A 57671-nucleotide genomic window follows, 5' to 3' on the forward strand; every position below is an offset into this window, starting at 1 on the left:
GCTCAATAAGGCTGACTTTTCGTTGCTATGGCAGGGCAAACCCCGGATATAAGACCCACCATTTGTCTATTAGCCCCACAGGTTTTTCGCGCGCGTGATTCGTGTCGTAGGTACCCCGTAGACTGATACTCGTGAGCATGGCATTGTATCGGCGGTATCGCCCGGAGCGTTTTCAAGATGTTATCGGCCAGGAGCAGGTAACTCGTCCCCTCATGGCTGCGTTGCGCGGCGAGCGTACGGTGCACGCCTATCTTTTCTCGGGTCCGCGCGGGTGCGGGAAAACTACCTCGGCGCGCATCCTCGCCCGCTGCTTGAATTGCGCGCAGGCACCCACGGATACGCCGTGCGGGGAATGTGCCTCGTGTCGGGAGCTGGCGGGGGATGGCCCCGGTTCTCTGGACGTGGTGGAAATGGACGCGGCCAGCCACGGCGGGGTGGATGATGCCCGTGACTTGGTTGAACGCGCGGCTTTTGCCCCCAGCCGGGATCGCTACAAGATTTTCATTATTGACGAAGCCCATATGGTCACCACCCAGGGTTTCAATGCCCTGCTCAAACTCGTGGAAGAACCCCCGGCTCATATCAAGTTCATTTTCGCTACCACGGAGCCGGAAAAAGTAATTGGCACCATCCGCTCGCGTACCCACCACTATCCTTTCCGCCTGGTGTCCCCGGCGCGGATGGAGGAGTACCTCTCGCAGATCTGCGCGGAGGAAAGCATTACCCCGGAACCGGGGGTGCTCGGTTTGGTGGTGCGGGCAGGCGGGGGATCGGTGCGCGATTCCCTTTCGGTTCTGGACCAGCTCATGGGCGGTTCGGAAACGTCCACGCTGTCCTATTCTCAGGCGGTTGCGCTACTGGGTTATACGGATAGTGGTCTGCTGGATCGTGCGGTCAACGCTATTGCCGAAAGTTCGGGGAGCCAGCTTTTCGGCGTCGTCGAAGAACTGATCGGTGCCGGTCATGAACCGCGCCGTTTTGTGGAAGATCTGCTCCAGCGCCTGCGCGATCTGATCGTCATCGATTTAGCGGGGGAAGCCGCGGCGGATGCTTTGGGTGAATTGCCGCAGGACCAGTTGGCCACCATGCGCACCCAAGCGCAGGCGCTGGGTGCGGCGCGTGCCACTGAAAGTGCCGAGCGTGCGAACGAGGCTCTCTCCGCGATGGTCGGCGCAACGTCGCCGCGCTTGCAGCTGGAGTTGCTCTGCGCTCGGCTTTTGATTCCCGGTAGCGGTGCGGCATTGCCTTCGGATGTGGCGCTCGGCGGTGCGGAGCAGAAAAACAGGGGGGTGCGGCCGGGAGTTGGGGCCAGTGGGACCGCGCGGAAATCACCGCAGGACATCGCGCGGGAAAAGGCGCGGGCAGCAGCGGCCGCAGCGGCCGCGGCACAGCGCGGGACCCCGGTGGTTTCGGCATCTCCTAGCGTTCCGTCCGCTGCCGCGCCGCAGCCTGCTACTTCCGTTTCGGTGCAGAACTCCGCCGCCGCAGCTTCCGCACAGCCCGTTCCTCAACAGGCCACGGAATCACCCACGTCGCCAGCCGCGGAGCGGCCTGCGGAGCGGTCCGTGGAGCAGCGTGCTCCGCAAGCGGAAGAACATTCGGTTCAGCACACTGTTCAGCCAACCGGTGAATCGCCAGCACCGCAACCGCGTGAAGATAGCCTGGAGCAGGCTCCGGCTCCGGAAGAATCAGAGCCGGATCACGCCGCGGAGCTCACAGCTAGGTGGGCGGAGGTGACGTCCTCCGGGCGTTTCGCCCAAGCTATTTTCTCCGGGCCTACTCGGGTTCTCGGATCGCGGGGAAACCAGGTCGCCCTGGAGTTTTCTTCAGAGAAGGTCCTTGGCGCCTTGCAGGATACACGCAATGTGGAACGCCTGAGCGCGCACCTTTCGCATTTCACCTCTATTCCCGTCACCGTGCGGGTTGTTTCCGCGGCGGCAAAGCAGTCCGATGCTGCGGGGCAGCCGGGTGGGGTGGCACATACGGAGCCTCCCCAGTCCTCAGCGCTATCTCCCCAGCCTCGTCCGGGTGTTTCTGATGGCGGTGGTGCCCACCCAAAAGCTAATGCCGCCACCGCGGCGGCCACTCCCGCTTCCTCGGGCTCTGGCGCTGCATCCGCGCGGCCGGAAACTGCCAACAGTGCCGGTAAAGCAGTCGGGGATGATGAATGGCCCGAACCCGAAGAGCTTTCCGATCCGGATGACGCGGAATACTACCCGCCCAGCCGGCAAACCGCCGCGTCCCGTTCGGCTAGTTCGGGTCCGGTCAGCTCCGGCGGGGCTAGTGCAAGCGCGAGTCGCCCCGAGGGCGATAATGCCGGCCCAGCTAACTCCGGCCGGGAGATTCCGTTCTATCTCCAGAACATGCCCATGCCGCAACCCTTCGCTGGCCCGGGAGATATGTCCGGGCAGCTTCCCGCACACGGGCCCGCGCAAGATTTCCATATCCCGCGCCCGCCGCAACGCACGCAGGAAATCCCCACCTATGACGCGCGGGAACACCTGCGCCAGCTCCGCCACGGCAGTGCGGGTGATGATAGTACGTCCGCAGGTCGTACCCCCTTTGGTAGTGAACCCACCACGCCGGCTAGTGCCGCGCCCGCGACTATCAATGGCGGGGGTGGCGTCGCCGGTGCGAACGCTCTGAACAGCGTGAATGGCTCGAATGGCCAGCATAATGGCGCACCGCAGCCGGGGGTGGGGTATCCTACTGAGGAGGATGATGTCTCCTTGGACGATCCCACAATCGAGCAGAGCAATGTGGTCGGGCTGCACGTTGTGGTGGAAATGCTCTCAGGAACCATTGTTGAAGAAATTGATACCGTACAAGGAGGAATGTAGTGGCGGGGGTGTATGACGGTGCCGTGCAAGAGCTCATTGATGAGCTCGGGCGTCTGCCGGGCATCGGCCCGAAGAGCGCCCAACGCATCGCCTTCCACCTCCTCGAACAAGAAGAACCCGAAGTGCGGGCGCTCGCGGAAGCCATGCTCCGGGTCAAGGAACGCGTCCACTTCTGCCAGATCTGCGGTAACGTCACCGAAACCGATATCTGTTCACTGTGCTCAGATACCCGGCGTAGTGATGCCGTGATCTGCGTCGTCGAAGAAGCTAAAGACATTATGGTCATCGAACGCACCCGCGAATACCGCGGGCGCTACCACGTTCTAGGCGGATCCATTAACCCCATCCAAGGTATCGGCCCGGAAGACCTGCGCATCCGCGAACTCCTCACCCGCCTCCAAGATGGCCGCGTCACCGAAGTTATTATCGCCACCGATCCCAATATTGAAGGCGATGCCACAGCGGCCTACCTCATTCGTCTCCTCACCCCCATCGGTATCGCGATCTCCCGTCTCGCCTCCGGACTCCCGGTTGGCGGAGACCTCGAATACGCTGACGAAATCACACTCTCGCGTGCCTTCGAAGGCCGCACCCGCATTACCAGCGGAACAACCGCGAACACCGCGGCCACTACCGGCATAGAAACCAGCATCACCACCGCGGGTGTTACCGGCACAGAAACTGTCACCACGAGTACCACACTGGAAACCACCGGCACGGGCACCACAAACATGCCCGGCACGGGTATGACAGACACGGGACGAATGCCCTCGGTGGTTCCGGGCACCACGCCTTCCGCCCCAGTCGCGGAAACGCACGGCGAGCACAACTAAGCAGCTCAGCTCCGGGATCACCGTAAAGCACAGCGTCCAGCCCAAATGCGGCGCCCCATCAGGCAGCCGAGCAGGAGAACAATCTCACCTGAAAATATCGGAAAGCCCCGCGGGTGGCGACGCGCTTCCAGTTACCATTAATATGTCTCGGAAAAATAGGAGTTAATGTGGCACTCATCGTGCAGAAGTTCGGGGGATCCTCGGTCGCCGATCCCGCCGGACTCAGACGAGTGGCGAAACGAATTGCCCAGACCAGCAAAGCCGGAAACAAAGTAGTTGTCGTGGTTTCCGCCATGGGAGATACCACCGATAATCTCTTGGACCTCGCCCACAACGTCACCGATAACCCGCCCGCGCGGGAGCTCGATATTCTCCTCACCGCGGGGGAACGCATCTCCATGGCCCTCCTCGCCATGGCCGTCAATGACGAAGGCGTCGTCGCCCGCGCATTCACCGGCCAGCAAGCCGGCCTCCACACCGATGCGCGCTACGGCAATGCCTCCATTACCGGGATCGTTCCCGAACGTATTTTCCGGACCGTGCAAGACGGCGCCGTCGCCATTATTGCCGGATTCCAAGGCGTGAACGACACCAATGACGTCACCACCCTCGGGCGGGGTGGCTCCGACACCACCGCCGTGGCCTTCGCTGCCGCCCTCGGCGCAGACGTGTGTGAAATCTACACGGATGTGGATGGTGTTCTCTCCGCGGACCCCCGGATCGTTCCCGCCGCTAGCCAACGCCGCGAACTCAGCTACGAAGAAACGCTAGAATTAGCGGCACACGGAGCGAAAGTGCTCCACCTGCGGGCAGTGGAATTCGCCCGGAAATTCAATGTGGCCTTGCACGTACGATCATCATTCTCCGAGAACGAAGGGACGTGGATAGTGGAAGAAACCGCGAAACAGGGCGGATATGAAGACGCCGTCGTCGTCGGAGTGGCACACGACCGCAACCAAGGGAAAATTTCGGTCACCGGCGTGCCCAACCTTCCCGGATCCGCTGCTAAAATCTTCTCCTGCGTGGCCGAAGCGGACTGCAATATTGACATGATCGTGCAGAACACTGCGCTCACCCGCGTGGGTCTGAGCAATATTTCCTTCACGGTTCCCCGCGATCAGGTGGATCTCGCCGTCGCCGCGCTGCGCGCCAACCAGGCCGAATTCGGTTTTGAAGACATCGCTGTCACCTCCGAAATCGGTATCCTCTCCATCGTGGGTGCGGGAATGCGCTCCCACAGTGGCGTGTCCTCCAAACTTTTCAAGACACTGGGGGATAACGGCGTCAATGTGGATATGATCAGCACCTCGGAGATCCGCATTTCCGTGGTGGTGGACCCGAATGTGCTGGACGCGGCCGCCCGCGCGGTCCACACCGCCTTCGGGCTGGATGCCAGCGAAAAAGCAATCGTATACGGAGGGACAGGTCGATGAGCATTACCTTGGCAGTAGTGGGAGCAACCGGGCAGGTCGGGCGGGTTATGCGCGCCCTGCTGGAAGAACGCCAGGTTCCGGTGGATCGGGTGCGTTTCTTTGCGACGGCGCGCTCAGCCGGTACCGAACTTCCTTTCCGGGGCGAAAATATCGTGGTGGAAGATATTGCCACCGCTGACCTGTCCGGCATCGATATTGCGGTGTTTTCCGCCGGCGGGGATGCCTCGCGCACCTACGCGCCGAAGTTCGTGGAGGCAGGTGCCGTCGTCGTTGATAATTCTTCCGCGTGGCGCCGCGACCCGGAGGTGCCCCTCGTTGTCTCCGAAGTGAATCCGCAAGATATCGCGCGCCGCCCCAAGGGCATTATCGCCAACCCGAATTGCACCACCATGGCTGCCATGCCGATTCTCAAACCGCTGCACGATGCCTACGGGCTCACTCGCCTTATTGCTTCGTCCTACCAGGCGGTGTCCGGTTCCGGGGTACGAGGCGTGCACGAGCTGACCACCGGGGTGCGCGCCGCGCTGGGCGGGGATGTGGAAGCCCTCGCCCTGGACGGGCACGCTCTTGAGTTGCCCAATCCTGAGGTCTACCGGGCGCCCATCGCTTTCAACGCGGTCGCGTTTGCCGGGAACCTCGCTGAGGATGGCAGCGGCGAAACCGACGAAGAGCAAAAACTACGCAACGAATCGCGCAAGATTCTGGGTATCCCGGATCTCGCGGTGGCGGGAACGTGCGTCCGTGTGCCGGTGTATACCGCGCACGGGATGTCCGTCAACGCGGAGTTTGAGAGGGAGGTCGACGTCGCAGCCGCTATCCAGCTGCTCGAAGCAGCCCCCGGCGTTGCGGTGGTTGATCTGCCTAATCCCCTGGATGCGGCCGGGAAGGACGCCTGCTTCGTGGGCCGCATCCGGCGTGATCCTTCGGTGCCGGGCGGGCGCGGGCTGGCCTTCTTCTGCGTGGCCGATAACCTGCGCAAGGGCGCGGCCCTCAATACCATCCAGCTGGCTGAGCTGGTCATCAAGGAGCTCACGGAGAACAGCGCGGCCTAGGGGCTAGGGGCGGCGCCGTCGCGCCCCGTACGTGCCCCCGGTGCGGCGCTTATTCCGGCGTGGCGGTAACCGCGGGGATCTCCCCGGTTTCTCCATCCAGGAAGGTTGATTCGTCACGCCGGTGGCGCAGCACTTTCTCCACGAAAGAGGCCACGGCCTCGGCCTGTGGAACATCACGCTGCTGGTCTTCGGAAATAAACCAGCGGTGCTCGAGGATTTCGTGGAAGAGCTCGGCCGGCTCCAGCTTTGCGGTAAGTTCGGGCGGGATCGCGGCCACGGTCGGCTCATAGACATCCGCGAGCCAATCGTGGGCGATCATCATGTCGGATTTGCCGCTCTTATTGTGGAGGGCGGCGTATTCGTCAATATCGTTGAGGATACGCCGAGCCTGGTTTTCTTCCACATCTAGGCCGGTCAGCCGCCACACCTTGCGGGAATAATGCCCGGCCTCCACAATCTTCGGCTGGATGAGGAGCCGGTCTTCGTCCGGGCCGGAATCAATGGCGATCTCGTCCACGTCAAAGCCCAGGTCATTGAGGCGGCGTACCCGCTCGGTCACCTTCCACTTTTCATCCGGGCCGATAGCCACCTGCGCGGTGATTTCTTCCCACAGTTCGAAGTAGCGATCAGCGAAAGTATCACCCACCCCGATGGTGTCAAAATCTTCGGGCAGGACACCGCCGGCCTGCAAGTCCATAAGCTCGCCAATGATATTTGTGCGGGCCACATCGATATCGTATTCGCGTTTACGCTGGGTGATCGGGCTGTAGAGCTCCCCGGTTTCCGCGTCCACCAAATAGGCCGCGAAAGTTCCCGCATCGCGGCGGAACAGGGTATTTGAGAGTGACACATCACCCCAGAAAAACCCGAGAAGATGCAGCCGCACCAGGAGCACTGCCAGCCCGTCGATGAGCTGGGCAATGGTGGCACGCCGGTGCTGCTGCCCGAAAATAGCGCGGTAGGGGAGGGAGAAAGGAAGATGCTCGGTGATGAGGCAGGCGTTGAGGGCATTGCCTTCCGCGTCGGTGCGTTTGGAGACCACCGCGACCGGCTCCACCGAGGGCGCTCCGAGGCGCTTTAAGGTGCGCAGCAGCTCGTATTCGCGCACCGCCACCAGTTCGGAAATCTCTTTAATAGCGATGATCCGCCCGGAGAGACGCACGAAACGCACGGTGTGGCGGGAAATACCGCGCGGGAGCGCAGCGATGAGATCACGCGGCCACTCTTCGAGCGCCACGTTCCACGGCAGATCGAGGAGGTCAGGTTCAACGCTAGCCGCCATAATGGATAGCGAGGATCGCATGAGTGTCCTTTCCGGGAGTAGCTGCGGCTTAATCGTAGCCGAAAGCTCGCGAGCCCGGCGTGCCATCAACCAGCGCCCCCGCCTCCACCATTCCGGCTTCTTCCAAGAAGGCCCGCACGGGCGTGGTGAGGTCCGCCAGAATTTCCGCGGGGGTTCCCACCTGCTGGAGGGCGCCATCCACCATGATGCCTACCCGATGGGCGCAGCTGAAAGCCTCGCGTGGATCGTTCGTTACGTACACCGTGGTGATGCCGGTGCGTTCTTGAAGTACGGAAATCTGCTCGCGAATCTCATCGCGAATTTCCACATCCATATTTTTCAGCGGCTCGTCCATGAGGAAAATACGCGGCCGGCGCACCACCGCGCGCCCCATGGAGACCCGCTGGCGTTCCGCGCGGGTGAGCTGGGCGGGTTTCGCGTCCAGGAACTCGGTGAGCTCTAAAATATCTGCTGCTTGCGCCACTCGCGCGGCAATATCATCGGGGTCCGCCCCGGCTATTTTCAGGTGGAAGCCCATATTATCCGCGACCGTCATATGCGGATACAGGGCGTAATTCTGAAATACGATCACTACGTCGCGCATGGATGGCGGCAGCGCGGTGACATCTTCACCGTCCAGCAGTACCGCTCCGTAGTCCATATCCTCCAGCCCCGCAATCATGCGTAAAACCGTGGATTTACCGGAGCTAACCGGGCCGGTAAGCGCGAAAAATTCGCCGTCGTTGATATGGAGATTCACGTGGTCAACCGCCGGTGCAGGCGCATCGGGATAGTACAGTGTCGCGTTGACGAGTGACACAGAAGCCATGGGAATTCTCCATCAGTTACAGCGGTCGGCATTGACACGCTCATCAACTATTATGCCACGTCAGGAACTCGAATACGAGGGCGAACTCCGCGTAAAAAATGCGCCGGCCGGCACACTTCGGTATTTTTGAGGTATGCGGGAGGAAATTGGTGGCTATCGGCTGATGCGGCGCATCGGCTTCGGCGGCATGTCCACGGTTTACGAGGCGGCGGATGGTGCCGGCACCCGCGTAGCCCTGAAACTCCTCCACCCGGCGGCCGTGGATGGGCCGGCCGGGCGCGAACGCCTCCGGCGCGAAGTTGCGATGTTGCAGCGGGTGCGCGGGCCCTATGTTGCCGAGGTCCTCGATGCCGAAACGGATGAGGAGGATGCCTTTATCGTCACCCAGCTGGTGGAAGGTCCTACTCTCGCGGAGGATGTGCGTGTGGACGGTCCTTACCCGCCGGCGGAATTAGTGACGCTTGCCCGCCAGCTCCACGCCGCGGTTACGTCCGTGCATCGCCTCGGGGTGCTGCACCGCGATCTCAAACCGTCCAATGTCATGCTCGGCGCGAACGGCCCGGTTCTCATTGATTTCGGCATCGCGCAAACAGGCGGTGATAGCCGCCTCACTATGTCCGGCGCGGTTACTCATACGCCCGGATATCTCGACCCGCGGGTACTGCGCGGCCACGCCCCGGACGAAGCCGCTGACCTGTGGGCGCTCGCCGCGGTCATCGCTTTCGCCACCACCGGGCACGATCCGTATCCCGGCGCGAACCCGGCGGATATTATGCGTCGCGTTCTGGAGGGGGACGTGGACGTGACCGGCGCACCCCCGCGTATCGCCTACGCCCTGCGGGCCGCGCTCGCGGAGCCGGTAGAAGAACGCTGGGGGATTGACGCGGTGGTCGCGGCCCTCGCGGATCCGGTTTCATGGTACGACGACGCCGCTACCTCGCCCCGAGCCTTGCCCGCCCAGATGGATGCAACCGTGCCGGCGGCCCTTCCCGGGGCGGCCGCGATGGAAGCAGAGACTACAGCGCTGGGTTATAACCCGGAACTGGGTCACAACCCCGAGCCGAGCAGTCATCCAACGCTGAGTCATAACCAGACGCCGAGCTATAACGCCACCGATAGCGTGCCCAGCGCTTTCCCGGAGACATGGCCCCAGCCCATTTACGCCGGATCGGCCACTGCTCCCTATCCGCAAGCTGGGCCGGCCACCACCCCCTACCCCGTAGCTGCGCCGGGTCCCACCACGCCGGCCACCTTCAGTCCCGCTGCTGTTGATTCCCAGCCGGAAGCCGCCTCTTATCAGGGGGTCGCGCCACTGGAACCCGCGCCGCTCCCGCTGTGGGCCCGCCCGCCGCGGCGCACCCCGATCCTCAGCTTCGCACTGGGCGGCTTGCTGTGCACGCTGGTGGCTTCCTGGCAGATCGCCGGGTACGTAGGTTATGCGCTTGTCACGGTGAGCTTGGCGTTTGCGGAGAGGAACGCAGCGCGGCTGCGGCGGCGTCGTGCAGAAGAAGGCGGGCCGTTCCGCGGCGAACACCTGGGGCAAATTCTGCGCGCGCCGCTCACCTTCGCGGAAAGTGCCCTCAGCGTGATTCCGTTGCACGGCATCGGGCTCCTCGCGGTCACGCTCGGCTACGTGGCTGGGCGGCTGGGCGGGCTTTCCGGGCCGGGCGCGGGCGCGGTGGCCGCTCTCGCTGGAGTGGGAATCTCGTGGCTCGGCCCGAGTGGGCGGGTAGTGCGGGGCGGCAGTGCTGTTGTCTTTGCGCGCCTAGCCCCAACGCGCCCCTACCGAGTTTTCTGGACCGTGCTGCTGCTGGCCGGCGCGGCCGGGATCGCGCTCCTGGCCCTTGGTGGGGTGCTGGGCGTGCCCGCGGATACCCCGCTCAGCTTCGGGTACTACGGCGAACCTCTGGTAGCGATGGTCAAGGATCTGGTGGGCGGCGCGGGGCGCTAAACGGCCGGCGTGCCCGGTAGGGCGGCCCACCAAACTGGCCGCGCGGGCAATGTCACCCGGCCCGCCCTCACTTTTCCCAGGGAAAGCGGCGATAATTGACATGTTAAAGTCAGGGTGAAAGGCGCAGTGGCCGGGTGGCCGCAGGCGCGTCGTCGTAACCGAGGAAAAGTGAATGGCACAGACTCAGAAGAATAACCGGCAAAGTTCCGCGGCACAGCGGCGTGAAACCGCGCGCGCGGCGGCGGCCCGGCTCCAGGAACAGGAAAAGAAGCGGGCGCGGCGCAATCGCGCGCTCGCGGTTGTGGCGGCTGTTGTGGTGGTGGCGCTTATCGCGGCGGCCGTCTGGTTCATCCTCTCGAATAAGAAGGATGATGCGGGCGCCCCGGCTACGCAGGAAAGCTCCGCGGCCGTGTACCCGAGCGCCCCGGCCACCGCGCTGGCCGAACGCGCCGCCCCGAAGGTCACCACGCAGCTGCCGAAAAACGTGACCCCGGATGTGGGCGTGAGCGTGGGTAGTTCGCTGGCGGCCGGCACCGTGAACGAAGGCAAGCCGGTTGTTGATATTTACTTCGACTACCTGTGCGTATGGTGTAACCGCCTGGAAACCGCCTACGCGGAGGAGCTCACCCAGCGCGCGAAGAATGGCGAGATTACGCTGGTCTACCACCCGCTCGTGGTGGAATCCCAGTATGAATTCTCGCATACGGCTTCCGCGTCGGCGCTGTGGGTTGCGGAGCATCGCCCCGATGTTTTCGCGGCCTACCACAATGAGATTTTCGCGATGACGGCCCCGCTGTTCGAAGCGAAGGAAAAGGTGCCGGTACCGCAGACCGCGCAGCTGGCCGAGCTCGGTAAGAAGGCCGGTCTCACCGATGCCGAAGCCGAGCAGATGATCGCGGATGTGGCCGTTGGGGACGGAAAGCCCGCCATGTATTCCGAACTGCTGGGCCAGTCGCTCCAGCAGTTTAGCGCCGACGGCTTCACCGGCACCCCCACCGTGCTTCTCAACGGCAAGCAGGTGGCGGACTGGACCGACGGTAAGCTCACCGCCGCGCTGGACGCACTCAAGTAGAGCTGCCCCCGGTGCCACGTGCCCTTGTGGTACGACGACGCCGCAGCGGGGCGGTCGCTTCGCGCCGCCCCGCTGGGAGCTCAGCTCTCGGGATCCCTATTTGTTCCAGAGGGGGGATTCTGGCATGATAAACTCTGGTTCCTTGTTCAGCAGGTGTGCTGGGCAAGAATTGCCTCCGTAGCTCAGTTGGTAGAGCAGCTGTCTTGTAAACAGCAGGTCACAGGTTCGAGTCCTGCCGGGGGCTCCACTACAACATATATTTCAGAAACACTACTCGCGTGAAGTAACCGTTTATGTGATGTAGCTGCGTGGAAGCAGATGGGTCAGGTGAGCCGGATGAAACGGGCGCATGCATAATAAAATGTGTAAAGATGCAGGTCAGCGGCTTGTGAGTAGTGGTTGTTTTACATGCCAATAGGAAAAATAGTTGCTGAGGATGGCGTGTTGTTAATTCCTGATCTGGCCTTTACGAATATTTAAATCATCTTCCCAGGGGCGTTCGTGCCCGGAAAATAAACGCGGGAGACGGCGCGGTCTGGTGACCGGCCCTCTCCCGCGTCGCGGTTAAGGCGCTACGCCGTGCGCTTGGCTCGGCTGCGCGTGACCACTGGAATGCCCACGAGGAGCAAGGCCGCGGCGGCTGCCAGGCCAAAGACGGCCGAGGCACCGGTGCGCTGCAGCCGGGGCTGGGTGCGCTTCTTCGTTACCTGCGGGCCTTCGGAGGGATTCTGGCCGGGGTTCTCACTGGTGGAGATTCCGGGGGTAGTGGCGCCAGGAGTTCCCGGTGCTCCGGGGTTGGGGCTACCCGGAGTGCTGGGCTGAGCGTCTGGGGTTTGACTACCCGGGGTACTCGGTGTGCTTGGCTCATTACCGGGCGTCTCCGGATCGCCCGGGGTGCCCGGGGCGGTGGGCTGGGTGCTAGGCGTGGCGGGGGTACCGGTATCAGATGTTCCGGGATTGTCGGGCTTCTTGTCCTCCGGTGTCGTCTTCTCGCAAATCTTCACGACTGCCGCTGCCTGGTCACAGCCATCTTCGTTGATGCCACTCAGGTAGTAGGTAACCGCAGGATTTGAGTGGAGTGCGAAGGTGGAGGAATAGTGATCATAAACCGACGCAGAACTTCCAATATCGGTACCGATAAGATCGGTGCGGCCCGATTCTCCGGTGACGATGCACTGGGGTGAGCCGGTCAGGCCTGCGGGGGTAGTGTGTCCGAGGAGGAACTTATTGGTGCCGGGATCGGTCAGCGAGTAAGCGGGCAAATCACCCGTACGGGCCCAATGATATTGCTGGAGATTTTGGCATCCCTCCTCATAGGAGCCGGGCCCACCGCCTTCTTGACTACACTTCCAGAGCTTGTTAGTTGCACGGATAGGAAGAACGGTGAGTTCTGATTGGACGGTGACATCGCCTTCGACCTTGATCGTGAAAACACCCGGCTCGTTAATGCCGAAACTGTATTCGTCGTACATCTCCATATTTTTCACCGGCGCACTATAGCCAAGATATGATGGCTCTTCACCCGCCTTTGCGGTGCTTGCCGGAGTATGCCATATCCCGAAGTTTGGATCGGTGAAATCGGTGGAAATGACCCCGCCGCTGCCCGGCCTTTCTAGCCAACCGGAGGAATCGCGCGTAACCCCAATAACGGGAATGTCTTGTTCCACGCTTTTTACTGGAATCGTAGTTGTTACGCGAAGATCAGAATTCTCCGCAACCTCCCAGGCACGATCCGGGACACTGGTGAGAGTGAATTTCACATTTTCCAGTACAGAGGGTACGAAAATGGAGGTGCCTCGTGTTGTTTGAATATGGTCAGAGGATAGAACTAGGGGAGTGGTCTGTACCGTATAGGTCACATGGGCGACGTCACCCACTTTCTCCACACAGGTATCGCCGCCCTGGCAGTTAACCGCGCCGCCAGTCAGGGAATTAATACCGCGACCCCACTGCATGTCGGAGCCACTAACAGTGGTGGGTAGAAGCAAACCTATCCCGGCGAGCACAACAGCAAGAGCAGCGCTCCCGAGTGCCGCTATTGATTTCTTCATGTGTCATCCATTCATAGTGCTGATAAAAATACGAGGTGTGGCGGAGCCCCTTATTCTGAACTCTTGTGGATACCCAACACTGGACTATCCCGAAGCTGAATTTGGGCTACGCCAAAGGCGTAGATAAATTCGTTGAGGTTGCTCAATATATTAGGAATTATAACCTGAATCGTATTGGGCTGGGGGGAAACGGCTGGGGAAATGAGAGGCACATAGCGTGCTCACTGGTGTTTTCTGGTAGGGACATGGTTTATTCTGAGTGGTCAGGTGCATTTTAATGTGATTGATTTTCGTGCGGTGGTTCTTGTAGCGCAGTTCTGAAAAAATGCGATTTATTTTTAAGGAACACCCAGCAACGCCGTATGGGGTTAAGTGCTCTCATGTGGCAGAAGAGGCATGCTCTGTGGGGGTTCCGTCGTCGTATCGTATCGTTAATGGTGGATAGTGCATGGTATTGGCAGCCGCGTCCGATCGATCATTTGACTGAGACGCGGTAGCCGCAGCGGCTCCTGGTTATGGAGGTTTCTATGTCCCTTCCAGTTGGTGCATTTACTGCTGCGGCGCCCGGGATCCAGCGCCGTTTGCGGAAAATAAGTAAATATCCGCGCGAGCCGCGGGTGTTCTCGCAAGCGAAGCTCTTTGTTCTGAGTGGGGTAATATGTACGTTTCCTCCGCTTATGGGCTTGGTTTTTGTTTTGACTACCGATGAGGTTCCTGATCCCGTCGATAAAATCTTGTTTCTCGTTTTGATTTCGACAGTAATTATTATGGGCCTTTTGTATTTGATGCATGGTTTCTAGCGGCGTTTCGGTGTAGATGATCAAAAAGTATGGTCGCGGTTTGGATCTGTTTTCTACCGAGAGATTTATTTCTCGAAAATAACACGGGTGACCTTCGCGGGAGTATCTTTCGGAGTCTTTGCTAACGGTAAGAAGCTGCTTGCTTTGGGGATCAATCGCTTTGATTACACCCTGGCATGCTTGCGGATCCTGGAGGAGATGCGGATCCGGCGCTTCACGGCTGGGAAAAACGAGCCTCATGATCCGCGGTGGCCAGAAGCATGGCAGGAAATGCGTAATCGGTTGGCGGCCAAAGCGTACCGGAACCACCAAAGCTACTATGATTCACGCCCTGCTGAATTGCAGGAGCTCAACGCATTGGCGGTAGGGCGTTACCCCGCGGGCTCCTAACACACCTCGGAAAGCTCGATCAGTGCTTGGAGTTCAGTCGGGTGGCTGTGGAAGTACTTTTGGTGGTTGCGATAGGTTTCCGCGGCTAGTTCGTAACGTAGGTTTTGTGCGGCTTCGGGCCAGCGCGGGTCGTGCGGTTCAACATTGTTGACGGTGAAACGGCGGTACTTGAGTTCCTCAAGGATCCGTAGGTAGGCAAGAGTGTAATCGAAAACATCTTTGGAGAGGGGGAGATGGGTGCCGTTCCCATAAACTTTCCAGCCGTCGTTGCCGGCGGTCGTGATACTGGATGCGGCGTTGTAGCGGGGATTGTGTAGCTCCCGTTGCGAAGCCGGCTGCGAAAGAGAAAGATGCGGACATTGGTATCCGTCCTTTTTGAGTACGTAAGTAATTAGCGGCCCTGGGCGAGAGCGGTGAGCTCGTGAAGCTCGGCTGGGTGGTTGTCGTAGTAGTTCTGGTGGTTGCCGTATGCTTCCGCGGCCAGAGCATTGCGTAGTTCCTGTGCGGCTTCGGGCCAGCGTGGGTCGTGCGGGGCGACGTCGCCCACCGTAAAACGGCGGTACTTCAGCTCTTCAAGGATCCGCAAGTAGGCCAGGGTGTAGTCGAAGCGGTTGATTGCTATTCCGAGGAACTTGTTTTGCCTGTTGTAGAGGCGAAAACCTAGGTTGTCGAACGTGATTCGGGTGATATCCGAGAAGTAGATCTCGCGGTAGAACACGGGGGTGAAACGGGACCAAAGTTTTTCGTTATCGACGCCGAACCGGCGTGCTAATCCCATCCAGAGGAACCAGAGGAACGGAATTATTGCGATGGAGCATAAGATAATTCCCAGGGTGGCATCCTCGGGGCGGCTGGCCTCGTCACTGGTTGCTAGGGCAATGACCGTTAGTCCGAGGAGAAAGGCGCTGATTCCACCGACCGGAAGGAAGATTTTCGCCTGTGAAAAGACTCGCGGTTCACGCGGGTACGTGCTCATCTTCCGGAGTCGCCGCTGAATGGTTGGTGCCGCAGCGCCCGCGGTGAAACTAGCGAGAGGCCCGATATAGCTACTCAAAAGAAAACCTCCAGGGTGGTATTGATGAAAGAGGAAGGACGCGATAGAAATTAAAGTTTCGTGTGGGCGGTAACCCTCGAAGGTTCCACCCACACGAAACTACAAGGAACCGTATGTACGAGGCGTAGCGTATCGTTACTTTAACGCCTTGACGGACTCAGCCAACGACTTGATGTGCTTGCGGGCGTGGGACGCCGAGTTAAATTCACCATCACCGTCCAGAAGATCCGCTCCAATAGCTTCGATATTCTTGAATTCTTTTGGTGCGAATTCTGTCAGGAACTTACCTCCCTTCTGGCGTAAAACGTTCCGGGCGTTTGACATGCCTGGCGAGGTTGGAATCTGGTTCACTCCCTTGATTCGCAAGGCACCACCCGTGAGTTGCGCACCGGTAACCGTTACCATGCGTTCGGCGAGATCTTCTTCGCTGAAGTTTGGATTGAAGTTTCCTGTCTTGACGTAATCCTTAAACAGCGAGTCTCCGACCCAATTCGTAGCTTCCTTAGAATAATCAGAAGTCACACTTTTAACGATATCAACGCCGATTCCTTGTGCTCTTGAGAGATCTGTTGAGATCTTGATCGGTACACGTGGCTTACCTTTGAACATGTTCCCGATATTCTTAATTCGTTGCGGGATATGGCTAACCTGCCCTTTCACCCAGTTGACACCTTTCAGAAGTTTGGTCGTTACGTGTGATGCACCGGCGCCAAGTCCGCCGCCGATGCCGCCGCTAACCCCGCCGAGAACTGTCTGGTAAATGACTTCTCCCCAGCTGAAATTGTCGTGATTGAAAAGATCCTGGCTAATCATTGAGGATCCTCCGCCGATAAGTGCTCCGGATCCGGCACCTATCGCCGCTCCGTAGCCAACAACGGTGAGAAGTCCAGCTCCTGCGGGAGCTCCGATGCCGGAACAGAGAAGAGCGATGCCGGCGCCTACCGCAACCACGCCAACAACTGTTTTCCAATGGACTTTTACCCAGTCGACAGTTGCGTTGAACGCTCCCTTGAGCCAGTTCCCTGCGTTCTTAAGGAAGTTGCCGACCGGTTTGAGGATTTTCTCCTGGAAAGTCATACGTCCAACGTGACGTATCAGAGTAACGCGGTCCATAATGGAGCGCAATCCCTTGAGCATGCTTCCGAAGAAACTATCGGTTGCAGGGGTCAGCCCGAGTGGGTCCATGAGCGCGAGTGGGTTATTCGCGCCATAGTTATACGGATTAGTCTGGTACGAACTCCCCACTGGTGCCGGGAGGGGGTCCGGGGACAAGAACGCCTGAGTGGCCGGGTCATACAGGCGCTCACCCATCCACTCCATACCGCCAACACGCAACGACCCAGTCCCGAGCACGTCAACACCCTCAGGTAAATGCTCACTCAAACCAGCCACGGTGCTTGGGCTAGCGAACGGAGACATCGGGTCCGTGCCCCGCCCGGCCCGCCAGCTCGCATCATACCGAGTTTGAACACCTTGCCCGCTAAGCATCACACCACCAGGAAGAGACATGAACGGGCTACCATTCATCGCCCCGACTGTGGGGATAGGAGACGCATAATCCCACTCAAGACGAGTCTCATCCCCGAAACTGATCGGGTTACCCAATCCGTCCAGAGTGATAGTCAGCTCGCGTTCACGGCCATCAACCACGTCAGTAATACCCGCCAGGCTCCCACCCGCGCTCCAACGCAACCGCCGTGCAAGCTTCCCATCCACGGTCTGGCTAACCCGATATCCATCCGCGTCATAGCCGTAAACCGTCTGACTCGTGCCTTCCGGGCTAGTGTGGCGACGCTCGACGAGCTGACTCGCCCGATCATAGGTGTATTCACTGACTGTCTCACCGTCGGTGAAGCGGATAATACGAGCAGCCTCGTCATACTCCCACGTCTTCTTTACGCCACTGGTTGAGATAGCAGCAGTAAGCTGGCCATCCCCACCATACTCATAAGAGACTTTCTCACTCCCGGTGGTTATCGCAATAACACGACCCCACGAATCATGCTCAACACGGGTAGTTTCCTTCACGCCATCACGAGTATGCGTATGGTGAGAGACGAAACCATCCCTATAGGCCCACTGGTGGGTATCTTCACCGGCAACCATGTGGGTGACTCGGCCCATCGGATCGTAACCAAAGCGGACCGTATCCAGGTCCGGATGCGTGATTGTGGCAAGATTCCCAACCGCATCATAGCCATAACGATAAGTTGCCCCACCAGCCGGGGTATAAGAGGTCCGCTCCCCATCCTTCCCGTACGTCCAGGTAGAACACCGTGCCACCCCTGCCACCGTACTGTTCTGGGAAACCAGACGGCCTAAGCGATCATAGGTGAACACATACCGATTCTCCTCACCATCGGTGAGAGTAAGGGTCCGGTCCTCATAATCAAGTTCGGAACGGAAGACTTCCCGGCCATCGATACGAGCCCGGCTCACCATGCCATCCTCGTGCTCGAAACTCGTCACGGTCCCATCAGCACTCGTGCGGGAGAGTGGGTTGCCGAGCTTGTCATAGGCCACCGATACACTACGCCCGAGCGGGTCAGTGACCGAGAGGAGGTTATCCACACTGTCATACACGCGCTCGGTGATCCCGCCACCCGGGTCAACCACCCGTACCAGGCGGTTACGCACATCGTATTCATAACGCGTGATACCACCCAGGCCGTTACGCACCGAGATAAGATTCCCCGCCGCGTCGTACCGGAAATAACGGACACCGGTGAGGATATCCCGCGAATAAGCCACCCGCCCACACACGTCATACCGGAACTCGGAGGTACCCCGCCCGGCTACCTTAGCCCGCAGCAACCTCCCACACGAGTCATACTCGAAACTAGAACGCTCCCCAGCAGTATTCACCGTGGCAACCACACGCCCGTCGGCATCGTATTCGAAACGTGTCTCGCCTTCCGGGGTGGTGAGCACATCCAGACGCCCGGAAGACCCATACGTGTAGTCAGTAGTTTTCCCACCCGGACTCGTCATCCGCACCACACGCCCGGCTGCGTCATAATCCAGGGTTGTCAAAGCGCCTTCAGCGTCCAACATTTCCGTGACATTACCCCGAATATCGTAGGTAACCACGGAGGCGTTCTTCGCGGTGTCATAACTAGCCACCGGACGTCCGAACTCATCGAACTGCACAACCGCACCATGACCATGGCTATCAACTGCGGTAGCGGTACGCTCTTTGGAATCCGTAACCGTCCGGGTAGTAACCCCAGCCGGGTCAATCACCGTAGAGAGATCCCCCACCGCGTCATATTCAAACTTCCACGCATGCCCCACCGGGTCAGCGATCTGCTTCAAACGCGAGAGAGCATCAAAAACAAAAGTGAACTCATCCCCGTCCGGCATAGTGATGGAACGCAGATTACCCAAGTCGTCCACATCGTTACTCAAGGCATGGCCTAGCGGGTCAATAATCTTTTCCACCCGGCCATCAACCTCGCTGTACACCAGCGTCATTTTCGCCCCGCCCGGATCGGTCACCACAACCGGACGCCCATAAGCATCGTAATCAATCGTGGTGGTGGCCCCATCCGGATCAACACGGCGAGCCAGGGTGCCATCCGTGTTATAAACAAGCCGGGTAGCAAAACCAAGCGGCGTGACCATCTCAACCACGCGCCCCGCGCTATCACGTTCCATCCGATAGGTATTGCCCAACGCGTCAGCGAAAGAAGTAATCTCACCGGTATCGTTATAGCCAATAGTCTGGAATACTCCCGTCGGGTCCGTGGCTCTCACCAAGAGCCCGTTCTCCCACTCCATCGTGGTGATACCACCGGCCGCATCAACAAAACGACTCGGATTACGACTCTCACCCTCATACTCATAGCGGGCCACCAGGCCAGTAGGCCCCACCGCCTCAACCAAGCGATCCAGACCATCATAAGTGGCGGTTAATTCCCCACCAGCAGGGGAAACCGTGCGGACCAAGTGCCCACGCTCATCATAAAAATGCGTGGTGACCTTATTATCCCGATCCCGGGACCGCAACAAGTTCCCGTGCCGGTCATAAGACATGGTCTGGCGGTTACCGTCAGAATCCCGGGCGGCGATAGTACGACCCCGACTATCAGCCACCCACGTATTCGAACGCGAACCATCAGCATCACTGACCACCGTGACCCGGCCCGGTAGATAAGCAAAACGAGTATCCCGGCCGTGCTCAGAGGTTTGCCTGACCACGCGAGCTGCGTCGTCGTAAATATTCACGCACTCAACCACGCCAGTTGCCGCAACCACACGCGCAACCAACCCCGCATCATCAATCTCATAACGCCGGGTACCATGCGGGCCACTCGCGCCCACCAAATGCTCGCCCTCGTAATGGTATTCGAAACGGGTACCATCCCAGCCGCGGGCCACAACCACCCGGCCATCCAGGTACTCCATCTCGATACGCCGGCCACGCTCACTGACCAAAGCCGTAACCAGGCCTTTACGGTCGCGCTCGGCGCGCACTCCGAAACCTTCACGCCCGCACACCTCAAGCCAAACACCAGCGCGGGTGAAGACCCAACGCTGGCCAGTATTATCCGAAACTTCCCAGCCCAGCACTCCTTCGCTATCGCCAGGCACGATAACCGCGCGGACCCAGAAGTTTTCTCCCTCAGCACGCACCACACCCGAACCAGGCCCGAACCGCTTACCATCCACCGCGAAGTAGATATGCTGGCCATCCTCACGCATCCACACCAGGTAATCCGCACGCTCTACCAGACACTGGTCAAGAACGCTCGTCCACCCCGTCCCGAAAACACCCCGCACGGGAGCATCATCCGCGCCCGCGCGCTGCATATGAGCCAGAATCGAGTTGTATACCCGCGACAAGCCACCCACCTGGAAACCCGCAGGGAAACTAATATCCAACTCCGGCTCCAGGAAATTACCCGTCGCACTATTAACCGGATCAGACACCAAAGCAGAATTAACAACCTGACCAGTCAAAACCGGCCACGCCACCCCAATAGCCTTACGCCCCGCATCCACACCAGCATCATCAAGCACCGCATCGATATACGAATCCAGCAAAGTAAGCACCGGACCACCCTCGCCGGCTTCCTTGAAGGCCTGGCGTACCACATCAATCCACTCGGCATCGTTATCGTTATTGCGAATGTAATCATTGATGCCCCACGCGATGCTTTCCCCACCGCTGAGATTTCCGAACTTCCAGCCGCCCACAAAGGAACTGACGGCAGTCTGCAAGGCACGCGGATGGCTTTCAAGAGTGTCATGCGCTGAACGGGCCGCTAGTACGTATTCGTACAGGTTCGCGGGGTAGCAGGAGGAACGCCCGCCTGAGCCGCCCCCACCGCTGCCCGGCATGGGGGTGTCGTGTTGGGGTAAGGAAGGTTGATCGATGGAACGCGCCGGCGGGGTACCCGGGTAACGCGCACTCGGAGGGATGAGGAGTGGTTCGTTAGCCAGCCACAACGGTATGAGCTCCGGGTTAATGGGCCGCCGCGCGAGCCAGCGGTTGTGGTCCGCTTCCCAGGCGTTGAAGATATCGATCATCTTCTGTTCGGCCCGCGCGGCTTCTTCCAGTTCGGTAACGCCCGATTCCAGCGCCTGCAAAGACGCGACCAGCATCTCTTTATCCGCGCGCTGGATATCCATATTCTGCGCGTACAAATCCGCGAACCGCCCGGCGAAGTCAATTTGTGCGTAGGCGATGCCGCCGTTGAGAGTGGTCTGGGCGGTGTTCAGCGCCTCAATCGCGTTGTTGATGGCGCTCTTTAAATTGCTCGCGAGACCGGCTTCGAAACCGGTATATACGTTGGGTCTTGGCATGGGAACTACCTATCGTTATGAGTCGACATCCGGGCTGGGCAAGCTGTGTTTCGCGCGCTCAGTGTGAGCGCCTCGCGGGGCACGTGACGGTGTGCTGTGGTGGCGAGGCGAGACAGTGCGGGCGATGAAGAAGTCATAGAGAAGAAATGAAATACAAGGAAACGCAAGATCCGGGCGGTTCGCCGCGTGGGTGACACGCAAATGCGGTGAACCGCCCGGATTGCGCGTAAATCGGACTGGTGGTGGTGTGGTGCTTACTCGCCGCCGCCGGCGGTGAAGATATTGGTCGAGATCTGGTCGAGCTGGTTACGCAGATCCTCGAGTTCCTGCTTGGCCTTGTCCAGAGCCGACTTGGTCTGCGGCCACACATCACCACGGAACTGCTGAGCGAGCGGACCATCCCACACATTCGCATCCGAGAGGATCTGCCCCTGGGTATCAAGCTGCGAAATTTGATCGGTCAGCCCACCGTTAATAATGGACTGCATCTGCTGAATGGCCTGCTTGGCTTCACTGGATGTAAGAACACGAGCCATGATTGGTCTCCTTATTGGGTAGAGAAGAGTTCTGACAGTGCCGACAGGGCGACATTGTCATGTCTAGCCATCGACGCCTTCGACGCTACTGACCCCGGGTAAATACTCCGTAACGTGAAATATTACAAATTGATAACAATTGCGAGGATGGTGGTGGGCTTGCGTTAACCTTGCGGAGGGCTTGACTGCGTTGCGGTGCAATATACGACGACGGCGCCTTTCCGGCCGTGCGGGAACGTAAAGCGAAGGTGAATCCGCATAGTATGTGCCCCCAAGGTAAATAAAAACCAAACTCCCGGGAAACGGCTTTCTGGCGCGGTTTAAGCCACGGAAATACGTCATTACATAGTGATAGGGTGTGGCCGTCATGCGCTCACCACACTACGAAAGGCGCCCAATGTTCCCTGTCCGCAACTTTGTGAAGCGATGCCGGCCAGCGCTTCTGGCTCTGGCGGTTCCCGCTCTGGCCGTAGCCGGAGTGGCGGTGGCCGTCCCGGCTCAGGCCGACCCTGGAGTTGTCACGATCCAGGTGGGTAGCGACGGAGCCATTACGGCCATGGCCGGCGGCGATGGCCACCGTATTGATCCTGCAGCAGCCGGTGGGGAGCTCCCCATCCGGGTGGTGACCTCCTACACCTTTAACGGGGTCACCACCTCGGATGCCAGCAGTGTTGCCGGCGCTACCGGCCCGGTCCGCATCGATGTCACTGTGCAAAATATCACAGGGAAATTGGAGCGGGTGAACGCGGATATTGACGGACGCGCGGTTAGTCACGAGGTCCTGGTGGCCACCCCGATGTCGGTTGCTGCCGGTGTGGAATTGCCCGGAATTGCCCCCGAAGCTGTTCGGACTCCCCAGGCCGGCGATGAAGGTAGAGCAACCAACGGCGTCGTCGCCGTTAATGACCGCGGTACCACCACGGTGCAGTGGGCTGGACTCACCGGAGTAGGGTCCACCACCTCGCTCCTGCATTTCACGCTGGTTGTTGAGGCACAGGATTTCGTCACGCCCGTTATTAATATTGCGACGCAGCCCGGCTTCGGTATCAACCCGGATTCGCGCAAGCAACGTGAGGAAACACTGCTCGTTTCCCAAACGATCCGTACCCTGCAAGAATCTGCGGATATCCTCGCGGATTCGGGGACCGCCCTTGAAGATGCGCGTGCCATGCTCGCCAATGCGGGCGGTTCCATTGGTTCGCGCACCATCCGGGATTTGGAGATGTCACGCGGGCGCATCGAGAATTCGGCGCAGTCCGTCTCATCCACGCTGGAGAGCCTGGAATCGCGCCTCAATAGCCTCTTCGTCAGCACGGGCTCCACCATGTCAAGTTCGCTGGCGGAAACAACTGCCACTGTGCGCACCCTCTTGGGAAACCCGGATGCTCCCCGGCCGCGTATCGATATCAACCCCGATACCTGCGAAATCAACTTCGGTCTGGAAGAAGACCTGCCGGCTACGCCGAGCCCGGCGGTTCCCACCCCGACGGCTCCCAGCCCGGGAGAGGGGCCGAGCGCGCCGGCATCCCCGACCCCCTCGCCTTCTGCTTCTGCGGGTACGGGTGCCGCGCCGTCGCCGTGGCCCACCCTCCCGAACGGGGATCCCAGCCCCAGGCCAACGGCAAGCTCCATCCCCATGGCCACGCTTTCGCCGGCGCCCAAGCCCAGCGGCCCGGCGGTGGGCGATGACCTGCCCACCGTCACCAACCCGGAAGAAGTGATTCCGGCCGGTGGGGTGTACGGGGTTATCAACGGCCTCTCCGCCCGTCTGGAAGCGTTGAGTGCCACCACCACCCGCTGCCAGGAACATATTCTTTCCGATCTGGACAGCATCCTCGGGCCGCAAAATCCCTCCCCGGAAGACTGCGCGAATCCGGCTGTTGCCACCACTTTGACCTGCACGGTTCTCAGCGCCCACCACGATTTGAATGAGCTGAGCAACCAGGTGCGTGCCGAAGGTGAAGAGTTGGTCACCCAGCTGCGTGGCGGCTCTCAGCACAAGAACCTGGATACGGTTGAGCAATTGGATGGTGCGCTGCGCAGCGTGAATACCCTCGCGAAAGACCTCCAGATCTACCAGCATGAGGGCCGCTTGCCGCAGCCGGAACCCATGCCCGGGCTTTCTCCCAGCTTGCCGCCGCGTCCGGGAACCGAGCCTTCCGGCTCGCCCGAACCCAGCGCGGTGCCGGAACCGAGCGCGGGAATTGAACCTTCTGCTTCGCCTGAACCTAGCACGGCACCCAGCGCGGGTGCTCCCCACGAGATTCCGCCCGAAACGGTAGATTCCAGCGCGCCCATGACGCCCTATATTGACGAACTCAAGAAGCGTTTCGATGCCGCGCTCAAACTCGTGGATACCCTGGATAAGGAATTCGCGCGGGTGAATGCGGAAGCTGGGAAGGCTTTTGAACGCAACCAGGCTCAGGATAAGCGCCTCACCGAGATCACGGAATCCATGTGTATTGACGCGGGCCTGACCCGTGAGGTTGGTGCCGAGGAGCCGATCGCCAATCCCAAGCTCGATAAAAAGGCCGTGCGGGAGGTTGTTCGCGATCTCACCGGCGCCGAATGCCCGCATACCGCGGGAATGATCGGTAATCGTGCGGGCAAATACCGCCAATCCGTGCGTTTCCTCGGGCAGGAAACTCGCGGTCACATCACCTCGATTATGGAGGCAACCCAATCTCTGAGCGGAGCGAATCAGCCGGAAGCTATTGCCGGGCTCGCGCAGCTACGCGAGAGCCTCACGCAATCCCAGCAAATCCTCAAGGATCTGGATGCCGAGCGTGCGCGCCTCGATGATCAGCGCAAGGATCGCACCGCGCAACTCGCGCAGATGGTTGATGAACTCAATAAGAACATCGCTACCACCGTTGATATTTACGCGGATTTGGCCCCGCTGGCCCGTGACGTGGTGGGTGAATTGGATGCCTTTGCCGCGGAACTGGACGGTTTCGTTGGAAAATCGAAGACCCGCACCGATGAAACGGGCACTACGAATCGTGACCGCCTCTACAGCGGGGTTTCCACCGCGCGGGACCGCACCGAACGTTCCTCCAGCGCGATTTTCGATAGCGTGTCCAACCAGCTAACGGTCTTCTCCGAGAACCTGCGCAATACCGGCTCCAGCGCGGTGCGGAGCACCACCGGTCTGATTACGGAGGCAAATAACACCCTGGACGCGGAAACCCGCCAGCTCATGGATGAGAACAGCGCAACCGTGAGCACAACCAGCCGCAACGCGGTCACCAATTCGGATGCCGTGTCCGCGCTCATTATGCAGGACCTCGTCAACGTGCTCGCGGATATCGGGACCAATACCCCCGGTGGCGGCGGCCTACTCGGAGCCATGAAAACCTCCGAAGGCCACCTTGGAATTGCCGATGCCAAGCTCAGTGATTCCACCGCGACCACCACAACCATTCAATCCGGGTACCGTTCGGCCCTCGGGGCGGATGCCTTCGGGGCCGCGCGCCTGCGCGCCTCCCTGGCCCGCCTCGAACAGCTGCCCACGCTCCCGGCATCCGGCAACGCGGAAATTGGGATGTACTCCTTCCACGTCATTCCTACCGAGGAGGAAAAGTGAGCGAATCCGCTAAGCACTCCGAGGCCCAAACTCAATCCTCCGGGGCCTACCCGGCGGGCGGCGAACCCGCTCGTGATAAGCGCCGCACCGCACTTGGCATTCTGGCCGCTCTGCTGCTGCTCGCCCTCCTCGCGGCCCTGATCTGGTTCTTCCGGTACCAATCGGAAAAGGCGCGGACGGCCAGCGCCCCCGACTTCGAGGCTTTCCCGCCGGCATCCGTGGAGCTCGCCGTGGAGAATGTGCCCGAAGGGCTCAAGCTCGGCGTCGTCGTATCCTATACGGAAGACCTCACCCAGGGTCCGGGCTGGGACCTCAGCGGTGAAGGAGTGCGAGTGGCGCAATGGCGCCTCGCGCAGGGCGGCACCCAGGTAGAACTTGTGACCGTCTCCGATCAGGGTAGTGACGACGGCGCCCGCGCCGCCATCGCCGAATTATCCGATAGCGATGTTTCCGGGGTCATTGCCCTCACTACCGGTAGCCACACCCTGGCGCTCGCGAACGCGGCCGCCGATGCCGGGCTCCCCATTATCTTCCCCTACCAGCTCCAGCCCTCCGCCGATGTTCCCGAGGGTGCGCATTACCAGCTACCCACCGCGGGTGGCTGGATCACCGGGCTGACCAACCAGCTCGGTGACCTCCAGTGTTCCACCGTGGTTTCGGTGGGCGGGGAGCTCGCCAACGGGGTGCGGGGCGTGCGCGGGGTCGACGCTCATATCGGCCTGGCCGAACCGGCCACCGTGAGTGCCCAGGTGCTGGAAGCCACCCTGGGGCGGCCCAATCCCTGCGTGGTTATTGACGCTCCGGCATCCACGATCGCCCAGCAGATCACCGGCTTGCGCGGGGCGCGATACGACGGCCCGATCCTCGTGGGACCGGAAGCTTTCAACGGCGTACTCAGCATGGGCCTCACCGACGCACGCACCCCGATTGCCGGTATCTACAGCTACGGATTCCCCACCCCGGGCGGGGTATCCCTCACCTCACCGGATGCCAGCGGGTTGCCGGCAGGTGGTTTCCTCCAGGCTGTGGAAGTGATGCGCACCAACGGCGCGCTTCTCTCCCTGCGGGATGACACCGAGTTCAGCGAGCGCTGGCAGTACGCGGACGGCCTGAGTCACGATGCGGTTCTCAGCTTCGTGGCCGCGGCCGCGGTGGCCAACTCCACCGACCCGGCCAAAATCATGCAGGCCCTCACCACCCCCGAAGCCCGCGAAGCTGCGGTATCGGGAACCGAACGGGTGGCGCGCTGCGGCGCGGGAAGTGGGGGTAGCACGGGTGGCGGCGCCGCTAGCGGCGGGAGCGGTGGCAGCGCCGCGGGAAGCGCAAGTGGAGGTCCGTGCCCGGTGCAAGCAGCCATCGTGGACGGGCGCATCGAATGGATTTCCTCTGAGGGTGCCCACTAAGGAACGCCTCGAAGAAAAGCGGAGCGGGCCGCCCGCATCACCCCAGGTGCGGCCCCTGAAGGTAAAGGCACAGCGGAAAACGATATGCGTATTGTCATTAGGAGCGATCACTCGGATCGGTTGTTTTCTCTGACAAACGTGACAGAAGAAACGCGCCTTGGGGATATCCTCGACGGCGCCGACCTCGACCGGCGCGAATGGGCCACCGTGTGGGTGGACGGCGTGGCGGTCACCCCCTCAACCACCCTGGCCCGCGCCGGGGTGCACGAGGGAAGCGTCATTTCCGCAGTCGAACCGGAGCGTCCCACCGAGGAATGGGGCTTCATCATCACGGCGGGACCGGATACCGGGCGCTATATCTCCCTTCCCGCGGGCCGCGCTCTGCGCATCGGCCGCAGCCCGCAAGCCGATATCCACCTGGATTCCCCTACGGTTTCGTGGTCGCACTGCCTCGTGGAAGTGCGCGAGGACGGCCTGTGGGTCAGTGACGATAACTCCTCGAACGGCACCATTCTGGACGGCGCGGCCCTGAAAGGGGAGGAAGGCGCCACCGAATTGCATCCCGGGGACGTGATCGGCATCGGGGCCTTCTACCTCGAAGCGGTCCAGCGTGATGAGGATACTTCGCAACAGAACGACGACGCCGCTCACGGCGTGCTCACCGCCGTGTCCACGGTCGCTTTTAACCGGCCCCCGCGCCGAGCTCTGCCCGCCCACCCCAAACAGCTCGAAGTACCGGAAAAGAAAATGCCGGAAAAACCCGGCCGGCTCTCCTGGGCCGCGATTCTGGCTCCGATTTTCATGGCCGTGGTGCTCGTGGCGGTGCTCGGTTCTTTCCGCTTCGCCCTCATCGCGCTTTTCTCCCCGGTGATCGCTATCGGTTCTTTTATTGAACAGAAGCGCCGCTCCAAGAAAAGCAAAATCGAAGAAGAAGAAAAGTTCGTGGCGGCGCTCCAGGATTTTACCGTGGATATCGGTAAAGCCGCCCTGGTGGAACGTTCCCGGATGCGGGCCCAAACACCCTACCAGCACGAGCTGGCTGAACAAGCCCGGTGTGGCGGGCCACGCCTATGGCAGGTGCGTTCCGACCACTTCGATTTCGGCAGCGCCCAGATTGGTACCGGGCCGGTTCCCTTCGAGGTTCCCCTCGACAACGCCAGCACTAAACCTGAGCCGCGGGTACGCGAGGTCCTCGACCTGGCCCGCATCCCCGCCGCCCCGGTCCGGGTGGATTTCACCAAGGGCCCGGTAGGTATCTGGGGTGAGCGTGACGAGGCTGTGGCCTTGGCGCGTTCCCTGGTGACTCAGCTGGCCACCCTCTCCGGGCCGGCCGATATGACGATCGCGGTTGCTACGGACCGGGCTCGCTCCGAACACTGGCGCTGGTGCGCCTGGCTGCCCCATACTCGCGTGGGCGGCGCTAACCCGAATAATCGCTATCTTGCTTTCGAACGCACCCCGGCACAAAGCATGCTGCGCGGCCTACGCGATGGCCTCAACGGCTTGCCTTCCGCCTCCCTCTTCCTCGTTATAGATGATGTGGCACTCCTGGAAGGCCGGGATTGCCCGGCACGTGACCTCCTCGCTTACCGCGGGGAAGATGTGCCCGTCTCCCAGAAAGCCAAAGAAGTCAGCGGTATCGTGCTGGCCACCCGCCCCGAACAGCTCCCCGCTTCCTGCCATAGTGTTATCGAGGCGAAACCCGGGGCGGAGCTGACTTTGAGTATCCCCTCCGAGGATGTCACCATCGAACATATTGCCGGGGCGGTATCCACAGAGCCGCGCCTGGAAGAATGGGCGCGTTCCCTCTCCCTTTTCGACGATCCGGAAGTGCGCGATGCCGGCGCGGCCCTTCCTCCCCTTGTTCATCTTCTCGGGCTGCTCGGGCTTTCCCGCGATATGACCAGCGCGGATATCACCCAGCTGTGGCAGAACAACAGGGGATTCCGTTTCCCGCTGGGTGTATCCGAAGATGGGACATACTGGCTGGATATGGTTCGGGATGGCCCGCACGGCCTTGTAGGTGGTACCACCGGTTCGGGTAAATCAGAGATGCTGCGCACCATGGTGGCCGGGCTTGCCGCCCGGGTAGATCCTCAGCACCTCACTTTTATCCTGGTTGATTTCAAGGGCGGGGCGGCTTTCGCCACCCTCGACCAGCTTCCGCATACCATCGGAACTCTCTCGAACCTGGAGCCTTCCCTGGCCTACCGCGCCTTGCGTGCCCTGGAAGCTGAGATGCTCTACCGCCAGCAGTGCTTCGCGGCTGCGGGGGAAGGGGTGGACAACCTCGATAACTACTTGGCGACGAACCCCAGTGAGCCCATGCCGCGCATTCTCGTCGTCGTCGACGAATTCGCTCAGCTCGCGAAAGAGTACCCGGACGTGCTCTCCTCCCTGGTCTCTATCGGCGCGGTGGGGCGTACCCTCGGTGTGCATATGGTGCTCGCTACCCAGCGCCCGGCCGGCGTTGTCAATGATGATATCCTCGCGAATACCAATATGCGGGTGGCCTTGCGGGTGCAATCGCGCGATGATTCCTCGAATGTTATCGGGGTGCCGCACGCCTCCAGTATCGGCCGCGAACAGCGCGGGCGTGCCTATATCAAACTCGGGGAAGAAGATATTCACCCCATACAAACCGCGCTCGTGACGGGTATAAGCGACGCAGCCCAATCCACCGATCTTCACGTGGACGAAATTGAGTTGGGCGGGCCGTTACCCGATCACACCGTGGCCCGCGCCGGGAATGAAGAATCCGACGTCGATCTTCTTATCCGCGCCATTCAAGAAGCCCACCGCGCCGCGGGCTTCGGTACCCCGCGCCCCGTCTGGCCCGAACCGCTAGGTGAACGGGTGGATCTGCTCCTCGATACCGATACCCCGCGCGAAGGCGTGGCCAATATTCGCGTGAGCGCGGGCGGGGATACCGTAGCCGTGGCCCTCGCTGATGATCCCAGCCACCAGTGCCAAATTCCGGCCGGCTGGCGGCCCGCGGAAGGTAATCTCATGCTCGCCGGCATCCCCGGTTCGGGAACAACGACGACGCTGCAATCCCTCGCCCTCGTGATCGCTGCAACATCCGACCCGGCCACCACGGATTTCCTGTACCTTGACCTGGGCGGGCGCGGCCTGGAACCCCTCCACGACCTGCCCCATTCCATTGGTTATGCCGGGCCGGGCAAAGCCAATCGTGAACTCCAGCAGCGCCTGCTACGCTACCTGCGCACCGAATACGATAAGCGCACCACGGACCCGGGCGAATATTCCGATGTCTACGTTTTTATCGATTCTTTCGCCACTCTGCGTGAAGAATACGATGATGCGGAAGGCGTGGAACTTCTCGAGGGGCTCTACCAGGTATGGGGCAAGGGGCCGGGCGTGGGCATCCATATGGTGGGTGCCACCTCGCGTCTCAAGGCAATTCCTGCGGCGGTGGATGAAGTCACCACCCAGAAATGGCTCTACCGCTTGGCCGACTCGTATGACTACTCCCTGGTGGGAGTCTCACGCGATAATATTCCCGCCCAGGTTCCGGGCCGTTACGTGGATGCGATCACGAAACTCCACGGGCATGTGGCCACCATTCCCACCCCGCTGGACCGGGCTATTGCCACGGTGACAGCGCGCTGGCAGCCGGTGGAGAAAACCACCGTGGTGGCGCGCCTGAGCGATGACCTGCGGGTATCCGATCTGAGCACCACCGCGCAGCTAACGGGGGAGCCCTGGATTATCCCGGTCGGAGTGGAAGAAGCCACCCTGCACGACTACTGCCTGGAAGCCTACGCCGGGGAACATATGCTCATTTCCGGCCCGGCGCGCAGCGGGAAAAGCTCGGTACTCCTGGGTATCGCCACGAAGATGGCCGGCGATGCCCGGGCCGTCGGTAGCCCCTTGCGAATCATCGGCCTGGCTTCGCGCCGCTCCCCGCTGCACGGTAGCGATGTCCTCGATAATGTTTATGATCACGAGGATGTTCCCTCCGCGGTGGCGGAAGCCGGTCTGGGCACCACGCCCACTATTCTTGTGATCGACGACGCGCACCAGATCACAGAAGGGGAAGATGCCCTCAAGGATCTCCTCGCCACCACCAACCAGCAGTTCCTCATTATCGCGGCCGGCCGTAATGATGACCTGCGTTCCGCCTACGGCAAATGGACGGCTACCTTGCGTAAATCGCGATTAGGGATTCTGCTCCACCCGAACCGCGATTACGATGGCGACCTCCTGGGCGTGCGCCTCCCGCGGCGCTCCCCGGTCAAAATGACTGCCGGGCGCGGCTACGCCTGCGAAGGCGGCACCGCAACCCTCATCCAAGCAGTGACCGTGCGGGATGACGCATGAGTACCGCATTTGATTTCGGAGCTTCCTACCGTGCCCTCGCCCCCATCGGTCGCGGTGCCTCCGGAGTGGTGTACGAGGGGGAGCGCAAGGATGACGGCACTCGCGTTGCTATTAAATTCCTGCGCGACGAATACGTGGGTGACCCGGAGATTCTGCGGCGCTTCATTACCGAACGCTCCGTCCTCACCCAGCTCAGCCACCCCCATATCGTTGGGGTGCATGACCTGGTGGCCGACGGCGGCAAACTCGGCATCGTTATGGAGTACGCGCCCGGCCCCAACCTGCGCGAATACCTTGCCGAGCACGGCCCCTTAGCGCCCGAAGACGCCCTGGATCTCACCCGTCAGGTGGTTGAAGCATTGCAGAGCGCACACGCGGAGGGCGTCGTCCATCGCGATATTAAACCGGACAATATTATTTTGACCGCGCTCGCGCCAGCCGTGGAGAGCGCGCCGGAAGGAGCCGCCACAGCAGACAAAAACACGTTGCTTTCGGGCCGAAAAAAACTACGCGGGCGCGCCGAAGCGGAGAACCTTTTCAACGTCAAAGTAACAGACTTTGGTATTGCCGCGATTATCGGTACCGGCTCGAAAACTACGAGCATCGTGGGAACCCCGGATTATATGGCTCCGGAACTCATCGCGCAGGCGCGCGCCACCCCGAGCGTGGATATGTACGCGGTGGGCATCATGCTCTACGAGATGCTCACCGGGCGCACTCCCTTCGGTGGGGAGGGTCTCAACCCTTTCACTATTGCGCATCGCCACCTCACGGAGAAAATTGCTCCATTGGCCGGCCTGGAAGAAAATACCGCAGCTCTTCTTGATGAGCTGGTGGGGAAGAACCCGGATACCCGGCCGGATGCCGCGCAGGTGCTCAGCAGATTGCCGGTCTGCCTGGAAGCAACTGCCGGCCAAGCCCCTCTGGAGATCAATACCTCCGCACCGGCCTTTTATCCAGCCACCATGCTGGACGGTGCTTTCAGTGCGGCCGCGCTTGCTCGTGAGGCGCTCGGTTCGGCTAATGATACTGAGAAAGAGGCGCCAGCCCGCCCCGCCGTCGTCCTTTCCCGTGAGAGTTTAGGGGAGCTCGATGCTGCGCCGTCGGCCACCATTATTAGTTCCGGCGCGGCACTGGACCTTAACTATGTACCCGCGCCTGTGGTTGAACGCGAGCCGAGCTTCCGGGAAAAAACCGGGAGTTTTATACGCGAGCACTGGATTCTCGTGACGCTGGGTGTCGTGACGCTCCTCGCGGCGATTGCCGGGGTGGTGTGGATGCTGTGGCCGCAGGTGGAAAGTGCCGATACCACTCCTACCGAACCGATCCAGGCGCGGTTGGAGGATCACCCGCTTCCCTCCGGGCTGTCGATTGTGCGCGAGGCGAAGTGGAATCCGCAACGCCAGGTTATTGACTACACCGTCACCTATAAAACCGCGAAAAGTCCGATTGCGGGCACTATGCTGGAGGTGATTCCCGCCCCGCAACCCAAGGATGAAGGTGGGGATACCGCTAAGAAGCAGGCTGGCAAGCAGAACGCGACGGGCATGGGCGGGGCAGCGGCACCGCAATGCGCCGACGTGGTGTGGGATCGCGCCGGTAAACCTCATTCCAATGCCACGACCTCGCTCACGGCCCGCTGCGCCTGGACCGTGGAGGCTCCTACCATTACGGTGGGCCAGCCGGTGACCATTACCGCCACGGTGAGCTCGTATCACGTTCCTGAAGACGAACAGGAACTTTCGCGGTGGCTCACCGAGATCAGCGAGGCAACCGCGAAAGCCGCCGGGGACGAAACAGCTACCTCCACCGCCTATCCGCTCCAGCGCCTACGCTCCGTCAAGGTCACGGTACCCCCGCGGATCCAGCAGGGGCAGCCGATTCCCATCAGCATTATCGGGGTGTGGCCCAATGGTGAGAACGTGACGACGCCGCTCTACACCAGCCCCGCCAGCGGTGCCCCGACGAGTATCCTCTCCGACCTCACCGGCGGGGACACCGGGAATCTGCGCTTCACTGATCGCTGTTCCGGGGCGGTGACTATCAGTTCGGATGGCCACGCGGTTTCCGCGCTCTACCCGGCTCAATGCGAAATCGGTGCCGTTGTCGGTAATTTCGATGCCACTCCCGGCACCATCGCCATTACCGGCGCGGGCTCGTAGCAATCCGAAGCGGCATCGTAGGGGAGGTGGGCGCGGGCCCGTAGCGGCAGACGGATTTCGGGTCCGCTTTAGCCGTGGAGACGCCGCCCCACCGCGAGTGCTAATCCGGCTCCGCCCAGCAGCGCCGCGAGTGCCAGGCCCGCAGCAGAGCTCGCTCCGGTGCGTTGCAACGAGGTTGGGCGCGGCGTGCTTACCGAAGGCGGTGCGCTGGGAACGCTCGGAGTGCTCGGGACCGTGGGAGTGCTGATAATAGCCGGCGCGGTGGGTGTAGGCGGCGCGGGCGTGGACGGCGTCGGGCTGGGAACGCTCCGGTCGCTAGGCTCCGGTTCCGGCGAAGATGACGGTTCCGGGGACGCAGATGGTTCTGGCTCCGAGGAAGTCGAGGGTTCCGGTGATGGATCGGGTGGCGTAGACGGCTCCGGCGAAGACGACGGCTCCGGCGAAGGCTCCGGGGACGGCTGCTCGCATAGCGTGATCACCGCGGCGGCTTGATCGCAACCGTCCTCCCCAATGCCGCTGAGGTCATACGTGACCGCGGGATTGGCGTAGAGAGCATAGGTGTAGGCGTACCAATCGCCCGCACCCAACGCGCCCTCAATATCGGTCCCGATAAGATCGCTGCGCCCGCTTTCCTTCGTGGCGACGCACTGCGGCGAACCGGTCAACCCGGCATCCGTCACCCGTTCGCGCGCAGCCGCATTGACCGCAGGGTCACTGAGCGAATATGTGGGTAGATCACCCATGCGGCCCCACTCAAATTCCTGTAGGCTCTGGCAGCCCTCGAGATACGATCCGGGACCGCCACCTTCCTGGGAACATTTCCACAGCTTATTTGTGGCTCGCACCGGAAGCACGGTCACCTCCGATTGCACCGCCACGTCACCTTCCACCCGGAGCGTGTAGACGCCCGGGCCTCGCAGTCCGAAAGAATATTCGTCGTACAGAGCCATATTCCCGACCACGCCGTCGTAGGCCTGGTACGACGGCGGATCTGTGGACACGGCTCTATCGGCCTTCATATGCCACACACCCAGATTCATATCCTCGAAATCCGGCCCGATATGGGGATACCAGGGGAAAGTTTCGGGATCCCGGCCGGGGTTGAGCTCGGGATCGACAATGACCGCGCCTTCCTCACCCCGGCGTACTTCCCAGATGGGCAACTCCTGATTCACGGGAACGGTGGGAACCGTCCAGCGCTTCTCCCAATCGAAATCAGGTTGCGTCAGGCGGGCCTCGAGAGCGGCATGGTCTGGAACACTGGTGACCGTCAATGTGACGTTCTTCAGCACCGTCGGGACGAAAACAGCCACGCCCTGCGCGCTCTGGACATGATCAGAAGATCCCAGGAGACGGGCTACCTGAAGCGTGTAACTCACATGGGCGACGTCGCCCACCTTCTCCACGCAGGTATCCCCGCCGCGGCAATTCACCCCGCCACCGGTAGGATTCACGACGTTTCCGATAACGGTGCGGCTCGGATCAGGGCCTCCCGCTTTCGCGGTGGCGGGAAGGAAAATGCCGGCGCCGGCCAGCGCGGCGGCAAGGGCGAGACGCCCCCAGGCACATGCGTGATTAGCCATGGGTACCCCCGTGGAAATTATGTTCTCAATGCGGCTTCAGCTATGACACCGTATTGAGAAAAGACGTGATATGCGGGTGGGAATCCCGCACTTAGTTTCATACTACGCCGTAGTAAATTAAAATGTGCGGGTTCCTAGGGCAGGCGCCAATCCACCGGACTGGCACCCTGCTCGGCCAGAAGTGCATTGGCCCGCGAGAAAGGCTTGGAGCCGAAGAAACCGCGCGAAGCGGAAAGTGGCGAGGGGTGCGGACTGGCGATGACCGGGGTGTCTCCCAGCAGCGGGCGCAGCTCCTGAGCATTGCGGCCCCACAAAATTGCTACGAGCGGTTTCCCGCGCGCCGCGAGAGTGCGGATCGCGTGATCGGTGACCTTCTCCCAGCCGCGCCCGCGATGGGAATTGGCGTTATTGGGGGTCACGGTCAGCACTCTGTTGAGCAGCATCACACCCTGCTCGCACCACGGCGTGAGGTCACCGCTGCTGGGAAGCGGAGCTCCAACGTCGTCGTGCAATTCCCGAAAAATATTGACGAGCGAGCGCGGCGGGGCCACATTCGGTGCCACACTAAAAGAGAGCCCCACCGCATTACCGGGGGTGGGGTAAGGGTCCTGACCCACAATGAGAACTTTGACGGCATCCAGGGGATAGGTAAAAGCTCGCAGCACATTTTTGCCCGCGGGAAGATAGCCGCGCCCGGCCGCGTTCTCTTCGCGTAAGAACGTGCCCATCTCGTGAATGATAGGTTCAACAGGGGCGAGAGCCCGCGCCCAATCGGGGCTGATGATTTCGGAAAGAGGCTGCATAGTGTCAGAGTACCGGAGTGAGGAACCTCCTTTTGCGGGCGCGCCTTCGAGCGAGGGTAGCGGAGAAGCTGCCTGGGAGGATTTCCTGCGCGGTGCCGGGCCTGCCTTGCACGACGACGAGCTGCGCGTCCTCACCACGGAGATGCGCTGGCGGGCCGTGTACCGCACGAAAACTGAGGCAATTCGGGCCTTGGGCATGACTCCCACCCGCTACTACCTCATTCTGTCCGGCATCCTCAATAACCCGCGTGCTGAAGTGGAGTATCCGGATGTGGTGCGGGCTATTACCCGTTTGCGGGATCTGCGCGATAAGGAACGCGGCGGCCGCGGCGGAAAACAGCTAGGCTAGCCGTGTGGCAGGAAAGTACCCAGTAGACGAATTTGATATCGCGGCGCGCCAGCGCACAACCCGCGGGGCGCACCGTAAGCGCGAATCCTCGGTGAGGTGGTGGATCGCGCTTATCGCTATCCTCATTCTTGCCCCGGCTCTCGGGTACGGCATTGTCAAAATGAACCAGATTTCAGTAGCGCCACCCTCCCAGAAACCGAGCGTGAGTGCACCGGCCCAGTCCGCAACGCCAGCGCCCGAAGCGGGCACTGAAGGATCGGGCGCGGAAGGCAGCCCTGCTCCCGCTTCGGAGGCACCGGCGCCCGCGGAAGAAGCTTCACCATCAGCTTCCCCGACTCCGGCCGCTGCGGTGGATCACAACCGTTCCACCCTCATCCTCAACGCCTCCGGAATTTCCGGGTATGCCGCCGCCCACCAGCGCCAACTCACCGAAGCTGGCTTCACTACCACCTCGATCGGTAACTACCAGCACGCGGCGCCGGCGCACTCCCAGATTTTCTATCCGGCGGCCGCTGATCTACCCACTGTGGAAGCCATCGGTGCCGAATTGGGAATCACCGATTTCGTTGAAAACGCCAGCGCGAGCGGAGATAGCATCGTCGTCGTGCTGGCGGGAGATACCCGCGGCTAAAGAACCGCACGTCAAGATTCCCGGCTTCGCCAGCCGCTAAAACTTGAGCGCTTCCCACTCAAGTTTTCGGGACGCTCATCCGGAGCTAGGTGCGCGGAATTGCGGGCATATCGCGTTTTTCTGGCGGGTGGCTGCTGCGTCGTCGTACCTGAACCACAGCTTGCACTCACGCCTAGAGAGTGCCAGAATCTCTGTTAGCACTCCGAGTATGTGAGTGATAAGTCCACCTGGTTGGTGAGGCTGACCGTGAGCGAAGAAAGGCTTCGCGCGGGAAGTCGTCCGTCGCGGGCACCGGCCACAGTGATTCTGGAGGAATATCGCATGGCAAAGACCATTGCTTTTGATGAGGAAGCACGCCGCTCCATGGAGCGCGGCCTCAATCTCCTCGCGGACACCGTCAAGGTGACGCTGGGACCCAAGGGCCGTAACGTCGTTCTCGATAAGAAGTGGGGCGCCCCCACCATCACGAATGACGGCGTGTCCATCGCCAAGGAAATTGAGCTGGAAGATCCCTACGAGCGCATCGGTGCTGAGCTCGTCAAGGAAGTCGCCAAGAAGACTGACGATATCGCCGGTGACGGCACTACCACCGCAACTGTTCTCGCTCAGGCCCTCGTGCAGGAAGGCCTGCGCAATGTGGCCGCCGGCGCCAACCCCATCGCGCTGAAGAAGGGCATCGATACCGCGGTCAAGGCCGTGACCGAACGCCTCCTCGCGGACGCGAAGGAAGTTGATACCCGCGAAGAGATCGCCTCCACCGCCGCCATTTCGGCTGGTGACCAGGAAATTGGTGAGGTCATCGCCGAAGCCATGGATAAGGCCGGCAAGGAAGGCGTCATCACCGTGGAAGAGTCCTCCGGCTTGGAGCTGGAGCTTGAGCTCACCGAAGGTATGTCCTTCGACAAGGGCTACCTCTCCCCCTACTTCGTGACCGACGCCGAGCGCCAGGAAGCCGTTCTGGAAGATCCCTTCATCCTCTTCGTGGATTCGAAGATCTCCAACCAGAAGGAACTCCTCCCGGTTCTCGAAAAGGTTATGCAGGCAGATCGCCCGCTCCTCATCATCGCTGAGGATGTGGAATCCGAAGCGCTGGCCACCCTCGTGGTCAACAAGATCCGCGGCACTTTCCGCTCCGTGGCCGTCAAGGCCCCGGGCTTCGGTGATCGCCGCAAGGAAATGCTCCAGGATATGGCCATCCTCACCGGCGGCCAGGTCATTTCCGAGTCCGTTGGTCTCAAGCTGGAGAACACCGATCTCACGCTCCTCGGCCGTGCCCGCAAGGTGGTTGTTACCAAGGAAAACACCACCATCGTGGACGGCGCTGGCGACCAGGAGCAGATCGACGGGCGCGTTTCCCAGATCCGCACCCAGATCGAGAACTCCACCTCCGAATACGACACCGAGAAGCTCCAGGAGCGCCTGGCCAAGCTTGCCGGTGGCGTAGCGATTATCAAGGCCGGTGCGGCTACCGAGGTAGAACTCAAGGAACGCAAGCACCGCATCGAGGACGCCGTGCGCAACGCCAAGGCGGCCGTGGAAGAAGGCACCGTCGCCGGTGGTGGCGTGGCTCTTATCCAGGCCGGTAAGGAAGCTTTCGCCGACCTCAAGCTCGAGGGTGACGAAGCGACCGGCGCGGCCATCGTGCGCTACGCTATCGAAGCTCCGCTCAAGCAGATCGCCAGCAATGCCGGCCTCGAGGGCGGCGTGGTGGCCGAGAAGGTGCGCAACCTTCCCAAGGGCGAGGGCCTCAACGCGGCCACCGGCGAATACGTCAACCTCATGGAGGCGGGCGTGATGGATCCGGTCAAGGTGACCCGCTCGGCGTTGCAGAACGCGGCTTCCATTGCCGGTCTCTTCCTTACCACCGAAGCTGTGGTGGCTGACAAGCCCGAACCGCCGGCTCCGGCCGCGCAGGGTGACGGCGGCATGGGTGGCATGTACTAAACCGCTAGGTTCAGGTACAGCTGACGCCAAGAAGTAATAGTGCTGCCAGCGTGATCTGGTAGTTTTCGGGTGGCGCGCTTTCCGAAAGGAGGGCGCGCCACCCTTGGTATATCTGGAAGCACTAACAGACCCGGCCCGCAGTTCGCAGGTTCGGCCGCGCTCTACCGATCCGGCCGCACGTGAGTGCCCGGCCGTGTTTACATATCCGGTTCGCGCTCGATCCCGTGCGTGGGGGAGGGGGCGGCGGGCCGGGCCACAATATCGCCTTCCGGGTCATCTTCGATCAGTGGCGGGATGGTCTCCGTATAGCGTGGGTTACGCCGGGGCGTACCCTCGCGTTCCTTTTCTTTCCACACCTCTGCCTGGGCGCGATCCGCGAGCGGGGAATCAATATTCTCCGCCAGCGCAATGGCTTCATCGCGTTCCTTTTCCGCCGCACGCCGCCGCTCATTAATCTTATTGAGCATGGCCTGGGAAACTTCCTCGCGTTGGCGTTTACGGATCTGTTCGGCGCTCAGCTGCGGCTCACTCGCTGCGGTATCCGGCCCGACCGGGAGCACCCGCGTCACCTCGCCGGAATCCTCCTCCGGAATACGAGCTTCCACCGCCTCCAAAGTGGAGGTTTCGGTACGGGCATCGCGGTAGGCATCTGTTCCGGCCGGCGTTACGGGCGCGGCTGGCGCAGTGAGGGGTGGCAGCGTCGTCGTACCTAAATCGGTATCCCCCGGGCGCGTAACATCTGCCGTTCGCGCCGCATCCGTGGGGCGAACGGTACCTGCCGGGCGTGGAGCCTCCGCAGCGTTCGCACCGTCCGCCATTCGCGCCACGTCCGCACCCGGTTCCGGCTCAGCCAGGCGCTTGCGCAGCTTCGCGGCCTCCGCCTGCAAATTCTGACGCGCCGCATCCTCCCATTTTTGGCCCTCGGGCGTATAAAACAAATGCTTGCGCTCCAGCAGCTTCGCTACGATTTTTTCGCGCCCGCGCCAGAAACTCTCATCGGGAATATGTGGGTATTCCTCGCGAATCGCCTGAGTATAGCGCCGGTAACTCTGCGGGGAGGAGGCCAAAATTGCCAGGTGTGCATCACGCAGCACCATAATGTCAATATCTTGCTCGGCGGTCCCCAGGCTGGTGGCCGGGGCGCGCCCCATAACCGGCATCGCGGTGAGCGCCGGCGCCTTCATACCCCAAATCAATTCGGCCACCCGGCGCGCGGTTTCGGGAACGATGCCGAGCTGCGTCAGTTCATTTTCGGCAGTGCGCGCAGAAAGCAACTCATCTTCACCCCCGCGTTTCGTGTAAACACGGTAGCGCGACGTCGAAAAAACCACCCCGTGGTACCAGGCAGCAAGCCGCACGGTATCCGGGTGATGCGTTTCGTTAATGAGCTTTTCCACATTGGCAAGCATGGCCGTGAGGTGGTGAATATCGTGGAAGATGCGATCAGGTTCCGACCAGCGCCTGAGAACAGCAGCGCACGTCTCCTGAATCTCCGCGCTGGACGCGGTCGCCCCCAGCCCCGTCACTGCCTTCTCGAAAGAAACCGGCAGCCACGAAGGAACGGACATATTTCCTCCCACCGTGGTGCGCACCCGCGGCGAACTTTTCGCCAGGGGACGACGACGCACGTCGCCCTCCGCACTCAAACGCAACTGATTCTAATCATGCCCCGGCCCGGGTGGGGACACTTTGGGCCTTCTCGCACGCTAGGACCGCCGAGGGAGAGTGCGGCTCGGCCCTCGGAGCGCCCGCTGGCAGCGCCCCGGGCCCGCCACTTTTCGCCCAGCTGAACGCGATAACCGGGTCGGCGAGGTGCACGGGCGCGGCCGGTGCACTAACGTAGAGACGTGATATCTGACGCAGCCTTCTCCGCATCGCCCGCCGGGCAGCGGCCTCGGGCACTGGTGACCGGGGGAAGTTCCGGTATTGGGCTCGCTTTCGCCCGCCAGCTCGCTGCCCGCGGGTACGCGCTGGTTCTGGTGGCGCGTGGGAAGGAACGCCTGAATGCCGTTGCCGAACAATTCCGGGCCGGTGGCGTGGAATGCGAAACGATGTGTTGCGATCTAGGTGTGGGGAACGACGTCGCACGCCTGTGCAGCTACCTAGATGACCATGCTGTTGATGTGGTCGTGAATAATGCCGGGGCCGGTCTCTACGAGAGTCTCGTGAACGGGGATATGGACCGGATTGAGGCCGCGGCGGCCCTCATGGCGGGAGCGCCAGTACGGATCGGTGCGGCGGCCACGGCGGCGATGGCTGCGCGAGGGAAGGGCACCCTCATAAATATTGCCTCGGTGCAGAGCTTTGTTCCCATGGGCGCCTACGCGGCCCTCAAATCCTTTGTGCGGGTATGGTCCGAATCGCTGGCTGTGGAACTGCACGGCAGCGGGGTGACGGTGACCGCGGTACTGCCCGGATGGGTACGCTCGGATTTCCACCGCAACTCCGGCGGGAAACGCTCCGGGGTTCCCGATGCGCTCTGGCTGGAACCCGATACGGTGGCGCGGGCCGCGCTCGCGGCGGCCGCGCGCGGAAAAGTCCGCTGTACCCCCACGGTGCGCTACAAGATTATTGGTTTCCTCGCGGAAAAGGGCCCGCGCTGCGCGGTAAACTGGGTGGCAAGGAAAATTAATGGCAGTGGGCGAAAGGCGGACCGCGGGTGAGTGAGCTCGAACCGATCGATCCGTATTTGGATGAGTCCAAAGCCCGCCGCCGGCATCGGGTGCGCCGCGCCCTCACGAAACCGGTCATGTCCACGATTCTCCGACCCACCGTGCTGGGAGAGGAAAATATCGAAAACCTGGACGGCGCGTTTATCCTGGTGCCTAATCATTCCTCGCACCTGGATGCTCCCATGGTTTTCTCGCTGCTTCCCGATAAACTCACTGAGCGGTTAGCGACCGGGGCGGCCGCGGATTATTTTTATCGCCGCCGCGGCATCTCCAATCTCACCTCGTTGTTCTTTAATACTTATCCCATTGAGCGCGGTAAAAAACCCACCGGGAAGGCTGGTTCGGAATACCAGCCCGGCCGCGCCAAAGGGATGACGGGCCGTCTACTGGCCGCGGGAGTTCCGATTCTGATTTTCCCGGAAGGCACGCGATCACGCACCGGGGAACTCGGTACCCCGAAGGCGGGTGCCGCGGCCCTCGCCCAGCGTTTCAATGTTCCTATTGTTCCCATCGCCATGTCCGGTGGGCATGAAGTTATGCCGGTGGGTGCGGTGCTCCCCAAATTCCGCGGCGAGGTCTTTTTGTTTATCGGCAGGCCTATGTATGGCCTCGCGGAGGAAGACCCGGCTGATTTTATGGGCCGGGTCTTCACCGCCATTGAGATGATGCTCGAGCAGAAAAGTGCGCACCCGCTCACCCCGGAAGGTGCCAGTCCTTTCGATTTGCCCGAGACCGGCGAGATACCCGATGCTGCCGAGGCGCCCGATGCTGGCGAGACGCCCGATGCTGGCGAGACGGGCGAGTTTCCGGAAACTGAGTAGCTCGCTTAGCCGGGCGTTGCCGGATTCTGACACGGCTCGGTCGGGGCGGGGAAGGTGAGCTGCACGGTGAGCCCGCCACCGGGGGTGGTTAGCGCCCGGGCGGTACCGTGGTGTGCGGCCATAATAGCGGCAACAATGGCAAGACCTAGGCCGGAGCCCCCTGATTCGCGCGAACGTGAATAGTCCGGGCGGTAGAAACGCTCGAAAATTCGCTGGGAATCGGCTTCGGAGATACCGGGGCCGTGATCACGCACCTCAATAGTGGGGTGGCCTTCCGCGATGCCCACTGCCACTTCTACCGGGCTGGCTTCCGGGGCGTGTGCGAGCACATTAGAAAGCAGATTTGCGATCACCTGGGTGATGCGATCCGCATCCCCGTGGACTTCCACCGTATCGGGCGCTGGGGTGCTCCCATCCAAAGCAACCACCGTGGCGGTGCGTTGCGGGGCGCGCACCCGGAAATCGAGGATGGCGTTATCTGCCAGCTTGGCAAGATTGACACAGTCAAGGTTAAGGGGGCGGTTTTCGTCCAGGCGGGCCAGCTGGAGCAAATCCTCCACGAGCCCGGCCATCCGGTTGGCTTCCGATTCCACTCGCTCCATCGCCTCAGGGACACGCTCGGGGGGAACTCCGCCCAGGCGATATAGCTCGGAATACCCACGCACGGTTGCTAGCGGGGTGCGTAATTCGTGAGAGGCGTCCGAAACGAAGCGTCGCATTTTTGCTTCCGAACGTTCCTTTTCCGCGAAGGCATGCTCGATTTGAGCGAGCATAACGTTAATGGAATTAGCGAGCATCCCAACTTCGTCGTCGTCCTGACCGTGCGGAACACGTTCGGCCAGATGTCCTTCCGCGATGGTATGCGTGGCCGCCTCGATATCACGCAGGGACCGCAAGGTACGCGATACAAGACCGGTAACGGCCAGGCCGGCCGCCAGCACGGTTGCGAGCCCGGCGAGCACAAAAATAAGGCGCAGGCGCGCAATAGTAAACTCGATCGGCCCGAGTGGCTGGGCAATAATGATATTCCCGGTAATGAGACCGCCGGTGGAGGAAGGGCTAATAGGGTGAACCAGCACCCGCCAATCAGAGCCATACAGGGTGGAAGGAACCGTCACGGGTTCTTCGGACCCCAGTCTGGCAATATGCTCGAGATCGCGCGGGTAGCCGAATTCTTCTACGGCCCCCGGATTGGGTAGTTCGTAGGTGGTCACGTCCCGCTGCCCGGCAATAGCCCAATTGACCCGCACGAAGAAATCGGAGAGGTTGAGGGAGGAGGACTGGCTGGCACCGGGCAGATCCTGCAGGAACATCCGCTCCACCGAGCGCGCATTCGTGGTCAGATCCTGGTCGATAGTGGAGACCAGGTATTGCTTGAGGAGGGTGACCGAGGCGAAACCCAAAAAGGTTGCCGCGGTTCCCACCAGGATGACAAAAGCGATAATGAGGCGGCCGGCTAGGGTGCGGGCCGGCCGCAGCGCGCGCCGGAAAACTCCGCTGCGGCGGGCGCGCCCGGGAGAATCGGCAGCCGGCTTGCCAGGCTGCGCCGGGCGGCTCGGCACCGGTGCAGCCCCCGAGCTTTCCGGCGGGAGCGGATCGTGACGTTGGGTCATAACCGAATGTTATTTGGAAGCACGCAGAACGTAGCCGATGCCACGGCGAGTGTGGATGAGAGGAATGAGATTGCGGGCCTCTTCCTGATCGGTAATCCCCAGGGCTTCCGGGGAATCAATTTTGCGCCGCAAATAGGAAATATAGGATTCCACGATGGAGATCTCACCCTGCCAGTTGTAATCCCAGACGTGGTCGAGGATCTGTGATTTGGAAACCACTCGTTCGGCATTAATAATGAGATAGCGCAGTAGCTTGAATTCGGTGGGGGAGAGCTCCACCGGCCGGCCGGCGCGGGTGACCTCATACGAATCTTCGTTCATTTCCAAGTCCGCGTAGCGCAGCACCGCCGATTCGGTTTCTTCCGGGCTGGTGCGCCGCAGCACCGCGCGGATACGCGCCACTACTTCCTCCAGGGAGAAAGGCTTGGTGATGTAGTCATCCCCGCCGACGGTCAGGCCTTGGACTTTGTCCTTCACATCATCGCGGGCGGTGAGGAACAGCACCGGCAGATCGTGATCGCGTTCGCGCAGCCGGCGCAGCACCTCAAAGCCGTCCATGCCCGGCATCATAATGTCGAGGACGGCCAGATCCAGGTGCTGATTTTGCTGGTGGGCGAGGGCTTCCGCGCCATCGGCGGCGGTGTACACATCGAATCCGGCGAACCGGAGAGAAACGGAAAGAAGTTCGCGAATCGAGGGCTCATCATCAACAACGAGGATGGCCGCTTCGGGAGTGTGCTCGGTAGGCGTCATGATGTTAAGGAAACCCGAGGTATCTGGAAGCTTCCTGAAAGTTTGCGGGAAGCGAAAGCAAAGCCGTGGGAGCGATAGAAGTGGAACGACGCCCCGGGCCGGGGTGGCCTTGCCACCCCGGCCCGGGAAGCCACGCCGCGCTTGGGTCACCTAGGTGCATGCGGCGTGTGCTTGTGCCCGGTGTGGGATATTCCCCGCGCCGGAGAACTGTGTGCTTGAGGAGCGGAGGAGCCAGGTACTTTAGTAGCTAGTGAAGTCCCGGCCTTCGATTTGCTCGGGGGCTTCCCCGCTTTTGAGGGCAGCGAGGCGCGCTTCGATTTCTGCGTCGTCGGAATGATCCTCCAATTCGGCGAATTGATCGGCCAAGCTCAGGGAGGCAACTTCGGCCTTGCCCTGGGCCAGGGCTTCCTGGCGGCGGACTCGGTCTTCGAAACGGGCCAGTTCACTGGTGGGATCCAGCACGTTGATCGAGGAGATGGCATCCTGCACCTGGCTTTGCGCCTGTGCGGATTTCTGGCGTGCCACCAGGGTATCGCGCTTGTTCTTGAGCTCGGTGAGCTTCTCCTTCATCTGGGTGAGCCCGGATTTGAGCTGTTCAACGACCTTTTCCTGGGAGGCGAGCATGGGTTCGGCATCTTTGGCTTCGCGCTCGTATTGAATCTGCTTGCTCAACGCCACCTTCGCCAGGTCATCCCAGTGGTTCGCACCCGCTTCATCGCCCTTGGCCCGCATCTCATCGGCGCGGCGCGAGGAGGCGATAGCTTTCTGCCCCCAGTCACGGGCGGCTTTGATGTCCTCGTTGTAATCGGATTGTGCCAGGCGCAGATTGCCCACGGTCAGGGCAACGGCATCTTCGGCTTCCGCAATGGAATTCTTGTAATCCCGCACCATCTGGTCGAGCATCTTCTGCGGGTCTTCAGCGCGGTCGAGGAGCGCGTTAATATTTGCCTTCGCCAGCTGGGTAATGCGTCCGAGGATTGTTTGTTTTTCAGCCATGATCAGCCTTTCTCTGTGTGATCGAGTTAGGAATGTGTGATGAATAATGGATAAATAGTATCCGGGCGGGGCGCGATCAACGGACGCACGCAGCCACCGGTATTAGAATGAACGGCTCCCTCCTCCCGCGGCGCCCCCGCCACCAAATCCGCCGGAGCCACCTCCAAAACCTCCGAAACCACCGCCGAATCCGCTGGAACGGCCCCCGCCGAAACCGGAGCCCCAGCCGGAACCCCAGCCAGAATTGTGGCGGGATCCGCCCCCGGAGAGCGAGCCGAGGAACATCCCGAGCAGCAGGCTACCTACGTCCCCGCCACCGTTATTGCCACCATAGCCACCGGAGTTGCGGGCGGACATCGCTTCCTGGACCGCATCCATGGCGCGCTGGGCATAGGATTCGGCCCGCGTGTAATAATCGCGGCGCTTAGCCAGGTCATCGCTGGTATCCCCGGCTTGTAAGGCAGTGCGAGCCGCCTCCAGCGGGGCGCGTGCTTCGTTCCCGGTGCTCCAGCGGTTTTGCGAGACCATCGCCTCCGCCCGCTGCACCGTGGCCCGGGCCCGCTGGCGATCCCGTTCCACTCCGGCTGCCTGGCGGCGGTAGTTTTCCTCCGCGTTCCGGGCCGGGGCGAGCGCCCCGTCCAGGTCATGTTCCGCGTCGGTGAGTTCCCGAATTCCGGCCAGCGGATCCACCCGCTCTCCGCGATATTTCTCCACCAGCGCCGCCGCCCGGTCCCGTGCGGCGACCACCTGGGCATTATCCCCGCCGATGCGATGGGCATCCGCAATATCCGCGGAAATGGAAGAGATATGCTCAGCCAGTTGGGCGAAGGCTCGATTAATAGATTCTTGGACGTTAGAAATCGCGCGGTAGCGTTCCGCAGCCTCATCCAAAGCCTGCTCAGCGATACGCACAAACGGCACGGCCTGGTTGCGTTCGCCCCCGCTGAGCAGCCGATCAACCTGCCCGAGCGCATCCTCCGCCCCGGCCACGAGAGACTCAATATCCCCTGGGTAGGTGCGGAAAGTTGCCACCGCGCCCTCCCCGTAACTTGCCGCCAGCGAGTCCAATTGCCGGGCAGCGCTGGGAAGATGAGTGCGAATATCCGTCACGCCTTCGCGCACCCGCGCCGCGGCCTCCTCCACATTCGCCGCTAAATCACGCAGCCGGGCAAATTCTTCTTCCTGTTCGGTAATGGCTCGCTGTGCTTTTTCGGTCAGTTCCACAATCGCGGTGTTATAGGCACGCACCTGCTCCGGGGTATCGGGGATATCGTCGTCCAAGAGCTGGCGTTGGTTGAAAGCTTCTTGGAGATAGTGCTGTGCCTGCGCAAGCGCTTGGTCAAAGCCGCGCACTGAGTTCACCCCGAATTGTGCCCGCGCGAAATTGAGTTCCGCGGCGGCGCTGCGCACGCCGTCGTCTGTCGCTAAAAGTGCGGCTGCGGCACGTTTGCCGAGCGCGGCAAGATCTTCACGAGTTTTATTTTCCGCTTTTTTACGTTTGCGCGAACGCACGAAAATAATGGCCCCGATAATAACGACGACGACGCCACCCCCGAGCGCCAGACCGCCCCAATTCGTTTCTTCCCCTTGCGCTAAGGCCCTGGTGTAGGCGAGGGAACCTTCCAGCCAGCGGCCATCCCGGTAGGCGGCGCGGACCTCCGCGGTAAAAGCCCGGTCCAGATCTGAGGCGGAGAAACTTGAGCGGCCGTAGGCGTAGCTGAACTGGCGGCTATCCACGGCCACCGCGATGAGGGTAGCATCGCTGGACAGCCCGGCACGGTTGAAAGTTTCGATGGGCCACTGGTCCGCGCTGGCGCCGTCGAATCTGTTGATAAAAACGAAACGCACCGCGTAATCCGTCTCATCTTGGAGGCGGTCAAGGGAAGTACGCAGCTGCTCTTCTTCAGAGGCGGAAAGCACCTGGGCGTGATCGGTGACCGGGTCAACGCTGGTGAGGGGTTCTTCCGCGGCGGCCAGTGGGCCGGAGAGCAATAGAGCGCTTGCGAGCGCTAATGTTCCAGCTAGCCGGCGTGCGATCCCCATAATTTCAACCTTCCGTGTGCCCGGTGGTGCTCACCGGGTTTACCCCTTACGTGGCGGACGGCACAATTTAACCACAGCATTCTGGGAGTCGGATGGGAAAAGAGGCCGGGGCGTTCAGCCGGTAGCGTTGCCTGTGCCCGCGGGGGCGCTGGTAGAATGACGCTGGTGCTTCGCCCGACCGTGTGCGAAGCGTTTTTGCTAGAAATGAGAGTGTTGTGCCAACCGGAAAGGTTAAGTTTTTCGACGCCGCTAAGGGCTTCGGCTTTATTGTCAGCGATGAGGACGGTGCGCAGGTCTTCCTGCCCTCCTCGGCCCTCCCGGAAGGGCTCACGCCGCGCAAGGGTCAGCGGGTGTCCTTCGGGCTTGCCGATACGCGCCGCGGCCCGCAAGCACTCAATGTCGAACCGATAACCAAACTTGAATCGCTCGCGCGGAAGAATAGGCGTTCCCCGGAGGAAACGGTGGTGATCGTGGAAGATCTCATTCGGCTTCTGGACGGGGCCTCCACCCAGCTTCGGCGCGGTCGCTACCCGGAAGGGGGAGGGCAGATCGCGCGCGCCTTGCGTGCGGTTGCCGATGATTTTGATGCCTAAGAATGAAGAACATGACAACTACGCGGGGGAAGAATCCGCCGCGCTCCACTTTCCCGATGTGAGGGTGGAAGGGCATGCGGATGAGGGTGCAGATATGGCGCGCCCGGAGGACCGCGTTGATGAAAATATAGCGGTGGCACCCGATGATAAGCGGGTGGAACCGCTGCCCGGTCTGCCCGAAGATCGAGTCCTTGCGGGGGCTGTTGATGAGGCGCGGGAAACCCTCCTTGGGGCTATTGCCGAACGTTTCGTGGGGGAGTACGCAGGATTCCTCGCCGAGGACACCCGGGTGGTGTCCTACCTCTTTACCTGTACTCATCCGGGGTATCACGGTTGGTACTGGAGTATTACGGTGAGCCGAGCGAGTCGGGCCCGTACCGTGACCTTTAACGAAATTGAGATGTTGCCCGGGGCGGGCGCTTTGCTGGCTCCGCGCTGGGTGCCGTGGAGTGAGCGGCTGGCCAAGCTGGAAACGGAGAAAGCGCAAGCGCGGGCAGCCTCGGAAAAGGAACGTCAGGATTCGGCGCGGGCCGCCGCAGCGGGCAGGGCCGAGCGGGCTGAGCGCAGCGGCCGGCGCCGCCGGGTGCGCCGCAAGGTCGCGGTGGCGGAAAACGAAACGGCCGGGGTTGAAACGGAAACCGCAGCGGCGGCAGATGTGCCGGCAGCGGAAATGGCAGCCCCAATAGCGGATTCTGTACCGGTATCGAAAGTGGCCGCGGAAGCAACCGTGAAAGAAGCCGTTTCGGCAGCCGTATCCCCGGTGATTCGCCGTGGGCGCGGGCGGACCGTGGTGCGCGGATCGCGCGGGCGGCGCTACCAGGCCACCGGCACCCTGAGCTAAAACAGGAGCGGCTGTGATGCGGATCCAGGGGCGGGCCAGAGATTATGCGTGGGGCGGTACCAGTGCGCTTCCCGCGCTCTTTGGCTACGCTCCGGCGGAAACCCGGGTGGCGGAAATTTGGCTCGGGGCCCACCCTGATGATTCGGCCCAGGTGGTCAGTGCTGCGGATGCACCACTCTTCGATCTGGCCCAGCTCTACCCCTCCGCACCCGCTGGGGAACACCGGCTCGGGCGTGAAGATGAGGTGGGTGGGCGCGCGGGCGCCGCGGTACGCGCTCCGGGCGGGCGGCGGCACGCGCGGCACCGGGCTGGCCAGCCGCGAGGCGTGCGCACGTTGGATCGCTCGGAGCTTTCGGCTTGCCTGGAGCCTTCGGACAACCCGGATCTCCGGGAACGCTCGGAACGTACCGAAGAATCCGCTACTTTTTTGGGCGCCGGCCGATCGAGCCTACGTGATCTTATTGCCCGGGCACCCGGAGAGATGCTCGGTGCGGATGTGGCGCGCCGGCACGGGGGTGAATTACCGTATTTACTCAAACTCATTGCCCCGGATCAGCCGCTGTCCCTCCAGGTGCATCCCTCTCTCGAGCAGGCCCGTGCGGGTTTCGAGCGGGAAGAAGCCGCCGGAATTTCCCGCACCGCTCCCCATCGCTCCTATCGGGATCGCAATCACAAACCGGAACTGGCCTATGCTCTCACGCCTTTCGAGGCTATTTGCGGGCTGCGCACCCCGCGCCGCATCGCCGAAGTGCTGGGTAGTCTCGGGCTGCCCCTCACGGATCGGCTTGCGGCTCTCGTGGAAGAACGCGGGGTGGGCGCGGTGTTCGCCGATCTGCTTTCCGCGGGAACCCGCCCTTCTCCTGAACAGATTCAGCAGGTGGTAGCAGCCTGCGCCGCGCGCCTGGAGCGGGGAACTTCACCCTCCCCGCGCGCGGACCGCATCGTGGAAACCCTGGCACAGCACTATCCCGGCGACCCCGGAGTGGTAGCTTCCCTCCTCATGAATCCTGTGAGTTTGCGCCCCGGCGAGGCACTATTTATCCCCGCAGGGACAGTGCATGCGTACCTGTCTGGAACCGCGGTGGAAATCATGGCGGCCTCAGATAATGTGCTGCGCGCCGGCCTCACCCCGAAACATGTGGATGTGGAGGAACTGGTGCGGATTATGGACGATGCCGCCGTCCCTCCCATTCGCATCGCCCCCGAGCATATGAGCGAGGCGGTGTCCACTTTCTACGTTCCCGTGGATGATTTTGAACTCTCGGTCGTTCATCTGCGCGATGCTACCTCCACGGAAAAGTTGCGTTCGCGCGGCCCGCGCACGGTGGTCTGCCTGGAAGGTGCAGTGGAAATCTTTGCCGGAGGTCGGCGTGAACCGCTCAACTCGGGGCAGGCGATATTTGTTCCGCACAGTGACGGGGAGCTGGCGGTACGGGGATTTGGCGACGTCGTCGTCGCATCTGTTCCGTAACAATCCGGGTCGCACGGGTGTCGATACGCTCCACACCCGCAGCCGCGTGGCCGGACTCACGCCGGTATTGGGCTGGGAGAAAACCGCGCTACCGCGCCGTTTCTCCACGCCACTTTGCGCACGTCTCGAAATGTGAGACGAAATGAGCGGAAAAGTGTCCACATAGTGAGACTTATCTTGCGTGGGTGGTGGTCACGGTTCAAGAATGAGTGCTGGTGGCGGTCAGGACCGCCCGAAAATCTGCGGATCACGCGCTCGCCTGGCGCGCAGCGGACCGCACGACAACCGAGGAGATCTTCGTGAGCGTAACTTCCACGCACGTCGAGACGAACCACAGCACAACCTCCGAGCCGAAGCGGGATTTTTTCCGGCTGCGCGAACGCGGGACCACCGTGGCCCGGGAAGTGCGCGGCGGGCTGGTCACCTTCGTGGCCATGGCCTATATTCTGGTTCTTAATCCAATTATTCTTTCTGGGCAGGATTCCACCGGAGCCTACCTGGGCGGCGGCACCGAGGGTCCGAACCTCCCGGCCATCGCTGCGGGTACCGCTATCGTTGCGGGTGTGATGACGCTGCTCACCGGCGTTATCGCGAATTTCCCGCTCGCCATGGCGGCCGGGCTGGGACTCAATACCATCGTCGGCGTGGTCATCGTGCAGATGCCCGGTATGACCTGGGCTGACGGTATGGGCATTATCGTCATCGAAGGTATCGTTATCACGCTGCTCGTGGTGACGGGCCTGCGTGAAGCTATTTTCCGGGCGGTGCCGAAGTTCTTGCGCACCGCCATTTCTGTGGGCCTGGGGCTCTTTATTACCCTGGTTGGGCTGGTCAATGCCGGGCTTATCCGCCCCGGCGCAGGTACCATCATGTCCTTCGGAATTAACGGTTCCATCGCCTCCTGGCCGCTGGCTGTCTTCGTTTTCGGTCTTTTCCTCACCGCGATCTGCCTGCTGCGCGGGGTTCCCGGCGCGCTCCTCATCGGCATCGTGTCCTCAACCGTCGCGGCCGTTATCGTCAATATTGTTGCCAAGCCCGGAAACGTGGCCGGCGGTGACGTAGCTGGCTGGAACGGTGGGGCACCCGCACTGAACGGCTCCCCGGTGCAGATCCCGGACTTCTCCACCCTCGGTGCTTTCTCCGTGGTGGGTCCTTTCCAGAAGATCGGCGTGATCTCCGTCGTGGTGCTGGCCTTCTCCGTGATGCTCGCCGACTTCTTCGACACCATGGGCACCATGGTCGCGGTGGCCTCTGAAGGTGACCTTCTCGATGAGGACGGCATGCCCTATCACACCTCCCGCATCCTGCTCCTCGATTCCATCGCGGCGCTGGCCGGCGGTATGGGCGGCGTATCCTCCAACACCTCTTTCGTTGAATCGACGACGGGCGTAGCTGACGGCGCGCGCACCGGCCTCGCCTCGGTGACCACCGGTGTGCTCTTCCTGCTCTCCATCTTCTTTGCCCCGCTCGTCACTCTGGTTCCTTCCGAAGCGGCCGCTCCCGCGCTGGTCGCGGTGGGCTTCCTCATGATGCAGCAGGTGACCGAGATTGATTGGGAAGATCTGAGCGTGGGTATCCCGGCCTTCCTTACCATCGCGCTCATGCCCTTCTCCTACTCCATTACGGTCGGCATCGGGGTGGGCTTCGTAGCCTTCGTCATCATGTCGGTGGCCGCCGGGAAGACCCGCCGCGTGCACCCCCTCATGTGGGGAACCTTCGTGGCCTTCGTGGTCTACTTCCTGCTCGATCCGATTCAGAAATTCTTGCTCGGCTAAGCACATCTCAGTTCTGCGCAGCACTGTGGCTGCCAGCTCAATCACGCAGGGCCTACCCGCACGGGTGGGCCCTGCGTGCGTCGTCGTACCATTTTCGCCGGTGAGACAAACGTGAGCTTCGCCCGGCCGTGCGTGATAAACTCACCGCAGATAGCGCAACTGCGAGCTCGCCGCGCCCGCCGGCCGCTATGGATATCGGATTTTTCTGCAGGGGGCAGGATTTAGTGGGGCGTACATTCGCCAGTTTGAAGTACCGCAACTACGCTATTTGGTTCGCTGCCTCGTTGGTCGCCAATACCGGCGGGTGGATGCAACGCACCGCTCAGAACTGGCTCGTCATGAGCGACCTCACCAATAATGATGCTTTCGCCGTCGGTATTGTCACGGCGCTGCAATTCGTTCCCATTCCTTTTATTATGCCGTTGGCCGGAGCGCTCGCTGATCGCCTCGATAAACGCAAAATGGTGGTGCTCACCCAATTCGGAATGCTGCTCACCGCGGTGGCCCTGGGGGTACTGGTCCTCCTGGGCTGGGCGAATGTGCTGGTGGTCTGTCTTTTCGCCCTGGCCATCGGGGTGATTCAATCTTTCGATAATCCCCCGCGTCTCGTTTTTATTTCCGAATTGGTGCCTCCGCGCTGGCTACCGAATGCGGTGGGCTTGAATTCCATGTCCTTTAATATTGCGCGCCTGATCGGGCCCGCGCTGGGCGGCTTGCTTATTGGCATTATTGGGACCGGCTGGGTTTTCATTATTAACGGCATCATGTTCGGGGCTACCCTTATTGCGCTGGCGCTCATGCGCCCGGAAGAATTCCATCCGGCACCCCGCCCGGAAAAGAAGGTTTCCGCGATTCAGGGGACGATTGACGGCCTGCGTTACGTGGGCAACCGCTCCGATCTTCTCGTGATTTTCGCGGTGGTGGGCGTGGTTTCCTGCCTGGCCATGAACACCCCGCTCACCACGGTGTCCATGTCCACCATGGAATTCCACGCCGACTCCACCCAATTCGGCATTGTTTCTTCTATGGTCGCGGTTGGTTCGCTATCCGGTGCCGTGGTGGGGGCGCGGCGTACGAAGCAACCGCGTGTGCGCTCCGTGGTAGGAGCGGGCGTAGCTATGGGTATCGCGGTTACTGCCAATGCACTGGCCCCGAATTTGCTGATCTACACCCTCACCCTGGTGCCGGTCGGTTTCTTCATGCTCATTATGCTCACCGCCGCCAATGCCGCGGTGCAGATGTCCACTTCTCCGCAGATGCGCGGGCGCGTGGTCTCCCTCTACCAAACGGTCAACCAGGGCGTGACTCCGATCGGTTCCCTGGTGGTGGGCGGTATTTCCGGGGCAGCCGGGGCGCGCTGGGGTGTGGGCATTGGCGCGATTGGCTGCCTGGTGGCTACCGTGGGTGCCTACCTGTGGGGCCGGCGCAAATGGGATGTGGAAGTGCACTACCGGGTGCGCCATCCCTTCCAGCTGGAGATTCTTGGCCCGCTCGAACATGAAAATGAGGAGCGCGAAGCTGAACTACGGGCCAATCGCACCGGGCAAACGGATAGCGGGCAAAGTTTCACCGCGGAGGACCACGACGAAGTCGAGGCCGATCTTTTCGAACCTGAAGATGAAGCCCACGATGCCGAAACTGGGCATTCCCCGCAGCGCGCGGGCGGCTTAGAATGGCAAGATACGCATGAGGAACCGGATGTGGATGGGTACCCGAATGCCGCCCCCGCCGCTGAGACGAAGGAGACGCGCGATGAGTGATGACCTTGTTGATACCCGCGAAATGTACCTCAAAGCGGTCTACGAACTCGAAGAAGAAGGAATCGTTCCGCTGCGTGCTCGGCTCGTGGAGCGCCTGAGTCAATCCAAACCCACCGTCTCGGAAACTGTGGCACGCCTAGAGCGCGACGGCATGATGTACCTGGATACCAACCGCGCTATTGTCCTCACCAAGGAAGGCCGGCGCATCGCTACCAGCGTGATGCGTAAGCATCGGGTGGCCGAATGTTTCCTCCTCCACGTGCTCGGGATGCCCTGGGAACACGTCCACGCGGAGGCTTGCCGCTGGGAACACGTCATGTCCCGCGAACTAGAAGAACGCATTGCCCACGTGCTAGGGGAGCAGGGCTACGAGCTCAGCCACGATCCTTTCGGCAACCCGATTCCCGCGGAAAATTCCCTGGGCCCCGGCGCTGATATAGCCGCGCGAACCGGCCTGCTCGCCGTGGCGGATTACCTGGAGCGCAACCCGAGCGGTGGGAAAGTTACCATTGCGCGCATCGGTGAAGTGATCCAGACTGACGACGACGTCCTCGAGGCTATGGCCGCGGCCGGCATTAAACCCGATGCTGCGGTGACCCTCAGTGTTGAAGGCGACGGCGATATTCTCGCCCACGGAGCAAGTGGGGTATTTCCTCTGACTGATTGGATTCGCAAACACCTCTTGGTGCATGCCTGAGGTAGCCGGGCTGAAGGTGCCACTTCCCGGGAGGTAGCGTGCGCCAGGCGCTGGTGAAGGCTGGGTGCGGAGCCTGTCTCAGGTGGTGACGGTGGGCGCCCGGGGTAGCGGAGCGGTAGCACAGCGTCGTCGTAATGCATGGTCTCCACCACAATTCGTCACTGCGATGTAACTTAAGCCGCAAAAAAGTATATCAAAACGTTATAAACTGGTGCTGGGAAAAGCCTGGTATCACGCGAAAAAGGTGGAGGAAAGGCCGGGAGATCGCCGTTTTAGGATGATAACGACCCTCCTGTGCCACTTGTTACATAAACGTGACAATTCGTTGCCTAATCGTTACGCTAATGAACGTACCGCAAGTGCCCCTCGGGCGCGCAGGAAAACTTTTGTAGGAGATCATCCCATGACCGGACGCCACGCTCTTGATACGCGGTCGCAGGCTCATAACCTGGCGAACCCCGCAGTACGTGGTCTCACCGCAGCTCTCGTTGTGGGCGGCGCGGCAGCACTGATCGTTCCGAATGCGGCGGCTGATACCGCGGCCGCGCCCGCCAAGGCGGCGCTGTCTAATCCGCACGCGCAGGACGTTGCTGCTGGCATCGCCGGCACCACGAGCGCCACCTCGGAATGGAAGATCGAACAGATCAACATTCAATCCGCAGCTCCGGCTATTGAAGTAGCCGCCCCGGCCGCCAGCGCCACCACCGCCGCGGCGGACACCGCCACCACTTCCTCTGATAACGATGCCACTCCCGCCGCCGCGGGCATTGGTGTGGAAGTGGAAGCCGCCCCCAGCGCCATTGGCTCCTCCGTTCTTGATACCGCGCTCAGCGGTGTGGGTTCGCCCTACGTGTGGGCTGGCACCACCCCCTCCGGCTGGGATTGCATCGGCTTCGTGCGCTGGGTTTACGCCCAGCACGGCGTTGCTATCGGCGGGTACACCACCTCGGTGCTCTCGGTGGGGCGCCAGGTTTCCTACGCGGAAGCCCAGCCCGGTGACATCCTTTACTGGCCCGGCCACGTGGCGATCTCGCTGGGTAACGGCCAGAATGTGGCCGCGTGGAACCCGGGTATGGGTACCCGCGTGGGGCCGGATTCATGGTGCGGTGATACCCCCATCGTCATCCGCGTTTCCTAAGGCGCGTCCTCGCGAGGCTTGAGAAGAATTATGTACGAACGCCGTCGGAACTCCCGGCGGCGTTCGCATTTTACCCACGGTTCCACCCCGGGGCGTGCCCGTGGGAGAATGGGCAACGGAGGTAACGATGTACCAGCATGAGAATTCCGTGGTCGTCGGGGTGGATGGCTCCCCCGAATCGCGGGCGGCGCTTATATGGGGTGCGCACGTGGCCGTGAGCCGCAATGCCACCCTGCGGGCCCTCACCTGCTATCAGGAAGGCCCGGATCCGCGCGGATCCTATGAAAGCGCCATGAGTATCGCGCGGGAGGCGCTCGCCCAGGAAGGCGTGGCGGGCCTGGCAGGGCTGGAAGCCACCGCGGTGGCGCTGCCCGGGGACCCGGTTGAGCTGCTCTTGGCAGAGTCTAAAATCGCTTCCCGGCTGGTGGTGGGGTATTCCGGGGCCGATACCGCGGATATTGACCAGCTGGGTGTGGTGGCCGGCGCGATTGTTTCCAAGGCGTACTGCCCGGTTGCCGTGGTGCCGCTCCAGCACTCGCGCCGCCTGCCTATCCGCCATATTGTGGTGGGAGTGGACGGCTCGCAGGAATCAAAATACGCGCTTAATCTGGCGGTGCGGATGGCCGGGCGCTGGGGTGCGCAGGTCTCCGCAATTAACGCGGTATCGGTCACGCGCGCCGGGGGCGGCCTACTTCCCGGCGGGGATATGACCCGCGAAATTTTGGATGATACCCGCCTGGGCCTGGAAGAAACCGTGGCCGAAGTGCTGCGCGGGGATGAAACCGTACAGGTGCGCTGCTACGCGGTGGAAGGCTCCGCGGCGGAAATCATGGCCGAATTTTCTAGCTCCGTGGACCTTGTGGTTGTGGGTGCGCGCGGCCGTGGCGGAATTACCGGGCTGCTCTTCGGCTCCACCAGCCACACGCTGCTCCTCGGTACCCAATCGCCGGTGCTCGTGGTGCCGACCCACGCCACCAAAAACCTCCACGTTCCTGATACCAATGTGCCCTGGGATGTTCCCGATCCTTCGGCGCAGTAGCTGGTGCGGTGGCGCGAGGTGCCCGTGTGGTCTCGTGCGCGGGGTCTGCAGTAAGTAGCGCCCACGGTGCCACGCAGAGTAACCTGGAACGGTTATCTTATTCCCACCGTCGTTCGGATGAATGATCGGCGGTGGGCCCGCCCTCGTAGCTCAGGGGAAGAGCGACCGCCTCCTAAGCGGTAGGTCGAAGGTTCGAATCCTTTCGGGGGCACAAAAGATCGGTGCGCGGGGTGGCATAGTCGGGTCTGCAGATAGTGACGTGCTGGAGGATCGCGGCAGCAATAATACGCGAGAGCGATGATCTGCTTGGTTACGTGCAGAGAAATGGTGCTGGTATGGCGGAACTCGTATGCATAGTACGATCAACTTGGGGAGGGTAGCCCGTATTGGGGCTACTGCTTAGGATAGAACAAGGGCGAAAGGGGCGTGACACCATGACTGAGCCTTTTGGGTACGAGGACTATTCCGACACGGTTCTTTATGACGTGTTCTATGAAGCCGGAACGATGCTTTGCGCGCGGTATATTTCCCTCTCCAGGCAGGCGGATATTGCGGGTGACGAAGCACGTCGAGCGGTTTATGACGGTAAATACCTCGAGCTCATTGAGCAACGCGATGCTGTGAATGAAAATGATCGGGCGGAACAGATTCGTTGTATTCGCTCGTGGCATACACTGCGTGAGCAATTACCTGCCACTCTTTCTCATGTGTGATCTTGATATC

At 61.4% G+C, this 57671-nt stretch carries 37 protein-coding genes, 2 tRNA genes and 1 pseudogene; 27 read left to right on the plus strand and 13 right to left on the minus strand.

The window, feature by feature from the left end; genetic code table 11:
* The first annotated feature begins 137 nt into the window (after window positions 1-137).
* The 4 genes and pseudogenes from ACRQEG_RS03830 to ACRQEG_RS03845 all read left to right on the plus strand — a co-directional run bounded on the left by ACRQEG_RS03830 (window position 138) and on the right by ACRQEG_RS03845 (window position 6158).
* Entirely contained in the window at window positions 138-2840 is a 2703-nt protein-coding gene (locus ACRQEG_RS03830) for a DNA polymerase III subunit gamma and tau (protein WP_320757729.1), read from the plus strand.
* Window positions 2840-3445, plus strand: a pseudogene (gene recR / locus ACRQEG_RS03835) (recombination mediator RecR); the annotation flags it as partial. The gene ACRQEG_RS03830 and the pseudogene recR, both read left to right, overlap by 1 nt.
* 395 nt (window positions 3446-3840) lie before the next feature.
* Window positions 3841-5106, plus strand: a complete 1266-nt coding sequence (locus tag ACRQEG_RS03840) for an aspartate kinase (protein ID WP_320757717.1) — start codon at window positions 3841-3843, stop codon at window positions 5104-5106.
* Entirely contained in the window at window positions 5103-6158 is a 1056-nt protein-coding gene (locus tag ACRQEG_RS03845) for an aspartate-semialdehyde dehydrogenase (protein ID WP_320757716.1), read from the plus strand. The genes ACRQEG_RS03840 and ACRQEG_RS03845 overlap by 4 nt, the downstream gene beginning before the upstream one ends.
* Before the next feature lie 49 nt (window positions 6159-6207).
* Here the strand turns inward: ACRQEG_RS03845 and ACRQEG_RS03850 are convergent, their stop codons facing one another.
* Both ACRQEG_RS03850 and ACRQEG_RS03855 read right to left on the minus strand, forming a co-directional pair.
* A complete protein-coding gene (locus ACRQEG_RS03850; protein WP_126135697.1) occupies window positions 6208-7461 on the minus strand; it encodes a DUF4032 domain-containing protein in 1254 nt (417 codons plus the stop codon).
* Between the two features lie 28 nt (window positions 7462-7489).
* Window positions 7490-8269: an ABC transporter ATP-binding protein gene (locus ACRQEG_RS03855; RefSeq protein ID WP_320757714.1), complete on the minus strand. Its 780-nt coding sequence runs from the start codon at window positions 8267-8269 to the stop codon at window positions 7490-7492.
* Between the two features lie 133 nt (window positions 8270-8402).
* Between ACRQEG_RS03855 and ACRQEG_RS03860 the strand changes: the two genes are divergently transcribed.
* The 3 genes from ACRQEG_RS03860 to ACRQEG_RS03870 all read left to right on the plus strand — a co-directional run bounded on the left by ACRQEG_RS03860 (window position 8403) and on the right by ACRQEG_RS03870 (window position 11539).
* Window positions 8403-10220 carry a serine/threonine-protein kinase gene (locus ACRQEG_RS03860; protein WP_320757713.1) on the plus strand — a complete coding sequence of 606 codons (1818 nt, stop codon included), beginning with the start codon at window positions 8403-8405 and terminating at the stop codon, window positions 10218-10220.
* A 172-nt stretch (window positions 10221-10392) separates the two neighbouring features.
* Entirely contained in the window at window positions 10393-11292 is a 900-nt protein-coding gene (locus tag ACRQEG_RS03865) for a DsbA family protein (protein ID WP_435730972.1), read from the plus strand.
* A gap of 171 nt (window positions 11293-11463) precedes the next feature.
* Window positions 11464-11539, plus strand: a tRNA-Thr gene (locus ACRQEG_RS03870).
* A 325-nt stretch (window positions 11540-11864) separates the two neighbouring features.
* On the opposite strand, the gene ACRQEG_RS03875 is transcribed toward ACRQEG_RS03870, so the two are convergent.
* Window positions 11865-13343, minus strand: a complete 1479-nt coding sequence (locus tag ACRQEG_RS03875; RefSeq protein WP_435732836.1) for a hypothetical protein — start codon at window positions 13341-13343, stop codon at window positions 11865-11867.
* 527 nt (window positions 13344-13870) lie between these two features.
* Between ACRQEG_RS03875 and ACRQEG_RS03880 the strand changes: the two genes are divergently transcribed.
* Entirely contained in the window at window positions 13871-14143 is a 273-nt protein-coding gene (locus ACRQEG_RS03880; RefSeq protein WP_435730923.1) for a hypothetical protein, read from the plus strand.
* Between the two features lie 781 nt (window positions 14144-14924).
* Here the strand turns inward: ACRQEG_RS03880 and ACRQEG_RS03885 are convergent.
* The 3 genes from ACRQEG_RS03885 to ACRQEG_RS03895 all read right to left on the minus strand — a co-directional run bounded on the left by ACRQEG_RS03885 (window position 14925) and on the right by ACRQEG_RS03895 (window position 21931).
* Complete coding sequence (locus ACRQEG_RS03885) at window positions 14925-15509, minus strand: hypothetical protein (RefSeq protein WP_435730925.1); 585 nt, start codon at window positions 15507-15509, stop codon at window positions 14925-14927.
* A 213-nt stretch (window positions 15510-15722) separates the two neighbouring features.
* Window positions 15723-21395: a DUF6531 domain-containing protein gene (locus ACRQEG_RS03890; protein ID WP_435730926.1), complete on the minus strand. Its 5673-nt coding sequence runs from the start codon at window positions 21393-21395 to the stop codon at window positions 15723-15725.
* Between the two features lie 254 nt (window positions 21396-21649).
* Window positions 21650-21931, minus strand: coding sequence for a hypothetical protein (locus ACRQEG_RS03895; RefSeq protein WP_394532643.1), 282 nt, complete (start codon window positions 21929-21931; stop codon window positions 21650-21652).
* 397 nt (window positions 21932-22328) lie between these two features.
* On the opposite strand from ACRQEG_RS03895, the gene ACRQEG_RS03900 reads away from it, so the two are divergent.
* From ACRQEG_RS03900 to ACRQEG_RS03915, 4 genes are all read left to right on the plus strand, one after another.
* The gene (locus ACRQEG_RS03900) at window positions 22329-25517 is read left to right on the plus strand and encodes a hypothetical protein (RefSeq protein WP_435730927.1); all 3189 of its coding nucleotides are present in this window, start codon (window positions 22329-22331) and stop codon (window positions 25515-25517) included.
* Window positions 25514-26920, plus strand: coding sequence for an ABC transporter substrate-binding protein (locus ACRQEG_RS03905; protein WP_435730928.1), 1407 nt, complete (start codon window positions 25514-25516; stop codon window positions 26918-26920). Before ACRQEG_RS03900 ends, ACRQEG_RS03905 begins: the two co-directional genes overlap by 4 nt.
* 138 nt (window positions 26921-27058) lie before the next feature.
* A complete protein-coding gene (locus ACRQEG_RS03910) occupies window positions 27059-31264 on the plus strand; it encodes a type VII secretion EssC family protein (RefSeq protein WP_435730929.1) in 4206 nt (1401 codons plus the stop codon).
* Window positions 31261-33426, plus strand: a complete 2166-nt coding sequence (locus ACRQEG_RS03915; RefSeq protein ID WP_435730930.1) for a serine/threonine-protein kinase — start codon at window positions 31261-31263, stop codon at window positions 33424-33426. The genes ACRQEG_RS03910 and ACRQEG_RS03915 overlap by 4 nt, the downstream gene beginning before the upstream one ends.
* 68 nt (window positions 33427-33494) lie before the next feature.
* Here the strand turns inward: ACRQEG_RS03915 and ACRQEG_RS03920 are convergent, their stop codons facing one another.
* Complete coding sequence (locus ACRQEG_RS03920; protein WP_435730931.1) at window positions 33495-35009, minus strand: hypothetical protein; 1515 nt, start codon at window positions 35007-35009, stop codon at window positions 33495-33497.
* 134 nt (window positions 35010-35143) lie between these two features.
* Entirely contained in the window at window positions 35144-35812 is a 669-nt protein-coding gene (locus ACRQEG_RS03925) for a uracil-DNA glycosylase (protein ID WP_435730932.1), read from the minus strand.
* A gap of 1 nt (window position 35813) precedes the next feature.
* On the opposite strand from ACRQEG_RS03925, the gene ACRQEG_RS03930 reads away from it, so the two are divergent.
* From ACRQEG_RS03930 to groL, 3 genes are all read left to right on the plus strand, one after another.
* Window positions 35814-36161: a DUF3263 domain-containing protein gene (locus ACRQEG_RS03930; protein WP_435730933.1), complete on the plus strand. Its 348-nt coding sequence runs from the start codon at window positions 35814-35816 to the stop codon at window positions 36159-36161.
* A 4-nt stretch (window positions 36162-36165) separates the two neighbouring features.
* Complete coding sequence (locus ACRQEG_RS03935) at window positions 36166-36792, plus strand: LytR C-terminal domain-containing protein (RefSeq protein WP_435730934.1); 627 nt, start codon at window positions 36166-36168, stop codon at window positions 36790-36792.
* Window positions 36793-37113: 321 nt separating this feature from the next.
* Window positions 37114-38736: a chaperonin GroEL gene (gene groL / locus ACRQEG_RS03940; protein ID WP_016443292.1), complete on the plus strand. Its 1623-nt coding sequence runs from the start codon at window positions 37114-37116 to the stop codon at window positions 38734-38736.
* Between the two features lie 197 nt (window positions 38737-38933).
* On the opposite strand, the gene ACRQEG_RS03945 is transcribed toward groL, so the two are convergent.
* Window positions 38934-40382: an HD domain-containing protein gene (locus ACRQEG_RS03945; protein ID WP_320757708.1), complete on the minus strand. Its 1449-nt coding sequence runs from the start codon at window positions 40380-40382 to the stop codon at window positions 38934-38936.
* 201 nt (window positions 40383-40583) lie between these two features.
* On the opposite strand from ACRQEG_RS03945, the gene ACRQEG_RS03950 reads away from it, so the two are divergent.
* Together ACRQEG_RS03950 and ACRQEG_RS03955 are read left to right on the plus strand one after the other, a co-directional pair.
* Window positions 40584-41399 (plus strand): SDR family NAD(P)-dependent oxidoreductase, encoded by an 816-nt coding sequence (locus tag ACRQEG_RS03950; RefSeq protein WP_320757707.1) that lies wholly within the window; start codon window positions 40584-40586, stop codon window positions 41397-41399.
* Window positions 41396-42229 (plus strand): lysophospholipid acyltransferase family protein, encoded by an 834-nt coding sequence (locus ACRQEG_RS03955; RefSeq protein WP_320757706.1) that lies wholly within the window; start codon window positions 41396-41398, stop codon window positions 42227-42229. Before ACRQEG_RS03950 ends, ACRQEG_RS03955 begins: the two co-directional genes overlap by 4 nt.
* A 5-nt stretch (window positions 42230-42234) precedes the next feature.
* On the opposite strand, the gene ACRQEG_RS03960 is transcribed toward ACRQEG_RS03955, so the two are convergent.
* The 4 genes from ACRQEG_RS03960 to ACRQEG_RS03975 all read right to left on the minus strand — a co-directional run bounded on the left by ACRQEG_RS03960 (window position 42235) and on the right by ACRQEG_RS03975 (window position 47634).
* On the minus strand, window positions 42235-43842 hold the full coding sequence (locus ACRQEG_RS03960; RefSeq protein WP_320757705.1) for a sensor histidine kinase: 1608 nt from the start codon (window positions 43840-43842) through the stop codon (window positions 42235-42237).
* Between the two features lie 9 nt (window positions 43843-43851).
* Window positions 43852-44595, minus strand: coding sequence for a response regulator transcription factor (locus ACRQEG_RS03965; RefSeq protein WP_320757704.1), 744 nt, complete (start codon window positions 44593-44595; stop codon window positions 43852-43854).
* Between the two features lie 240 nt (window positions 44596-44835).
* Entirely contained in the window at window positions 44836-45591 is a 756-nt protein-coding gene (locus ACRQEG_RS03970) for a PspA/IM30 family protein (protein ID WP_016443286.1), read from the minus strand.
* Window positions 45592-45693: 102 nt separating this feature from the next.
* Complete coding sequence (locus ACRQEG_RS03975; protein ID WP_320757703.1) at window positions 45694-47634, minus strand: TPM domain-containing protein; 1941 nt, start codon at window positions 47632-47634, stop codon at window positions 45694-45696.
* Between the two features lie 215 nt (window positions 47635-47849).
* On the opposite strand from ACRQEG_RS03975, the gene ACRQEG_RS03980 reads away from it, so the two are divergent.
* The 10 genes from ACRQEG_RS03980 to ACRQEG_RS04025 all read left to right on the plus strand — a co-directional run bounded on the left by ACRQEG_RS03980 (window position 47850) and on the right by ACRQEG_RS04025 (window position 57661).
* Window positions 47850-48227 (plus strand): cold-shock protein, encoded by a 378-nt coding sequence (locus tag ACRQEG_RS03980; RefSeq protein ID WP_026428428.1) that lies wholly within the window; start codon window positions 47850-47852, stop codon window positions 48225-48227.
* Window positions 48220-49068 (plus strand): DUF3027 domain-containing protein, encoded by an 849-nt coding sequence (locus ACRQEG_RS03985; protein ID WP_320757702.1) that lies wholly within the window; start codon window positions 48220-48222, stop codon window positions 49066-49068. The genes ACRQEG_RS03980 and ACRQEG_RS03985 overlap by 8 nt, the downstream gene beginning before the upstream one ends.
* Before the next feature lie 16 nt (window positions 49069-49084).
* Entirely contained in the window at window positions 49085-50539 is a 1455-nt protein-coding gene (gene manA, locus ACRQEG_RS03990; protein WP_435730937.1) for a mannose-6-phosphate isomerase, class I, read from the plus strand.
* Window positions 50540-50838: 299 nt separating this feature from the next.
* Window positions 50839-52314: an NCS2 family permease gene (locus tag ACRQEG_RS03995; protein ID WP_320757906.1), complete on the plus strand. Its 1476-nt coding sequence runs from the start codon at window positions 50839-50841 to the stop codon at window positions 52312-52314.
* Between the two features lie 224 nt (window positions 52315-52538).
* Window positions 52539-54074, plus strand: a complete 1536-nt coding sequence (locus ACRQEG_RS04000) for an MFS transporter (protein ID WP_435733786.1) — start codon at window positions 52539-52541, stop codon at window positions 54072-54074.
* The gene (locus ACRQEG_RS04005; protein WP_320757905.1) at window positions 54067-54771 is read left to right on the plus strand and encodes a metal-dependent transcriptional regulator; all 705 of its coding nucleotides are present in this window, start codon (window positions 54067-54069) and stop codon (window positions 54769-54771) included. The genes ACRQEG_RS04000 and ACRQEG_RS04005 overlap by 8 nt, the downstream gene beginning before the upstream one ends.
* A 403-nt stretch (window positions 54772-55174) precedes the next feature.
* Window positions 55175-55909 carry a C40 family peptidase gene (locus ACRQEG_RS04010; RefSeq protein ID WP_320757904.1) on the plus strand — a complete coding sequence of 245 codons (735 nt, stop codon included), beginning with the start codon at window positions 55175-55177 and terminating at the stop codon, window positions 55907-55909.
* Window positions 55910-56036: 127 nt separating this feature from the next.
* Window positions 56037-56948: a universal stress protein gene (locus ACRQEG_RS04015; RefSeq protein ID WP_320757903.1), complete on the plus strand. Its 912-nt coding sequence runs from the start codon at window positions 56037-56039 to the stop codon at window positions 56946-56948.
* A gap of 139 nt (window positions 56949-57087) precedes the next feature.
* Window positions 57088-57159 (plus strand) — tRNA-Arg (locus ACRQEG_RS04020).
* 223 nt (window positions 57160-57382) lie between these two features.
* A complete protein-coding gene (locus ACRQEG_RS04025; protein ID WP_320758305.1) occupies window positions 57383-57661 on the plus strand; it encodes a hypothetical protein in 279 nt (92 codons plus the stop codon).
* The last annotated feature ends 10 nt before the right edge of the window (window positions 57662-57671 follow it).

It is taken from the genome of Actinotignum stranguriae (genome assembly GCF_051265215.1).
In the GTDB taxonomy this organism is placed as follows: Bacteria; Actinomycetota; Actinomycetes; order Actinomycetales; family Actinomycetaceae; genus Actinotignum; species Actinotignum schaalii_C.

Bases quoted from the DNA above. Each gene is read 5' to 3' on its own strand.
- ACRQEG_RS03900 (WP_435730927.1), top strand. From the start codon at position 22,329: ATGTTCCCTGTCCGCAACTTTGTGAAGCGATGCCGGCCAGCGCTTCTG.
- ACRQEG_RS03920 (WP_435730931.1), bottom strand. From the start codon at position 35,009: ATGGCTAATCACGCATGTGCCTGGGGGCGTCTCGCCCTTGCCGCCGCG.
- ACRQEG_RS03965 (WP_320757704.1), bottom strand. From the start codon at position 44,595: ATGACGCCTACCGAGCACACTCCCGAAGCGGCCATCCTCGTTGTTGAT.
- ACRQEG_RS03970 (WP_016443286.1), bottom strand. From the start codon at position 45,591: ATGGCTGAAAAACAAACAATCCTCGGACGCATTACCCAGCTGGCGAAG.
- ACRQEG_RS03830 (WP_320757729.1), top strand. From the start codon at position 138: ATGGCATTGTATCGGCGGTATCGCCCGGAGCGTTTTCAAGATGTTATC.
- ACRQEG_RS03960 (WP_320757705.1), bottom strand. From the start codon at position 43,842: ATGACCCAACGTCACGATCCGCTCCCGCCGGAAAGCTCGGGGGCTGCA.
- ACRQEG_RS03890 (WP_435730926.1), bottom strand. From the start codon at position 21,395: ATGCCAAGACCCAACGTATATACCGGTTTCGAAGCCGGTCTCGCGAGC.
- ACRQEG_RS03985 (WP_320757702.1), top strand. From the start codon at position 48,220: ATGCCTAAGAATGAAGAACATGACAACTACGCGGGGGAAGAATCCGCC.
- ACRQEG_RS04010 (WP_320757904.1), top strand. From the start codon at position 55,175: ATGACCGGACGCCACGCTCTTGATACGCGGTCGCAGGCTCATAACCTG.
- ACRQEG_RS03895 (WP_394532643.1), bottom strand. From the start codon at position 21,931: ATGGCTCGTGTTCTTACATCCAGTGAAGCCAAGCAGGCCATTCAGCAG.
- ACRQEG_RS03925 (WP_435730932.1), bottom strand. From the start codon at position 35,812: ATGCAGCCTCTTTCCGAAATCATCAGCCCCGATTGGGCGCGGGCTCTC.
- ACRQEG_RS04005 (WP_320757905.1), top strand. From the start codon at position 54,067: ATGAGTGATGACCTTGTTGATACCCGCGAAATGTACCTCAAAGCGGTC.
- ACRQEG_RS03975 (WP_320757703.1), bottom strand. From the start codon at position 47,634: ATGGGGATCGCACGCCGGCTAGCTGGAACATTAGCGCTCGCAAGCGCT.
- ACRQEG_RS03860 (WP_320757713.1), top strand. From the start codon at position 8,403: ATGCGGGAGGAAATTGGTGGCTATCGGCTGATGCGGCGCATCGGCTTC.
- ACRQEG_RS03845 (WP_320757716.1), top strand. From the start codon at position 5,103: ATGAGCATTACCTTGGCAGTAGTGGGAGCAACCGGGCAGGTCGGGCGG.
- ACRQEG_RS03875 (WP_435732836.1), bottom strand. From the start codon at position 13,343: ATGAAGAAATCAATAGCGGCACTCGGGAGCGCTGCTCTTGCTGTTGTG.
- ACRQEG_RS03855 (WP_320757714.1), bottom strand. From the start codon at position 8,269: ATGGCTTCTGTGTCACTCGTCAACGCGACACTGTACTATCCCGATGCG.
- groL (WP_016443292.1), top strand. From the start codon at position 37,114: ATGGCAAAGACCATTGCTTTTGATGAGGAAGCACGCCGCTCCATGGAG.
- ACRQEG_RS03865 (WP_435730972.1), top strand. From the start codon at position 10,393: ATGGCACAGACTCAGAAGAATAACCGGCAAAGTTCCGCGGCACAGCGG.
- ACRQEG_RS03885 (WP_435730925.1), bottom strand. From the start codon at position 15,509: ATGAGCACGTACCCGCGTGAACCGCGAGTCTTTTCACAGGCGAAAATC.
- ACRQEG_RS04015 (WP_320757903.1), top strand. From the start codon at position 56,037: ATGTACCAGCATGAGAATTCCGTGGTCGTCGGGGTGGATGGCTCCCCC.
- ACRQEG_RS03850 (WP_126135697.1), bottom strand. From the start codon at position 7,461: ATGCGATCCTCGCTATCCATTATGGCGGCTAGCGTTGAACCTGACCTC.
- ACRQEG_RS03880 (WP_435730923.1), top strand. From the start codon at position 13,871: ATGTCCCTTCCAGTTGGTGCATTTACTGCTGCGGCGCCCGGGATCCAG.
- manA (WP_435730937.1), top strand. From the start codon at position 49,085: ATGCGGATCCAGGGGCGGGCCAGAGATTATGCGTGGGGCGGTACCAGT.
- ACRQEG_RS04025 (WP_320758305.1), top strand. From the start codon at position 57,383: ATGACTGAGCCTTTTGGGTACGAGGACTATTCCGACACGGTTCTTTAT.
- ACRQEG_RS03915 (WP_435730930.1), top strand. From the start codon at position 31,261: ATGAGTACCGCATTTGATTTCGGAGCTTCCTACCGTGCCCTCGCCCCC.